The 56,902-nt window shown below is 57.2% G+C and carries 59 protein-coding genes (2 of these 59 running past the window's edge); 14 read left to right on the top strand and 45 right to left on the bottom strand.

All coding sequences use genetic code 11. The annotated features are described in order from the left end of the window. Nucleotides 1-380: the 5' portion of a 30S ribosomal protein S6 gene (gene rpsF, locus G5168_RS08290; protein ID WP_005308887.1), read on the bottom strand. It extends 7 nt beyond the left edge of the window; the window shows 380 of its 387 coding nt (coding positions 1-380); it begins with the start codon at nucleotides 378-380; its stop codon lies beyond the left edge, outside the window. 237 nt (nucleotides 381-617) lie between these two features. Between rpsF and G5168_RS08295 the strand changes: the two genes are divergently transcribed. The 3 genes from G5168_RS08295 to G5168_RS08305 all read left to right on the top strand — a co-directional run bounded on the left by G5168_RS08295 (nucleotide 618) and on the right by G5168_RS08305 (nucleotide 3,417). After that, nucleotides 618-1,841, top strand: a complete 1,224-nt coding sequence (locus G5168_RS08295; RefSeq protein ID WP_421222213.1) for an Nramp family divalent metal transporter — start codon at nucleotides 618-620, stop codon at nucleotides 1,839-1,841. Nucleotides 1,842-1,952: 111 nt separating this feature from the next. Further along, nucleotides 1,953-2,810: a hypothetical protein gene (locus G5168_RS08300; protein WP_421222215.1), complete on the top strand. Its 858-nt coding sequence runs from the start codon at nucleotides 1,953-1,955 to the stop codon at nucleotides 2,808-2,810. A gap of 163 nt (nucleotides 2,811-2,973) precedes the next feature. Beyond that, nucleotides 2,974-3,417, top strand: a complete 444-nt coding sequence (locus tag G5168_RS08305) for a PACE efflux transporter (RefSeq protein ID WP_064337327.1) — start codon at nucleotides 2,974-2,976, stop codon at nucleotides 3,415-3,417. Between the two features lie 144 nt (nucleotides 3,418-3,561). On the opposite strand, the gene hupA is transcribed toward G5168_RS08305, so the two are convergent. Then, complete coding sequence (gene hupA / locus G5168_RS08310) at nucleotides 3,562-3,834, bottom strand: nucleoid-associated protein HU-alpha (RefSeq protein WP_005340484.1); 273 nt, start codon at nucleotides 3,832-3,834, stop codon at nucleotides 3,562-3,564. Between the two features lie 337 nt (nucleotides 3,835-4,171). Between hupA and rsd the strand changes: the two genes are divergently transcribed. After that, nucleotides 4,172-4,654, top strand: a complete 483-nt coding sequence (rsd, locus tag G5168_RS08315) for a sigma D regulator (RefSeq protein WP_216952872.1) — start codon at nucleotides 4,172-4,174, stop codon at nucleotides 4,652-4,654. 101 nt (nucleotides 4,655-4,755) lie between these two features. Next, nucleotides 4,756-5,136, top strand: a complete 381-nt coding sequence (locus tag G5168_RS08320; RefSeq protein WP_216952871.1) for a PilZ domain-containing protein — start codon at nucleotides 4,756-4,758, stop codon at nucleotides 5,134-5,136. Between the two features lie 56 nt (nucleotides 5,137-5,192). On the opposite strand, the gene radA is transcribed toward G5168_RS08320, so the two are convergent. Next, nucleotides 5,193-6,560: a DNA repair protein RadA gene (gene radA, locus G5168_RS08325; RefSeq protein ID WP_005341318.1), complete on the bottom strand. Its 1,368-nt coding sequence runs from the start codon at nucleotides 6,558-6,560 to the stop codon at nucleotides 5,193-5,195. A 100-nt stretch (nucleotides 6,561-6,660) separates the two neighbouring features. Here radA and G5168_RS08330 point away from each other — a divergent pair, with 100 nt between their 5' ends. After that, nucleotides 6,661-9,042 (top strand): PilZ domain-containing protein, encoded by a 2,382-nt coding sequence (locus tag G5168_RS08330; protein WP_421252071.1) that lies wholly within the window; start codon nucleotides 6,661-6,663, stop codon nucleotides 9,040-9,042. A 38-nt stretch (nucleotides 9,043-9,080) separates the two neighbouring features. Here G5168_RS08330 and G5168_RS08335 read toward each other — a convergent pair whose 3' ends face one another. Together G5168_RS08335 and serB are read right to left on the bottom strand one after the other, a co-directional pair. Next, nucleotides 9,081-9,986 carry an alpha/beta fold hydrolase gene (locus tag G5168_RS08335; protein ID WP_421252072.1) on the bottom strand — a complete coding sequence of 302 codons (906 nt, stop codon included), beginning with the start codon at nucleotides 9,984-9,986 and terminating at the stop codon, nucleotides 9,081-9,083. A gap of 28 nt (nucleotides 9,987-10,014) precedes the next feature. Then, the gene (gene serB / locus G5168_RS08340) at nucleotides 10,015-11,025 is read right to left on the bottom strand and encodes a phosphoserine phosphatase SerB (protein WP_421222218.1); all 1,011 of its coding nucleotides are present in this window, start codon (nucleotides 11,023-11,025) and stop codon (nucleotides 10,015-10,017) included. Between the two features lie 120 nt (nucleotides 11,026-11,145). Between serB and G5168_RS08345 the strand changes: the two genes are divergently transcribed. Beyond that, nucleotides 11,146-11,766 (top strand): YtjB family periplasmic protein, encoded by a 621-nt coding sequence (locus G5168_RS08345; RefSeq protein WP_005348965.1) that lies wholly within the window; start codon nucleotides 11,146-11,148, stop codon nucleotides 11,764-11,766. Between the two features lie 67 nt (nucleotides 11,767-11,833). Here G5168_RS08345 and deoD read toward each other — a convergent pair whose 3' ends face one another. From deoD to G5168_RS08380, 7 genes are all read right to left on the bottom strand, one after another. Beyond that, the gene (deoD, locus tag G5168_RS08350; protein WP_005340471.1) at nucleotides 11,834-12,550 is read right to left on the bottom strand and encodes a purine-nucleoside phosphorylase; all 717 of its coding nucleotides are present in this window, start codon (nucleotides 12,548-12,550) and stop codon (nucleotides 11,834-11,836) included. A 76-nt stretch (nucleotides 12,551-12,626) separates the two neighbouring features. Further along, nucleotides 12,627-13,835 (bottom strand): phosphopentomutase, encoded by a 1,209-nt coding sequence (locus G5168_RS08355; protein WP_421252073.1) that lies wholly within the window; start codon nucleotides 13,833-13,835, stop codon nucleotides 12,627-12,629. Nucleotides 13,836-13,849: 14 nt separating this feature from the next. Continuing rightward, complete coding sequence (deoA, locus tag G5168_RS08360) at nucleotides 13,850-15,181, bottom strand: thymidine phosphorylase (protein ID WP_421252074.1); 1,332 nt, start codon at nucleotides 15,179-15,181, stop codon at nucleotides 13,850-13,852. 109 nt (nucleotides 15,182-15,290) lie between these two features. Beyond that, complete coding sequence (gene deoC / locus G5168_RS08365; protein ID WP_005340468.1) at nucleotides 15,291-16,064, bottom strand: deoxyribose-phosphate aldolase; 774 nt, start codon at nucleotides 16,062-16,064, stop codon at nucleotides 15,291-15,293. 424 nt (nucleotides 16,065-16,488) lie between these two features. Next, complete coding sequence (locus G5168_RS08370) at nucleotides 16,489-16,659, bottom strand: XapX domain-containing protein (RefSeq protein WP_005340467.1); 171 nt, start codon at nucleotides 16,657-16,659, stop codon at nucleotides 16,489-16,491. Between the two features lie 125 nt (nucleotides 16,660-16,784). After that, nucleotides 16,785-18,059, bottom strand: a complete 1,275-nt coding sequence (locus G5168_RS08375) for a NupC/NupG family nucleoside CNT transporter (RefSeq protein ID WP_019445565.1) — start codon at nucleotides 18,057-18,059, stop codon at nucleotides 16,785-16,787. A 216-nt stretch (nucleotides 18,060-18,275) separates the two neighbouring features. Continuing rightward, on the bottom strand, nucleotides 18,276-19,055 hold the full coding sequence (locus G5168_RS08380; RefSeq protein ID WP_216952865.1) for a TatD family hydrolase: 780 nt from the start codon (nucleotides 19,053-19,055) through the stop codon (nucleotides 18,276-18,278). Between the two features lie 41 nt (nucleotides 19,056-19,096). Here G5168_RS08380 and G5168_RS08385 point away from each other — a divergent pair, with 41 nt between their 5' ends. Beyond that, complete coding sequence (locus G5168_RS08385; protein WP_421252075.1) at nucleotides 19,097-19,717, top strand: type II secretion system protein; 621 nt, start codon at nucleotides 19,097-19,099, stop codon at nucleotides 19,715-19,717. A gap of 323 nt (nucleotides 19,718-20,040) precedes the next feature. Here G5168_RS08385 and luxS read toward each other — a convergent pair whose 3' ends face one another. From luxS to G5168_RS08425, 8 genes are all read right to left on the bottom strand, one after another. Continuing rightward, nucleotides 20,041-20,550, bottom strand: coding sequence for an S-ribosylhomocysteine lyase (gene luxS, locus G5168_RS08390; protein ID WP_005340462.1), 510 nt, complete (start codon nucleotides 20,548-20,550; stop codon nucleotides 20,041-20,043). Nucleotides 20,551-20,568: 18 nt separating this feature from the next. After that, a complete protein-coding gene (locus G5168_RS08395) occupies nucleotides 20,569-21,171 on the bottom strand; it encodes a transglycosylase SLT domain-containing protein (RefSeq protein WP_042030721.1) in 603 nt (200 codons plus the stop codon). A 50-nt stretch (nucleotides 21,172-21,221) separates the two neighbouring features. Further along, a complete protein-coding gene (glnB, locus tag G5168_RS08400) occupies nucleotides 21,222-21,560 on the bottom strand; it encodes a nitrogen regulatory protein P-II (RefSeq protein WP_005308848.1) in 339 nt (112 codons plus the stop codon). Between the two features lie 9 nt (nucleotides 21,561-21,569). Further along, nucleotides 21,570-23,192, bottom strand: coding sequence for an NAD+ synthase (locus tag G5168_RS08405; protein WP_421252076.1), 1,623 nt, complete (start codon nucleotides 23,190-23,192; stop codon nucleotides 21,570-21,572). Between the two features lie 73 nt (nucleotides 23,193-23,265). Beyond that, entirely contained in the window at nucleotides 23,266-25,374 is a 2,109-nt protein-coding gene (locus tag G5168_RS08410) for a type IV pilus modification PilV family protein (RefSeq protein ID WP_227341913.1), read from the bottom strand. 8 nt (nucleotides 25,375-25,382) lie between these two features. Continuing rightward, a complete protein-coding gene (locus G5168_RS08415; RefSeq protein WP_216952861.1) occupies nucleotides 25,383-26,489 on the bottom strand; it encodes a PilX N-terminal domain-containing pilus assembly protein in 1,107 nt (368 codons plus the stop codon). A 4-nt stretch (nucleotides 26,490-26,493) separates the two neighbouring features. Continuing rightward, entirely contained in the window at nucleotides 26,494-27,081 is a 588-nt protein-coding gene (locus G5168_RS08420) for a PilW family protein (RefSeq protein WP_216954532.1), read from the bottom strand. A gap of 20 nt (nucleotides 27,082-27,101) precedes the next feature. Beyond that, nucleotides 27,102-27,653, bottom strand: a complete 552-nt coding sequence (locus tag G5168_RS08425) for a GspH/FimT family pseudopilin (protein WP_216952860.1) — start codon at nucleotides 27,651-27,653, stop codon at nucleotides 27,102-27,104. Between the two features lie 95 nt (nucleotides 27,654-27,748). On the opposite strand from G5168_RS08425, the gene G5168_RS08430 reads away from it, so the two are divergent. After that, on the top strand, nucleotides 27,749-28,138 hold the full coding sequence (locus G5168_RS08430; RefSeq protein WP_100654566.1) for a type IV pilin protein: 390 nt from the start codon (nucleotides 27,749-27,751) through the stop codon (nucleotides 28,136-28,138). A gap of 3 nt (nucleotides 28,139-28,141) precedes the next feature. On the opposite strand, the gene tppA is transcribed toward G5168_RS08430, so the two are convergent. The 12 genes from tppA to murJ form a co-directional block, all read right to left on the bottom strand. Further along, nucleotides 28,142-28,543: a type IVa pilus pseudopilin TppA gene (gene tppA, locus G5168_RS08435; RefSeq protein ID WP_100654567.1), complete on the bottom strand. Its 402-nt coding sequence runs from the start codon at nucleotides 28,541-28,543 to the stop codon at nucleotides 28,142-28,144. Between the two features lie 8 nt (nucleotides 28,544-28,551). Then, nucleotides 28,552-31,905: a pilus assembly protein gene (locus G5168_RS08440; protein WP_421252077.1), complete on the bottom strand. Its 3,354-nt coding sequence runs from the start codon at nucleotides 31,903-31,905 to the stop codon at nucleotides 28,552-28,554. 10 nt (nucleotides 31,906-31,915) lie between these two features. Beyond that, nucleotides 31,916-32,392 carry a pilus assembly PilX family protein gene (locus G5168_RS08445; RefSeq protein WP_123173790.1) on the bottom strand — a complete coding sequence of 159 codons (477 nt, stop codon included), beginning with the start codon at nucleotides 32,390-32,392 and terminating at the stop codon, nucleotides 31,916-31,918. Nucleotides 32,393-32,403: 11 nt separating this feature from the next. After that, the gene (locus G5168_RS08450; RefSeq protein ID WP_227341910.1) at nucleotides 32,404-33,504 is read right to left on the bottom strand and encodes a PilW family protein; all 1,101 of its coding nucleotides are present in this window, start codon (nucleotides 33,502-33,504) and stop codon (nucleotides 32,404-32,406) included. Further along, nucleotides 33,501-33,914 (bottom strand): type IV pilus modification protein PilV, encoded by a 414-nt coding sequence (gene pilV / locus G5168_RS08455; protein ID WP_100654571.1) that lies wholly within the window; start codon nucleotides 33,912-33,914, stop codon nucleotides 33,501-33,503. Before pilV ends, G5168_RS08450 begins: the two co-directional genes overlap by 4 nt. Then, on the bottom strand, nucleotides 33,911-34,414 hold the full coding sequence (tppE, locus tag G5168_RS08460) for a type IVa pilus pseudopilin TppE (RefSeq protein ID WP_100646794.1): 504 nt from the start codon (nucleotides 34,412-34,414) through the stop codon (nucleotides 33,911-33,913). Before tppE ends, pilV begins: the two co-directional genes overlap by 4 nt. Before the next feature lie 255 nt (nucleotides 34,415-34,669). Then, nucleotides 34,670-35,605: a 4-hydroxy-3-methylbut-2-enyl diphosphate reductase gene (gene ispH, locus G5168_RS08465; RefSeq protein WP_227341909.1), complete on the bottom strand. Its 936-nt coding sequence runs from the start codon at nucleotides 35,603-35,605 to the stop codon at nucleotides 34,670-34,672. Continuing rightward, a complete protein-coding gene (gene fkpB / locus G5168_RS08470) occupies nucleotides 35,605-36,057 on the bottom strand; it encodes an FKBP-type peptidyl-prolyl cis-trans isomerase (protein ID WP_005341354.1) in 453 nt (150 codons plus the stop codon). Before fkpB ends, ispH begins: the two co-directional genes overlap by 1 nt. After that, entirely contained in the window at nucleotides 36,054-36,551 is a 498-nt protein-coding gene (gene lspA / locus G5168_RS08475; RefSeq protein WP_005340447.1) for a signal peptidase II, read from the bottom strand. Before lspA ends, fkpB begins: the two co-directional genes overlap by 4 nt. Next, on the bottom strand, nucleotides 36,551-39,412 hold the full coding sequence (gene ileS / locus G5168_RS08480; RefSeq protein ID WP_421252078.1) for an isoleucine--tRNA ligase: 2,862 nt from the start codon (nucleotides 39,410-39,412) through the stop codon (nucleotides 36,551-36,553). The genes lspA and ileS overlap by 1 nt, the downstream gene beginning before the upstream one ends. Continuing rightward, nucleotides 39,412-40,386, bottom strand: a complete 975-nt coding sequence (gene ribF, locus G5168_RS08485) for a bifunctional riboflavin kinase/FAD synthetase (RefSeq protein WP_033114075.1) — start codon at nucleotides 40,384-40,386, stop codon at nucleotides 39,412-39,414. Before ribF ends, ileS begins: the two co-directional genes overlap by 1 nt. Nucleotides 40,387-40,527: 141 nt before the next feature. Next, entirely contained in the window at nucleotides 40,528-42,093 is a 1,566-nt protein-coding gene (murJ, locus tag G5168_RS08490) for a murein biosynthesis integral membrane protein MurJ (RefSeq protein WP_201908813.1), read from the bottom strand. A gap of 191 nt (nucleotides 42,094-42,284) precedes the next feature. On the opposite strand from murJ, the gene rpsT reads away from it, so the two are divergent. Further along, entirely contained in the window at nucleotides 42,285-42,548 is a 264-nt protein-coding gene (gene rpsT, locus G5168_RS08495) for a 30S ribosomal protein S20 (RefSeq protein ID WP_005308808.1), read from the top strand. A gap of 48 nt (nucleotides 42,549-42,596) precedes the next feature. Here rpsT and G5168_RS08500 read toward each other — a convergent pair whose 3' ends face one another. The 8 genes from G5168_RS08500 to rppH form a co-directional block, all read right to left on the bottom strand. Continuing rightward, the gene (locus G5168_RS08500) at nucleotides 42,597-42,899 is read right to left on the bottom strand and encodes an ArsR/SmtB family transcription factor (protein ID WP_208737689.1); all 303 of its coding nucleotides are present in this window, start codon (nucleotides 42,897-42,899) and stop codon (nucleotides 42,597-42,599) included. A gap of 51 nt (nucleotides 42,900-42,950) precedes the next feature. Next, a complete protein-coding gene (nhaR, locus tag G5168_RS08505; RefSeq protein ID WP_042030739.1) occupies nucleotides 42,951-43,883 on the bottom strand; it encodes a transcriptional activator NhaR in 933 nt (310 codons plus the stop codon). Then, entirely contained in the window at nucleotides 43,870-44,235 is a 366-nt protein-coding gene (locus G5168_RS08510) for a hypothetical protein (protein WP_216954529.1), read from the bottom strand. The genes nhaR and G5168_RS08510 overlap by 14 nt, the downstream gene beginning before the upstream one ends. 38 nt (nucleotides 44,236-44,273) lie before the next feature. Continuing rightward, nucleotides 44,274-45,464, bottom strand: coding sequence for a Na+/H+ antiporter NhaA (gene nhaA, locus G5168_RS08515; RefSeq protein ID WP_005341370.1), 1,191 nt, complete (start codon nucleotides 45,462-45,464; stop codon nucleotides 44,274-44,276). A gap of 222 nt (nucleotides 45,465-45,686) precedes the next feature. Then, nucleotides 45,687-46,481, bottom strand: coding sequence for a thymidylate synthase (thyA, locus tag G5168_RS08520; RefSeq protein ID WP_421252079.1), 795 nt, complete (start codon nucleotides 46,479-46,481; stop codon nucleotides 45,687-45,689). Further along, nucleotides 46,481-47,305 (bottom strand): prolipoprotein diacylglyceryl transferase, encoded by an 825-nt coding sequence (gene lgt / locus G5168_RS08525; RefSeq protein ID WP_031227775.1) that lies wholly within the window; start codon nucleotides 47,303-47,305, stop codon nucleotides 46,481-46,483. The genes thyA and lgt overlap by 1 nt, the downstream gene beginning before the upstream one ends. Before the next feature lie 67 nt (nucleotides 47,306-47,372). After that, entirely contained in the window at nucleotides 47,373-49,652 is a 2,280-nt protein-coding gene (ptsP, locus tag G5168_RS08530; RefSeq protein WP_005340422.1) for a phosphoenolpyruvate--protein phosphotransferase, read from the bottom strand. Between the two features lie 14 nt (nucleotides 49,653-49,666). After that, nucleotides 49,667-50,194, bottom strand: coding sequence for an RNA pyrophosphohydrolase (gene rppH / locus G5168_RS08535; RefSeq protein ID WP_005340421.1), 528 nt, complete (start codon nucleotides 50,192-50,194; stop codon nucleotides 49,667-49,669). Nucleotides 50,195-50,927: 733 nt separating this feature from the next. Between rppH and mutH the strand changes: the two genes are divergently transcribed. Both mutH and G5168_RS08545 read left to right on the top strand, forming a co-directional pair. Beyond that, complete coding sequence (gene mutH, locus G5168_RS08540; protein WP_042084339.1) at nucleotides 50,928-51,602, top strand: DNA mismatch repair endonuclease MutH; 675 nt, start codon at nucleotides 50,928-50,930, stop codon at nucleotides 51,600-51,602. An 80-nt stretch (nucleotides 51,603-51,682) separates the two neighbouring features. Next, nucleotides 51,683-52,006 carry an isoamylase early set domain-containing protein gene (locus G5168_RS08545; protein WP_227341903.1) on the top strand — a complete coding sequence of 108 codons (324 nt, stop codon included), beginning with the start codon at nucleotides 51,683-51,685 and terminating at the stop codon, nucleotides 52,004-52,006. A 101-nt stretch (nucleotides 52,007-52,107) separates the two neighbouring features. Here G5168_RS08545 and rplS read toward each other — a convergent pair whose 3' ends face one another. From rplS to ffh, 5 genes are all read right to left on the bottom strand, one after another. Beyond that, on the bottom strand, nucleotides 52,108-52,455 hold the full coding sequence (gene rplS, locus G5168_RS08550; RefSeq protein WP_005308701.1) for a 50S ribosomal protein L19: 348 nt from the start codon (nucleotides 52,453-52,455) through the stop codon (nucleotides 52,108-52,110). 32 nt (nucleotides 52,456-52,487) lie between these two features. Continuing rightward, the gene (trmD, locus tag G5168_RS08555; protein ID WP_005308699.1) at nucleotides 52,488-53,237 is read right to left on the bottom strand and encodes a tRNA (guanosine(37)-N1)-methyltransferase TrmD; all 750 of its coding nucleotides are present in this window, start codon (nucleotides 53,235-53,237) and stop codon (nucleotides 52,488-52,490) included. Nucleotides 53,238-53,271: 34 nt separating this feature from the next. Then, the gene (gene rimM, locus G5168_RS08560; RefSeq protein ID WP_005340394.1) at nucleotides 53,272-53,793 is read right to left on the bottom strand and encodes a ribosome maturation factor RimM; all 522 of its coding nucleotides are present in this window, start codon (nucleotides 53,791-53,793) and stop codon (nucleotides 53,272-53,274) included. A gap of 24 nt (nucleotides 53,794-53,817) precedes the next feature. Further along, nucleotides 53,818-54,066: a 30S ribosomal protein S16 gene (gene rpsP / locus G5168_RS08565; RefSeq protein WP_216952849.1), complete on the bottom strand. Its 249-nt coding sequence runs from the start codon at nucleotides 54,064-54,066 to the stop codon at nucleotides 53,818-53,820. A 182-nt stretch (nucleotides 54,067-54,248) separates the two neighbouring features. Further along, a complete protein-coding gene (gene ffh / locus G5168_RS08570; protein ID WP_005341384.1) occupies nucleotides 54,249-55,625 on the bottom strand; it encodes a signal recognition particle protein in 1,377 nt (458 codons plus the stop codon). A 205-nt stretch (nucleotides 55,626-55,830) separates the two neighbouring features. Here ffh and G5168_RS08575 point away from each other — a divergent pair, with 205 nt between their 5' ends. Further along, nucleotides 55,831-56,622, top strand: a complete 792-nt coding sequence (locus G5168_RS08575) for a cytochrome C assembly family protein (protein ID WP_227341902.1) — start codon at nucleotides 55,831-55,833, stop codon at nucleotides 56,620-56,622. A 42-nt stretch (nucleotides 56,623-56,664) separates the two neighbouring features. Further along, nucleotides 56,665-56,902: the beginning of an HlyC/CorC family transporter gene (locus G5168_RS08580; protein WP_005348906.1), read on the top strand. The gene runs 1,043 nt beyond the window's last position; only the first 238 of its 1,281 coding nucleotides appear in the window; the start codon lies at nucleotides 56,665-56,667; its stop codon lies beyond the right edge, outside the window.

Here is a 56,902-nt window from a genome sequence, read left to right on the forward strand (position 1 = left end):
TCGGAAGCAGCTTCAGTAGCTTCTTCGCGGCGCTCGTCGTCACGACGGGTGAAGCGCTCTTCTTTGGCCTTGGCCATCGGAGAAACTTCAGTCACTGCGTGCTTGGTGCGCATGATCATGTTGCGGATAACGGCATCGTTGAAGCGGAAGTTGGTTTCCAGCTCATCGATAACGGCTTGCTCTGCTTCTACGTTCATCAGAACGTAGTGGGCTTTGTGCAGTTTGTCGATCGGGTAAGCCAGCTGACGACGGCCCCAATCTTCCAGGCGATGAATGGTACCACCGGAGGTGGTGATGGCGCCGGTGTAACGCTCGATCATGCCGGGAACTTGCTCGCTCTGGTCCGGATGAACCATGAAGACGATTTCGTAATGACGCATTTTAGCTCCTTACGGATTAATTCAGCCTCCGCCCAGGTGCAGCCAGACCTCGGAGGCAAGGAACATAAAGGTGTTTAGTCGCTGCTTTTCTAGGGCGGCGTATTGTACGAAATCACATCCCTCACTGCAACTGACCGCTTTAAATGTTTTTCCCGATGGAAATCATCAGAAACAATAATTGATAATGATTATCACTTAGATCTATTCTCTCTCCATATCCTTATGGAGGGTGATGCCATGCAACCCGCACTGACGACTACGATTCCAGCCCGCAAATTCAAGCTAACCCTGCTCGGGCCTGCCTTTATCGCCGCCATCGGCTATATCGACCCGGGCAACTTCGCCACCAATATTCAGGCGGGCTCTACCTTTGGCTACCAACTGCTCTGGGTAGTGGTATGGGCAAACTTGATGGCCATGCTGGTGCAAACCCTCTCGGCCAAACTCGGTATCGTCACCGGCAAGAATCTGGCGGAGCACATCCGCGACCGACTGCCAAAACCGGCGGTCTGGGCCTACTGGGTGCAGGCAGAGATCATCGCCATGGCCACCGACCTCGCCGAATTTATCGGCGCCGCAGTCGGCTTCAAGCTGCTGCTTGGCGTGACCTTGCTTGAAGGGGCCTGCATCACCGCCGTGGTGACCTGGGGGATCCTGATGTTGCAATCCCGCGGCCAGAAACCGCTGGAGTTCGTGGTCGGTGGCCTGTTGCTGTTTGTCGCGGCGGCCTACATCGTCGAGCTGATCTTCTCCCGCCCCCATCTGCCCAGCCTGCTGGAGGGCGCCCTCTTCCCCGGTCTGCCCAACAGCGATGCCGTCTATCTGGCCGCCGGTGTGCTCGGTGCTACCGTGATGCCCCACGTTATCTACCTGCACTCGGCACTGACCCAGCACACGCAGGATCAGGGTTCAGTCAGCCAGCGGCTGCACACCACCCGGGTCGATGTGGCGATTGCCATGACTATCGCCGGCTTCGTCAATCTGGCGATGATGGCGATGGCGGCCGCCGCGTTCCACAGCACGGGCCACCAGCAGGTAGCGGAGCTGGAATCCGCCTATCAGACCCTCACTCCCCTGCTGGGTCAGGCAGCAGCCACCCTGTTTGGCCTCTCGCTGGTCGCATCCGGCATCAGCTCTACCGTGGTAGGGACCCTGGCCGGGCAAGTGGTAATGCAGGGTTTTGTCCGCTTTACCATCCCGCTCTGGCTGCGTCGCGCCATCACCATGGCTCCCGCCTTCGTGGTAATCGCCATGGGTCTCAACACCACCGAAATTCTGGTGTTGAGTCAGGTGATCCTGAGCTTTGGCATCGCGCTGGCCCTGATCCCGCTGTTGATGCTGACCGGCGATCGCGCCCTGATGGGGGAGTATCGCAACCACCCCGTCACCCAGGCGGTAGGACGCCTTATCGTTGCGCTGGTGATCGGGCTCAACGCCTATCTGCTGGTTGCCATGATCTAGCGAACCGTAAAACCGAGAAGAGGGGCTCATTAACACTGGTTAATGAGCCCTTTCGCACTCTGGCGTATGCTGCCGCTTTCTCTTCTCATTTATCGTTGCGGGAGTCTTGCCATGGAACATACCCGAGCCAGCTTCGTACTGGGCCATCATCAGGAGCAGGCCAGCGTGGTCTGCTGCCAGCGCGGTGACACCACGCTGCTGGTCACCGACCTCACCCCCTTTCATCCCCAGAGCCACCTCTGGCCCGATCAGCCGGGGGACGTGGGCCATGCTCGCTGGGAAGGGGGCGAAGCCGCCATTGGCCCCTGCCGGATGGGGGCTATCAGCCCTGATGGCGAGCTGTTCGTCGATACTGCCATTCCGGTCAAGCGGAGCGCAGAGGGGTGGCGTTTCGTGGTGGTCCACCCGCTGACCGGAGACCACGCGCTAGCCGTTGGCAGCCAGGTCGAATTGCAAGTAGATAGCGCCGCCCGCCATGCCCTGAGTCTGGGCCATAGCGGCTGCCATCTGGCCGCGCTGGCGCTCAATCGAGTACTAACTCCCTACTGGCGCAAGGAGGTAAGCGAGCGTGATGCACTGGGCCAGCCCGACTTCGACCGCCTGGCTATTCAAAGCTCGCGGGTCGAGCCTTGCGGATCACGGGAGCAGTACCGAATCGGCAAGAGCCTGCGCAAGAAGGGGGTCAACAGCGAGACGCTGCTGGCAGATTTGGCGGTGATTGAAGAGAAGGTCAACCAGCAACTGGCCGACTGGATCGCAGCCGGAGGCGAGATCCGCCGTAGCCGCGCTGGCGAGGCGATCATCGATTCCCGTTACTGGCACTGCATGCTGGAAGGCCAGGAAGTCACCATCCCCTGTGGTGGCACTCATGTTGCCTCGCTCGCCGAGTTGGGGGAGGTCAAGGTACAGCTCACTCAAGTGGAAGAGGGCTGTGCCATGCTGACACGGGTCACGCCAACCGGCGCCTGAGTCGCTGACTTGCCCCCTCAGGGCTCACGCCCAAATTGGCAATAGAAAAGTATCGCAAAGAGGGGGCATCATCATGCCCCTCAACGCCCGTCATGACGGGCCGATGCTTCTCTTTTAACCACTCCCTGATTAGAATGCGCCTCCCACAGGAGGCACATCACCCATGAGTAGTACCCAACTACGCACCACCCCTGATCGACTTCGTTATCTGGTTCTCTACGAAGGCATCGGGCTGGCACTGGTCGCGCCGCTGATCAGCCAGCTGTTCGGTCAGGGCGTCGCCGAGGTCGGTTCACTGGCCATCTTCTTCTCCATCGTCGCCACCGCTTGGACCTACGGCTGGAACCTGTTGTTCGACAAGGGGTTGCTCAAACTGTGCGGGCGCACCAACAAGCGACCACTGGACCGCTTCCTGCACGCGTTTGGCTATGAGGCGAGCTTTATGATGCTCTCCCTCCCCTGCGTCATGTTCTGGCTCGATTTGGGAGTGTGGGACGCCCTGATGCTGGATCTCGGCTTCGTCGCCTTCTACCTCGTCTACATCATGGTCTTTACCTGGGCCTATGAGCGGATCTGGCCGCTGCCATCCACTCCGCAAACGGCATAAGGCCTCAGCCGCAATGAGGCCGACAGAAGAAACCAAAAAGGCAGGAAAAGCCAGGGAGCACTAAAACCGGAAGGATGGGAAAGCCCCATAAAAACAATGCCAGTCAGCGAGCTGACTGGCATTGGACAAAACAGACTTTCGGACTTACTTGACGGCGTCTTTCAGAGCCTTGCCAGCCACGAATGAAGGCACGTTGGCAGCAGCAATCTGGATCTCTTTACCAGTTTGCGGGTTACGACCGGTGCGGCCTGCGCGGTGGGTGACCTTGAAGGTGCCAAAACCGACCAGTTGCACAGCATCGCCTTCTTTCAAGCTCTGGGTAATACCATTGATGATCTCTTCCAGAGCCACTTTGGCCTGAGCTTTGCTCAGATCTGCTTTGGCGGCAATCGCATCGACAAGTTGAGCTTTGTTCATAACATTTCCTTTATGATCGGGCATTTAGCGCTGGGTCACTCTATGCAAAAAAAAACGCACAGGCAAAGCCTTTATCGAGCCGAACGCGTCAAACGCTGGGGTTTTCATCAAGATCTGCGGAAATAGTCACATTCCACACGCGAAAAACCGTGAGCAGGCCTGAAACCTGCTAGCACGCAGACACAATCCGCTGGCTATTTCTTCGCCACTTAACATTATCCCCCCATGGCTATTGACGCTTGCCCAGATTTTCCCTAGTTATAGGTTGTGTCACTGCTCAAACGGCTCGGAATACCGAACAATCGGCCAGCCTTTGCCCCACGGAGGGATAGGGATTATGTTGACGAAACTGGAACAGACCAAGCAGGCGCTGGCAGGCAAGCATAAGGCTATCGACGACTGGCTGGATGCAAGGCAAGCGTTGCTGGTTGGATACATGCAGCTGGCAGGCCTCACTCCGGCGCGGACCAAGCAACGCAGCCTGCCCAAAACAGAAGAGCTGCATCAGTTTTGCGACCGCCTGGTCGACTATGTCAGTGCAGGCCATTTCGAGATCTACCACCACGTCGTCACCGCCTTCGAGCAAGCCAGCGGCGAAACACTGGAGCTGGCCAAGCGCATTTATCCCCATATTCGTGCCACTACCGAGTTTGCCCTCGAATTCAACGACAAATACAGTGATGCCGACGAGGCCCAACTGCTACTGCTCGATGATGACCTCAACGAATTGGGCCCGGTACTGGAGGATCGCTTCAAACAGGAAGATCGCCTGGTCAAGGCACTCCATGTGGTGGAGTTCCTCAGTGCCCAGCAAGCCTGATTGCTATTTTCGGAGCAAGTTCAAGATACTGGCAGCCAAGGTGCATTACACTCAGAGCAATGATTCCCTGTGTCCAGCTGATTCCAAACTAGGAGATGAGCATGTCTGAGCGCCGCCGTTTTGCACGGATCCTCTATTTGACCACGGCCGAACTCACCCAGGGGGAGCACAAGTGGCAGACTCAGCTTGTCGACATATCCCTGCAGGGCGCCCTGTTAATCCGACCGGATGATTGGGAGAGCCGTGACAACAAGGAGTACCAGCTCAGTTTTGTCCTGAGTGGCAGCGACATCGAGATCAAGATGCAGGTCGAGCTAACCCATGAAGCCAGCAAGAAGCTGGGGTTCTACTGCCACCACATCGATATCGACAGCGCCACCCACCTCAAGCGGATGATAGAGCTCAACGTAGGTGACGAAGAGCTGCTGCATCGGGAGCTGGAACAGCTGTTGAACGAGCATCAGGAGCACAACCAGTCGTAACGACGCCCGGCCAGACATGGTGCTCTTTTCTGTTCATTCAGCCTCTATTGCTACGGTTATAACGCCTCGAGCGCCTCTGATAACTTCTTGACCGGCACCACTTCCATCCCCTCGATAGGATGCTTGGGGGCATTGGCGTGCGGCACGATGGCACGACGAAAACCGTGTTTGGCCGCTTCCTGCAGCCGCTCCTGACCAGAGGGGACAGGACGGATCTCCCCTGAGAGCCCCACTTCGCCAAACACCACCAGATCCTTGGGCAGCGCCTGATCCCGGAAACTGGAGACCATCGCCAGTAGCAGCGCCAGATCCGCACTGGTCTCCTCGACCTTGACCCCGCCAACCACGTTGATGAAGACATCCTGATCCGCCATCTGCAGCCCACCGTGACGGTGCAGCACCGCCAGCAACATGGCGAGCCGGTTGTGATCCATCCCCACCGCTACCCGACGCGGGTTGGAGAGCTGGGAGTAATCCACCAGCGCCTGCAACTCCACCAGCAGCGGCCGGGTGCCCTCCCAGATCACCATGACGATGGAACCGGGCGCCTGCTCCTGCCCCCGACTGAGGAAGATGGCGGAGGGATTGCTCACCTCGCGCATCCCCTGTTCAGTCATGGCAAAGACCCCCAGCTCGTTGACCGCACCGAAGCGGTTCTTGTGAGAGCGCAGAGTCCGAAAACGGGAGTCATGGCCACCGTCAAGCAGCACAGAGCAGTCGATGCAGTGTTCCAGTACCTTGGGGCCAGCCAGACTGCCATCCTTGGTCACATGACCCACCATGAAGATGGCCACATGGTTCTGCTTGGCGTAACGGGTCAGTAACGCTGCTGCCTCACGCACCTGTGAGACCGAACCGGGAGAAGATTGGACATCCGCCACATGCATCACCTGAATGGAGTCGATCACCATGATCTGCGGCTGCTCCTGCTGGGCAATCAGGCAGATCTGCTCAACGCTGGTCTCGGAGAGCATCCGTAGCTTGTCGGTAGGCAAACCAAGGCGGTTGGCCCGCATTGCCACCTGCTGGAGCGACTCCTCACCGGTGACATAGAGAGTTTTCATCCGCTCTGCCAGACCACACATGGTCTGCAGCAGCAGGGTCGATTTACCCGCCCCCGGGTTACCACCGATCAGAATCGCCGAGCCGGGCACCACACCGCCACCAAGCACCCGATCCAACTCCTTGAAACCGGAAGTAAAACGGGGGATTTCGGTGGTGGCGATCTCTGCCAGTGTCTGTACCTGACTGCCGACCGCGCCGGCATAACCGGTGTAACGGGCACTCTTGCCTGCGGGAGTGACGGAGCCAAGGCGTACCTCGGTGATGGTATTCCACTCCTTGCACTCGCTGCATTGACCTTGCCAGCGTGTGAAGTCGGCACCACATTCGGAACAAACATAAGCAGTTTTATTTTTAGCCATTGATAACTCGGGGACAGGATGAATTCCTGCTTGATATACTTGTTTGCGACCGACAGATCAAACCCAGAATCGGAAAAGTGACTTTCCGTGGCAGGAACACATGGATTCAGTACACCAACAACATCTGATTGAACAACTTGTACCCCTGCTGCGGGAGAAAGATTTCGAAGAGATCTTCAACCGTCTGACCCAGGACGAAAACAGTAACGGCCGTTTTCTGATCAAGATGGAGCTCAATCGCAAATGCTCCCCTTGCCGCAGGGTTATCGACATGCGCGATGAACTGGAGGACGAGTGCCTGGTGCACGAGTTCGACGGTATCACCCACTTTATGCCGGCCGAGGCCATCGGACTGTTTCAGTCCCAGTGCTATCTCTACCGTGACGCCTATACCCTTGGCGTTTACGAAGCGCTGCAACAATGGCAAAAGAACCATCACCACGCCCGGGTGGATGGCCTGCTGCAACCCCCTGTCAGCCCCTTCCGGCAATACGACGTCAACACCATCGTCTTTGCCAGTTACTACGGGCGACGACAAGAGCGGATGCACTTTAGCTCGCCCTTGCTCATCAAACTTCATGACGGGGAGAAGTTGTTCGCCAAAAGTTCCGATCTTTCCCTCGGCGGCATGAGAGTCTCGGTCCCCTATTTGCCCAATTACCAGACCGGCGCTCAGGTCGAGGTCTTCTTTACCGGGCTAGAGCGGGATCACCCCAATCCGGTGCTGCATCAGCCGGTCGGTTACCAGATCCTCGGTGAAGAGAGCAAGGAAGGGAAGTATTGGCTGAGGCTGGTACGCTCCGGTGAGCAGCCCGCCTTCGATGCCTTCCTCAGCGACTTTATCGAAGCCAACAAGATCCGCTATCGGGTCAGCGTCGACTATCTGCTCTCCGCCGCCATCATCAAGGGATATGAGCAGTTCTACCTGCCACGGATGACCGGCATGCCGCTCTTCTTCAGCACAGGAGATTGTCCCTCACTCGAGATAGCACTGCGCACCGAGAACAACCAGCACCTGCTGGAGTATTGGCGCGACGAGAAAAACCGCGATGCCCTGGCGGGACTCTTCTCAGCAAAACGGATGAAACGCCTCTGCCCTGCTCCCGGCACCACGACCGAAACCCTCATCTACTGCTTCACCCACACGGTACGCAGCCATATCTATTTCTTCTCTGCCACTTCTGAAGAGCTGCGCCAGAGTGGTCTCACCGCCCTCTTCTTCCAGGTGGGCTCCCGACGTCCCAGCTGGCGTGTCTACAAGTTTTCACTGGAGGCGTGTGAATCGCTGGAGGCAGATGTAGGGCAGTTGCAGGGGGTCGAAAATTCGCAACTGCAGGATATTCTGTTACTCGAACGTCTCAAACTGATTGGGTATTGCGGCCTGCTGCAGGAGATCAGTCTGGAGTCCCAACGGGAGGAGTTCCGCCCGGAGGGCGAGCTGGGCAATAATGCCAATGAATTGCAACGTTTTGGTCACGAGCTGGGCGTTGCCCCCTTCGAGATTGAATCCCTGCACTATGTCCAGTTGCGCAAGGAGCTGCGCTATATCCACAAAACAGCCGTTGCCATCCATCACAATGGCAAGTCATGGCTTGGCTGGACCCGAGATATTTCTGCCCATGGCCTGCAGGTCGAGCTGGAAGATGCCTTTATCGGCGAGAAAAACGATGTGGTGACCATCGCCCTGCCCCGTCTGCAGGAGTTATCCAAGAGCATGGATCTGCAGCATCTCTCCTACCGGCTGGTTAGTCTCAACATGACTCGCACCGTGCTGCACCTCTGTATCGACGGGGATTCCGATCGTCATACCGGTCGTCAGTTCTTCAGCCTGCTGATCGAGAGCAACCAGAACAAGCTCAAGGCGGCGCAGGAGCAGCGCCGTTATCGCGGACTGGCGCGAGCCCTGCGCAATATTTACACCCACCACCTGTTCAACTCACCGGTCTATATCAACAAACTGAAGGGTGCCCCCAAGCCAGCCGCCATCGGCAAGTCACTCACTCCGCGCAGCCTGCAACAACTGTTAACCGCCTGTGCCGAGCAACCTGAGCAGGAGAACCTCTATCCGCTGTTTCAGGGGGAGTTGTTCAAGGAGCTGCTGATGAATCCGTTGCGAGCCATCGAGCGGGAGGACAAACCGCGTGAAGATGAGGTCTATATTGCCAGCATCCAGACCAAGGCGGGCCTCCCCATCTTCACCAGCCGCCTCGCCAGCAGCTTTAGCAACCTAAAAGAGAAGCGCCAGTTCATCGAGCTGGCACTGCAGCAGGGAGAATTCTACTCGGTGCTGGTCGGCATCTCCCGCACCGGACGCCCCGACACCAACTTCATTGCCAATGAGCTGGACTACATCGCCAAGTTCGCCATTCACAAGGCAAAGCGGCTGGAAGAGGAGTTGTGGAGTGTCGTGGGGGTTGGCGAGCTGACCGACACCACCCAGGCAACTCTGTTCCGGTTCGGCATCACGCAGCCGCCCCGCTGATCCCATCGACACGGGCGCACTATGTGCCCTGTTTTTTGTCATGCTGCCTGCGGATTGAGCAGCCATTCCAGGATCCGGGGAAAGTGATCCTCCTGCGCCTGCGGGGCGGTCAGCATATTGATGTGGTCATAGTCAAGCCGGTTGCCATTATCACGCCCCAGGCGGGTGTGACGAGCAGCCGAGCCTATCTCGTCGCTGAAACGGCGCACATCGGTCGGATGGCCCAATACCTTGTCGGCTCTGGCAGAGATCATCCAGAGTGGCGGCCAGTTGACCCGTGCCGCCCCCTCGTCATAGGCAAAACCGTCGTGAGGATCCCGCCAGGGGCCACACTTGACCCAGGGGATGGTCTCCTGCAGATAGCGCAGCGGCTCGTCGTCAGCACCGATCTTCAGAGTACGAGCCGCCAGAAAACCACGGCGGCGAGCCAGCCAGGGGGCCAGCCGATTCCAGATCAGATCCACCTTCAGCCAGCGCTCGGGATTGTGCACCGACACACCGCGCTTGGTGCCAAAAAACAGCAGACTGGCCACCTGCTCCGCCAGCTCGGGGAAGCGCACCAGGGTCGAGGCCATGATGACACCGCCCCAGGAGTGGGCCACCCAGTGCACCTTGAAGCCATGATGGCACTCGGCAATCCAGCGATGCAGGGCGGGCAAGTCCTCGGTGATTAGCTCGTGCTGGCCGTGCTCCGCCAGCTCGGCGATGGCCGGAGTGCTGAGCCCCCGTCCCCGCAAATCAGCCACATAGACCTGATAGCCGTGGCGGGCCAAAAAACAGGCCAGCCCCTTGCCCGATTCGGTGTAAAAGATGCGGCCGTTCTCGATGGCGCCGTGCACCATCAGGATCGGCTCGCCATGCACGGCGACCCGGGGTTTGATGTGGCGAACATGCAGTTGATGGGCGCCACAGGGGATAAACAGAGACTGCTGCAACAATTCCATTTTTATTGGTTTCCTCCTTGAAACACAGTCAGCGCTTGTCCCAGCGTTGTTCGCTGCAGGCCCGCGCCGCCAGCAGGCAGATCACCCCCTCCAGATCGTGATGATTGAGGGTGGCCGCAGCCTGCGCCCGCACCAGCGGCTTGGCATGAATAGCAATCCCAAGACCTGCCACGCCCATCATCTTGAGATCGTTAGCACCATCGCCGATGGCCACGGTCTGGGCGGCAGCAATGCCGTACTCCTGAGCAAGCTGCTGTAACACCTCGGCCTTGACGCTGGCATCAACGATGCGCCCGCTCACCTTGCCAGTCAGCTGACCCCCTTCCACCGCCAGCTCGTTGGCGAAGATAGCATCGAGCCCCAGCGCCTGCTGCAACTCGCCGGCAAAACGGGTAAAACCGCCGGAGGCGATGGCCACCTTCCAGCCAGCCTCTTTGAGGGTATCGACCATCAGTTGCAAGCCGGGCATCCACGGCATGTTGGCGGCCACCTCGTCGAGAATGGTGACCGGCGCTCCAGCCAGCAGGGCCACCCGGTTGCGCAGACTGTCGGAGAACTCCAGTTTGCCCTGCATGGCAGCAGCTGTTACCGCCGCCACCTGATCGCCGACCCCCGCCAGCCGCGCGATCTCGTCGATGCACTCGATACGGATCGCGGTGGAATCCATATCCATCACCAGCAGGCCGGGCTCGTTCAGGGTCGGTAGCGCGGGCAGATGGCAGAGATCGATCTCCCACTCACCGCTCTTGAGCTCGGCCACCAGCTCGGCAGAAAATCTATCGCAGCCAAGCAGTAGCAACGGCACGCCCGCCACCTCGGTGGGAGGATAGAGGGTGGCCGCCAACTTCTGTGCAGCCAACAGTGGCGACAGACGCGCCAGATGGGAGGCGCCCAGCCCCTTGCCAAACAGCACCAACCAGCCGCTCGTCTGCGGGGTCTCTGTCGGTTGCAACGCATCTGCGTGGAGCTGCCAACAGGGTGAGCCGGACAACAACGCGGGCCAATCGGATAACAGAGGGGGGAGCCGGGACAACAACATAAGGGATACGCCTTCCTTGGTGATCAGGGGGTTAACAATGCTGGCCCAGAGTAGCGTATTGCTTTTTGTACAGGCAAGCGCCAAGATCCCGCCACTCCTTGTTACCATGAGGTCTCGCGCTTGCAGCGTCATCTTCCCATCAAACGTGTTCTCAGCCTGGGTGCCGGTATCCTGCTCGGATGCTGGGTGCTCGGTGTGCTCATCCATATGCAGGGTGAAAGCCAGGCCTCGCTGCACAGCGAAGCGCGCAACCGGGCACAGGCGCTGGTCGCCTATGCAGCCCGCGACATGAAACGCTGGATCAAGGAGGAGAAGAGCAGCGAGCTGGAGCGGCTGGCGCGGGATCTGGCGGCGGAGCCGGAGATCCTCGATGCCACCCTCTACGACGGACGCGGCATTCCCCTCGCCCAATCGGAGCAGGCGGTGCCGCTGGAGAGCCTGCTGCCCATCGGCAGCGATAACAAGTCACTACCGGAGCAGGGCAAGGGGCGGATCCAGTTCGTGCAGGAGATCCGGGATGGCGAGCAGACCATCGGCTTCCTGCGCATCACCCTGGAAGAGCAGCAGATGCTGGCAGACAAGGACACCCGGCTCAAGGTGGTGCAGGAGAAACAGCGGCTGATGCTGCTGGTCGCCCTGCTGGCCGGAGTGCTCATCTCCTACGGCGTGCGCCGCAACTACATGCGGGTGCGCAAGCACAAGAAAAAGAGTACGCCCCCCGCGCCGCCTCCGGAAAACTGATGGCGCAACCAGAGAGCAGATACAAAAACGGCGGCCAGAAGGCCGCCGTTTCTTATTCGCAAGGGAATTACTTGTCGCCCAGCAGGACGGAATCCAGCGCGATTTCGATCATGTCGTTGAAGGTCAGCTGACGCTCTTCAGAGGTGGTCTGCTCACCGGTACGGATATGGTCGGAGACGGTGCAGATGGTCAGCGCCTTGGCACCGTACTCTGCAGCCACGCCGTAGATACCGGCGGCTTCCATCTCGACACCCAGGATGCCGTATTTTTCCATGACGTCGAACATGGAGGGGTCCGGAGTGTAGAACAGGTCGGCGGAGAAGATATTACCCACACGCACGGCAACGCCCTTGTTCTTGGCGGCCTGTACAGCGTTGGCAACCAGGTCGAAGTCGGCGATGGCAGCGAAGTCGTGATCCTTGAAGCGCAGACGGTTTACTTTGGAGTCGGTGCAGGCACCCATACCGATCACCACGTCACGCAGTTTCACGTCTTCACGCACGGCGCCACAGGAGCCCACACGGATCAGGGTCTTCACACCGTAATCGGTGATCAGCTCTTTGGCGTAGATGGAGCAGGAGGGGATACCCATGCCGTGCCCCATTACAGAGATACGACGGCCCTTGTAGGTACCGGTGAAACCGAACATGTTGCGCACGTCGCAGATCTGCTCGACGTTCTCCAGGAAAGTTTCAGCGATGTACTTGGCGCGCAGGGGGTCGCCCGGCATCAGCACGGTATCAGCAAAGGCGCCATCTTTCGCATTGATATGAGGAGTTGCCATTCTCTTGATTCCTTCACACTAGGTTGAGTTTTATTGTTTTATAAATTGCCCGCCGCCGAAGTGGCGGGCGGGTAAATTACAGGAAGCTGGTACCGTACGCCAGTTTCGGCAGGCCGTGGTAAGCCGCGATGCTCTGGCCGATATCGGCAAAGGTCTCGCGACGACCGACAGAGCCAGCCTTGACCGGCTTGCCGAAGAACAGCACCGGAATGTATTCGCGGGTGTGGTCGGTACCACCCCAGGTCGGGTCACAGCCGTGGTCGGCAGTCAGCACCACCACGTCGCCATCTTGCAGCAGCTCAAACAGCTCCGGCAGGCGGGAATCGAAATACTCCAGCGCACCGGCATAACCGGCAACATCACGGCGGTGGCCGTAGGAGGAGTCGAAGTCGACGAAGTTGGTGAAGACGATGGTGTTGTCACCGGCCGCTTTCACCTCTTCCAGCGTGCGATCCCACAGCTCGGTCAGACCGGTCCCTTTCACCTGCTTGGTGATGCCCTGCTGGGCATAGATGTCGGCAATCTTGCCGATGGAGACAACCTGGCCACCCGCATCTTTCATGTAATCCAGCACGGTCGGCGCCGGCGGCAGCACTGAGTAGTCGTGGCGGTTGCCGGTACGCTTGAAGTTGCCCTTGCCAGTGCCCACGAACGGACGCGCAATCACGCGGCCGATGTTGTAGGGCTCCAGCAGCTCGCGAACGATGTGGCACAGCTCATAGAGCTTCTCGAGGCCGTAGGTCTCTTCGTGGCAGGCAATCTGGAACACCGAGTCGGCGGAGGTGTAGAGGATCGGCTTGCCGGTCTTCATGTGCTCTTCGCCCAGATCATCAAGCACCTGGGTACCGGAGGCGTGGCAGTTGCCGAGATAACCTGGCAGACCAGCCTTCTCGACGATGGCGTCCAGCAGCTCCTGCGGGAAGCTGTTGTGGTGATCCTTGAAGTAGCCCCACTCGAACAGCACGGGCACGCCGGCGATCTCCCAGTGACCGGACGGGGTGTCCTTGCCGGAGGAGAGCTCCTGCGCAAAGCCGTAGGCACCGACCACATCGATATCTTTCTTCAGCCCTTCCGGGAAGTAGCCGGAGGCCTGCTCGCAGGCGTGGCCCAGACCCAGCTTGTTGAGGTTCGGCAGATTGAGGGCGCCACGGCCTTCAATTTCACCTGCCGCACACGCCTTGGCGATATGGCCAAGGGTGTTGGCGCCCACATCTCCGAACTTGTCGGCGTCGGCAGCAGCGCCAATACCGAAAGAGTCCATCATCAGAATAAAGGTACGTTTCATGGGTCTTCCCCTTGTTACAAATCGGCCAGGGTGATACGGCGGTACACTTCAGGCAGTGCCTCCGGCCGCTCGCCACCAATCCGGACAGCCGCCTGCACCATGCTGGCAGCCTGAGCATATTGCTCTTCAGTCTGAGCGTGGATCATCGCGATCGGCTTGTCAGCATCGACGCTTTGACCCAGGCGGATAAAGTCGGTCAGACCGACCGCATAATCAAGTTTGTCACCGGCAGCGCGGCGACCACCGCCCATGGCGACCACGGCCAGACCCAGCTCGCGGGTATCCATGGCGGTCACGAAACCGCTGTTGGCCGCGAAGACCGGGCGCACGATGGCGGCTTTGGGCAGGTAAGCGTCGTAACGCTCCATAAAATCGGCCGGGCCACCGAGACCAGTCACCATGCGACCGAAGACCTCGGCCGCCTTGCCATTATCCAGCACCGCCTGCAGCTTGGTGCGGGCATCGCGCTCGTCGCTGGCAAGACCGGCGGAGATCAGCATCTCGGCGCACAGCGCCATGGTCACTTCGTGGATCCGCGGGTTGCGGTATTCACCGGTCAGGTAGCGCACAGCTTCACGCACTTCCACCGCGTTACCGGCGCTGGAGGCCAGCACCTGGTTCATATCGGTCAAGAGCGCAGAGGTGCGGCAACCGGCACCGTTGGCCACGGCGACTATGCTCTTGGCCAGCTCTTCGGAGGCTTCGAAGGTCGGCATAAAGGCGCCGGAGCCCACTTTCACATCCATCACCAGCGCTTCGAGCCCGGAGGCGAGCTTCTTGGAGAGGATGGAGCCGGTGATCATGGCGATGGATTCGACGGTTGCGGTGATGTCCCGTACTGCATAGATACGCTTGTCAGCGGGGGCAAGATCGCCGGTCTGGCCGATGATGGCGACACCCGCCTCTTTCACCACTTTGAGGAAACGGTCGTTGTCGACCGAGGTCTGGTAGCCGGGAATGGCATCCAGCTTGTCGAGGGTGCCGCCGGTGTGGCCCAGACCACGGCCGGAGATCATCGGCACGAAACCGCCGCAGGCAGCGACCATCGGGCCAAGCATCAGAGAGACCACATCACCCACCCCGCCGGTGGAGTGCTTGTCGACAATCGGGCCACCCAGATTGAGGTGATCCCAGGTCAATACCATGCCGGAGTCGCGCATGGCGCAGGTCAGGGCAACCCGCTCATCCATGGTCATGTCTTTGAAGTAGACCGCCATCGCCAGCGCGGCGATCTGCCCTTCGCCGATGGTGTTGTTGGTAATGCCCTGAACGAAGAATTGAATTTCTTGGGTACTGAGCGCTTCACCGTTGCGCTTCTTGCGAATAATTTCTTGAGGCAAAAACATCTTTCATTCCCTCCGCCATTGCTGGCGTTACACAAGCCTGAATCCTTGCCCGCACACCGCATGGTGGGGGCTAACAGGGCGGACAGCCGTCCGCCCTCTCATCAACCTATTAGTAACCGCTGGTGTTGGCCGGCTTGTCGCCATGCCCCAGAGTGGCCAGCAGACTGGCCAGCAGGCTGGATGCACCAAAGCGGAAGGTACGGGCGGATACCCAGTCGTTGCCGAGGATCTCTTCGGCCATGGCCAGGTACTGACCGGCAACGGCGGCATCTTTCACGCCACCAGCTGGCTTGAAGCCGACTTTCGGATTCTTGGCCTTGATCACTTCCATCATGATGCGGGCCGCTTCTGGGGTCGCATTGACCGGCACCTTGCCGGTGGAGGTCTTGATGAAGTCGGCACCAGCATCGATACAGATCTCGGAAGCGCGACGGATCAGCGCCTCTTCTTTCAGCTCGCCGGTTTCGATGATCACTTTCAGCAGCACGTTGGCACCGCAGGCCTCTTTACAGGCTTTGACCAGATCAAAACCGATCTGTTCATTACCGGCCATGAAGGCGCGATACGGGAACACTACGTCCACTTCATCAGCACCGTAGGCGACAGCGGCACGGGTCTCGGCCACGGCGATCTCGATATCGTCGTTGCCGTGCGGGAAGTTGGTCACGGTCGCAATGCGTACGTCGGCAGCGCCGATCTCACGCAGGGTCTTGCGAGCGATAGGGATAAAACGGGGGTAGATGCAGACGGCGGCGGTCAGGCCAGCCGGTGACTTGGCCTTATGGCACAGGTCGATCACCTTCTGATCGGTGTCGTCATCGTTCAGGGTGGTCAGGTCCATCAGGTTCAGGGCGCGCTGAGCGGCCACTTTCAGATCAGTCATTCTGTTCTCCAAAGTCTCGATTTAATCCAGATAACCGGGCACCACCATACCATCCAGCGATGGATGCACAGGCAGTAATCCCCAGCTATACGGGAATGGAATTACAGTGCGAAGGCACCGGCACTATCGGGATGCTATTCAAAACACCCTGCAGGCACTGCGACTGTAAATAAGGCAAGAGCCCTGTCACTTTCTTACAAAAGTGCGGACTTGGTTCCATGAAGACTTGAGAATGGCCGACAACATCTGACCCGACTTCCCAATCAATTCCATTTGACCGCCAACACCCGATTTCATCGAGTATTAGTCATTGCCAGCACCCTGCTGGCAACGCCTATTTCAGCCGAGATACCCCCTGTTTGCAAGCCAGATTTGCCAATTTCAGAGGTACCTCACATCTGGCAAATCCAGGTCTATAAAAGCCTTACGAAAAGAAACGAGTCAGGATCCAGGAGTAGGCCAATCCCCCCAGATAGACCCCGACGATCCCCATTACCCCGGATAAAACGGGAGGCGCCGGGATTGGCAATTTGAGGAAAGAAAACAACAAACCAACTATAAAGCCGGCCACCATCGCCAGTAGCACTTCATTCATATAACCTCCGATTTGACTCATTTTATTATTAGTTTAGATAGGAAAACGGTTGTCACCGCTCCATACGCGAACGCCACGGCAGATGCCGTGGCGTTCGTGTTTATACCCTGTCAGTCAGGCGGCGATTACATGCCGGACAGTGCCAGGAAGAAGCCTGCGATAGTGGCAGACATCAGGTTGGACAGAGAGCCAGCCAGTACGGCTTTCAGACCAAAGCGTGCAATGGTGCCGCGGCGGTTCGGCGCCATGGACCCCAGACCACCCAGCAGGATGGCAACAGAGGAGAGGTTGGCAAAACCACACAGCGCGAAGGAGATGATCGCCTTGGTATGATCGGACATGGCCACACCGTTGATCAGCACTTCGTCTTTCAGGTACGGAGCGAAGTTCAGGTAAGCCACGAACTCGTTCACTACCAGCTTCTGACCGATGAAGGAACCAGCAACCACAGCTTCATTCCAGGGCACACCGATCAGGAAGGCCAGCGGGGAGAAGATCCAGCCCAGCAGCAGTTCCAGAGAGAGTTGCGGATAACCGAACCAGCCACCCACACCGGAGAAGATGCCGTTGATCATGGCGATCAGACCGATGAAGGCCAGCAGCATGGCGCCGACGTTCAGGGCCAGTTGCATACCGGCAGAAGCGCCAGCAGCAGCAGCGTCAATGACGTTGGCAGGCTTGTCATCCAGCTCGGCATCGGCAGAGCTTTCGTCGTAGTTCGGGGTCTCGGTCTCGGGAACCAGCAGCTTGGCGAACAGCAGACCACCCGGTGCAGCCATGAAGGAGGCAGCAATCAGGTATTCCATCTTCACGCCCATGGAGGCGTAACCTGCCAGTACGGAACCGGCAACGGAAGCCAGACCACCACACATGACGGCGAACAGCTCGGAGTCAGTCATCTTGGAGATGTAAGGACGAACCACCAGCGGCGCTTCGGTCTGACCGACGAAGATGTTGGCAGTTGCAGACAGGGATTCGGTGCGGGAAGTACCCAGTACTTTCTGCAGACCGCCGCCCAGCAACTTGATGACCATCTGCATGATGCCCAGGTAGTAGAGCACTGCAATCAGGGAGGAGAAGAAGATGATGACCGGCAGAACACGGAAGGCAAAAACAAAGCCGCCGCCACCGAACACTTCAAACATCTTGTTGCTGACCAGACCGCCAAACAGGAAGTCGATCCCGTTCTGGCCGTAGCTGATCACGCTGGATACCGCGTCGGACACGCCGACCAGGATATCGCGACCAACCGGAACATAGAGTACAAACGCCCCCAGACCGGCTTGAATTGCGAACGCACCGACAACGGTACGCACGTTGATTGCCTTGCGATTGCTGGAGAACAGCACCGCGATAAGGACGAGCGTCGCCATCCCTACCAGACCCATGAACAAATTCATTATTATCTTCCTCTAGTAGCACCTGGCTTGTTAGCGAGTTGTTATCAAACCCAACTAATCAAGGGGAGCGCATTATACTAATTAAAGTCCGATAAAATAGAATGCTGGTCACATTTTATCGTTATCAAAATGTCCAAGTGTCACAAAATTAGACAGCAAACGATTTTTACGCTCATTTTTTTTCCTGACAACTAAATCAGGTGTTGCGAATTTGTTTCATGGCAATGGGTCGTGATGGAAAATATGCCGGGCAGTTTCAAATAACACCTTAGCAACATCTACCGATGATTCCTCCCGCAAAGTCATCAATATTTCAGCTATTTTCGGCAGCGCTTCCGGGGTATTCCGAGTGCCTTGCTCATCTTGTAACGGCATATCGGGCGAATCGGTTTCCAGCACCAGGGCCTCGAGCGGCATAGCACGAAATACCTCTCGCGTCTTGTTCGCCCGCTCAAAACTGATTACCCCGCCCACCCCGAGCCGAAAGCCCAGTTGCCAGAAAGCCTCCGCCTGCTGCAACGAACCGCTGAAAGCATGGATCACCCCGCCACGAGGCGGCTTGAAGCGGCGCAACAGCTTGACCACAGTGTCATTGGCGCGCACCGAGTGGATCATCAGGGGGAGCCCAGCATCAGCAGCCAGCCGGATCTGAGCCTCAAACAGCGCAAGCTGCCCCTCCTGCGGCACGTGAGAACGGAGGTCCAGCCCGCACTCACCAATGGCCACCAGCCTGGCAGGTTGACTCATCACCAACGCTCGCAGCCGTTCCATCACCCCCTCCCGCTGCTCACCGGTATACCAGGGATGAATTCCCAAACCATAAAAAAGGCCGTCATGCTGATCTGCCAGTGCCATCACACGAGTCCAGTTATCCTCTGCGATGGCAGGAATGATATACTGCGTCACCCCTAATGCCCGGCAACGGGCCAGCAGCGCCTCCCTGTCCTGGTCGAACACCGGAAAGTCGAGATGGCAATGGGTATCTATCAGCTGCATATCACTCACACCTGTTTGCGGTATTTAATGGGTCATTGAACATGATGAACAACAGAAACAACGGCTTTACCCTGATTGAACTGGTGTTGGTGATCATAGTGCTGGGGATCCTGACCGTCACCGCCCTGCCACGCTTTATCAATATCAAGGATGATGCCCTGAAAAGCACGGTCTCGGCGACTGCTGGCAGCTTTGCCAGTGCAGTTCAACTGGCAAATGCCGGCTGGGCGGTGAAAGTACAGGGGCAAGACCTCGCGCTGTATAACTTCAGTGGGATGGGCAATAAAGATCTGGATATCAACCACTACGGCTGGCCTGTGGGTACGAAAGAAGGGGGTCAAGGAATCGATGAACCCTCAACAGGTGGGGGTAGTAACGAAATCTCTGTGAACAGTAGAGACGACTGCGCTCTTCTGTTCGCCGCGCTCCTTGATACTGATCAATCTGTGGAAGATGAGGACAAAAAAGATGAAAACACAATTTATATCTCAAAGCTAATTTCTGCAGATGACCAAACCGAGCCAAGTGGTTTGGAACACTTTAACTGCCGTTATATTCTGCAAAAATCAATAGGCCGCTTCCCGGCTGACTCAGAGTATGAAAACGGCCTCGGCTTCGAGTACAACAGCGTTACCGGTGCCGTGACCCGCAATTTTGATTGAGCTCAGCCTCTTCTGCGCAAGCTCGCTCTTTGCTTGAGTCCTCATTATAACGAACCGGTGTGCAGCAGCGCCGGTTCTCCTGAGTGAGCCCCCACTCCTCGCACCACGCATCGTAACGGGCCAGCCAACGCAGCAATACCCCTTTCATCGTCACACCTCCGCCAACAGGTTCAGGTCAAAAACCATCCTAATCAGAGTCGGCAAGGGGAGCAAGGCATCCCCATGACCACGGTCGAGCAAAATAAAAAGAGCTGGTCAGCATGGCTGACCAGCTCTTTAACATTCCCTGAAGAGGTTATCCGACGAGCGATAGCTCATCCGCCTCAAAGGCTCTTCAGTTTCTCTTCCGGCAGAGCCAACTCGTCGTTGTGGTTAACACCGATGCCACGCTCCAGCACATGACGGGCGATGGCGTGCGCTTCTTCCAGCGAGTGCATGCTGTAGGTGCCGCACTGATACTCGTTCAGCTCGGGGATCTTGGCCTGATCCTGCACGGTCAGCACGTCGCTCATGGCCGCCTGCCAGGCTGCGCCAACACGGGCTTCGTCCGGCGCGCCGATCAGGCTCATGTAGAAGCCGGTACGGCAACCCATGGGGGAGATATCGATGATCTCCACGCCGTTGCCATTCAGGTGATCACGCATAAAACCGGCGAACAGGTGCTCCAGCGTATGGATACCGCGCTCGGAGAGGATCTCCTGGTTCGGCACACAGAAACGCAGGTCGAACACGGTAATGGTGTCCTTGTTCGGGGTCTGCATAGTCTTGGCCACACGCACCGCTGGCGCTTCCATACGGGTGTGGTCAACGGTAAAACTGTCCAATAACGGCATTTCTGACTCCTGATTGGGTTACCAGAACCAGCCCCCGCGGGAGAGCTGATCCTTGCATTGTCGATACTGGGCGCCGTAGCGCTGGGCGCGAGCCTCTACCTTGCGCGAGGTTTTCATCAACCACCCCTTGCTGCGATAGCTGCCACGCCGGTAGCCACCCCACCCTTCGTGATAGTTGAGGTACTGGCCATAGGCATCCCACTTGGAGGTGCCATTGAGCCGCTGGGCCTTGTTAGTGTACCAGCCCATAAAATCGATGGCGTCGGCAAAGTCATCGCGATCGCTCCAGCTATTGCCGGTCTCTCGCTGGTAATCAGCCCAGGTCTCGTCTTTCACCTGAGCGTAGCCATAAGCCGAGCTCGCCCGCCCGGTCGGAATAAAGAGGAAATACTCCATCGGCGGCTGGGCGTCGTGTACGAAGGAGGACTCCTGATACATCATGGCCATCACCACATGGATCGGCGTCCCCCACTTCTCGTTCATCTTGAGCGCGGCCTTGTGCCACTCCGGCTTCTCGCGAAAGATCTGGCACAGGTTTTCCGGCTGAGCCGGCGGGCGGGTACTGCACGCAGTGAGTACTGCCAGCAGGCCTGCCACCGCCACGATGCGCTTTCGGGACATCAGAGCAGAACTTGATTTGCTCTCCTGAACATAACGAGGCAAAAACGACATCAGATAGCGTCTTCGTTCTCTTCGCCGGTACGGATACGAATGACGCGCTCCACCTCGCAAACGAAGATCTTGCCGTCACCAATCTTGCCGGTGCGGGCGGTGTTCTGGATCGCTTCCAGACAAGCATCGAGATCCTCATCCTGCACCACCAGCTCCACCTTCACTTTCGGCAGGAAGTCGACCATATATTCGGCGCCGCGATAGAGCTCGGTATGGCCCTTCTGGCGGCCGAAGCCTTTGACTTCGGATACGGTCATGCCGTTGATGCCGATCTCTGCCAGGGCCTCGCGCACATCGTCCAGCTTGAACGGTTTGATGATGGCTTCAATCTTCTTCATGGTGACTCCTTACCAGTTCTGTTTGCCGAACCCGGATGTAATGGGGTAACGGCGATCCTTACCAAAGTTGCGAGCCGTAATGCGGGGCCCGACCGCCGCCTGACGGCGCTTGTATTCGTTGAGATCCACCAGTCGGATCACCTTGCGTACCACAGCTTCCTCGAAGCCCTCCGCCACCATGTCGGCGACCGAGGCATCCTCTTCCACGTAGCACTTGAGAATGGCATCGAGGATGTCGTATGGGGGCAGACTATCCTGATCCACCTGATCCGGCGCCAGCTCCGCTGAAGGAGGACGGTCGATAACCCGCTGCGGGATCACATAGTCGACCGAGTTGCGATATTCGCACAATTTGAATACCAGCGTCTTGGGCACATCTTTCAGCACGTCGAAACCGCCCGCCATGTCACCGTACAGGGTGGCATAACCGACCGCCATTTCGCTCTTGTTACCGGTGGTCAGCACGATACGGCGACGCTTGTTGGAGAGCGCCATCAACAGCACGCCGCGGCAGCGGGCCTGCAGGTTCTCTTCGGTCGTATCGCGAGCGGTACCTTCAAACAACGGCGCCAGCTGGGTCATAAATCCTTCGAACATCGGCTCGATGGAGATGATGTTGAACTCAACCCCCATCCGCTCGGCCTGCTCCTTGGCATCCTCCACGCTCATCTGGGCGGTATAGCGGAACGGCATCATCACCGCCTGCACCTTGTCGGCCCCGATGGCATCGGCCGCGATGGCCAGCGTCAGCGCCGAGTCGATACCGCCGGATAGGCCCAGTACGGCACCATGGAAACCGTTCTTGATGACATAGTCGCGCACCGCCAGCACCAGCGCCTGATAGGTCTCGGCCAAGGGTTCCAGCGGCGCAGCGGGCTCCCGTTCTTTCACCGGCTGGCCATCGGCAAAACGTACCAGCGCCAGCTCTTCGGCAAACGGGGCCAGTTTGTGGGTCAACTCGCCCTGGCTGTTGAACACCTTGGAGCAGCCGTCGAAAATCAGCTCATCCTGACCGCATACCTGATTGAGGTAAACCAGCGGCAGACCGGTCTGATCGCAGCGCTCGGCCATCAGCTCGCGGCGGATCCAGGGTTTTTCCTGATCGTATGGCGACGCATTGATGGTGAGCAGCAGCTCGGCACCCGCCGCCTTGGCAGCCAGCGCCGGACCCGGCTGCCACAGATCTTCACAGATGAGCAGCCCCAGCTGGTGACCACGGAACGGCACCACGCAGGTCTCGGTTGCCGCGGTGAAGTAGCGCTTCTCATCAAACACGCCGTAGTTGGGCAAGTCCTGCTTGAAGTAACGGGCAATCAGCTTGCCCTGCTCATAGAGTGACGCCGCGTTGTAGAGCGCCTCCCCTTCACGCCAGGGATGCCCCACCAAAATGGCACAGTTGCCCTGCCATTCGGCAACACGAGCCAACGCGGCTTCGACCCGGATCATCAGATCGGCGCGCAGCAGCAGATCTTCCGGTGGATAGCCGGTCAGGGCCAGCTCGGAGCAGACCAGCAGATCGGCACCTTGCTGCTCGGCCTGAGCCGCCGCAGCGAGCACTTTGTCAGTGTTATCTTCGATGGCGCCTACCGTCAGATTCAACTGGGCAAGCATCAGAGAGAGGGCTTTTGCCATGGCGATGCATCTTGTATTCGAAAATGATGGGGAATGATAAAGAAAAGGCGCTGGCTGTGCCAGCGCCCCGGATTCAAGGGGTACAACTTAGATTAGCTGCATTGGTTACACCATTATCCACCAGCAGGGCACAAGGACCACTAATCACCTGACCGTTGGCGGGTGGCGTCATGGCGATGCTGAGGGAAGCAGGTTTCAACAAGTAAGTTTTATTGCCCTGTGCACTGTAGGAGAAGTTCACCACCAAGCTACTATTTTGCGCTGCCGTACAGACATAGGTAGCCGGCTGGTTGTTAGCCTGGGGTTTATCAATACGGCAAGTAGCCCCCGAAGTTGTGGTACTGACATTCAAGCCACTGAAGGTATTTTTGCCGCAAGATACTGGCGCAGTATTGTTGCCATTCCCTTGCTCAAGACACTCTATGCGTCCCGATACAGTGAGAGTTGGCACAGTCTGGGAGCTGGTATCGATCGAGATAGGCATGGTGGCGACCTTGGCCTCACTTCGATCTACCGGTGAGATAAGTGAAGCTGTGATCCCCGAGTTACCTTGGTAGGCCGTCACCTTGATCGATGCACTTTGCAACACGTTGGATGCATCCTTGGTGCTCTTCTTGGCGGACAGATAACCACGGCTGTAGCTACCAAAATAATAGCTGCCAAGATCAACGACTGTCTTGACAGGCTCGTTGGTCACACCGACATAGTCAGAGGCACTGCCAGTCAACTGGCCACTCAATGGCACCAAGCTCCACTCCGCCAGCATGGTCAGATTGATATCCTGAAACGGAACCTTGGCCAACAGATCCTGAGAAGTCAGATCGAGCTTCGAGAGACTGTCCGGCGAGAGCAGATCCACGTAGATACCTCTAGCAATCAACTGGGCGGTCCCCGTATTCATGGTGATCTTGGTGCTGGTATCTCCCCCTGTCGCAGCATTGGCAGGCAACCACTCTGCAAATTCGGTGATCGTCGGCGGCGTGGCCGTGGGGTTTGCGGTCCAGTTGAGGGTGTTTTTCTGCCAGGTGATGTAGGTAGTAACTACGTACTTGATGTAGTTCTGATAGCTGGTCTGGTTTGCGGGCTTGGCAAGAAAATCAGCGCTGGTCACGACAACTTTGATCAGGTTCCAGTCAGGCAGCGGGCGATAGTAACCATCAAGTCTGACAAAGCGGCAGGCATCCACATAATCGCCACTATTGACCGATGAGAGGCCACTGTTGTAACGCAGTCGACTGGTATTGAGTGGAGCGTAAAACTGTTCGAAACTGCTGCCGCTGCCATCGAAATGATCCTTGCAGCAACTGGTGCAGAGACTCGGCTGATCTCTGACACTGCTGTTGAGTACCCCGGTCTGCTTGGTAACCTGGGAGCCCACATTCCAGTACAACAGGTTGCTGCTGGTCAAAATGGCCTTACCGGGCAGGTAGGCATTGACACTCGAGCCATAACTGCAGGAACAGGAGACCGATGCCAGATCCTGCAGCACCTGTTGAGTATTGCCACCATTGTCTGGCTTATAGGTAACAGTCTCGAATTGCACCAGTTTGCCAACAGAACCATCCTTGGAGGTCACGGTGGGCAATGGCTTGCTGGTCTCTTGCTTGCGCCCTTCCTGGTCAATCTGGATGGAAATGACATCGGGCGCGACCCCGGGGGTATAAACCACATGGGGCGGTTCACGACTGGTATCCAACCCCCCGTTAAACTGATTCTGGGTTAATGACTCAACAGGCGATACCGCACCGGAAAGCAACAAGGAATGGGACTGCCCGACGCTGTCGCTCCAACTGACAGTGACATTGACCACCTTTCGGCCAGAATAGGCATGCAAATAACCCGCCGGGATAGCCGTTTGCCAGCCAGAACCATTCCAGTACTGATTGCTGACGGTCCAACTAAGGGCATAAGTCCCACCGCCATCAGGAGGTGTCGCCGAACTGGAACCTGCCGCGATACTGTTATAAGCAGTAAGCGGTGAAACCGCGCTTACCACTCCATTGAAGGTACGAAACGCATCCAGTTTTGACTCCGCCAGACGCATGGCTACCTCATAACGGCGGCTATCCTGGGAGGTATTGAGCAACGAACGAGACATAGCCACCAATCCTGCGACCCCCACTCCCAGCAGAACCAGAGTGATCAAAATCTCTAACAGCCCAAATCCCTTGTGCGGTTTCATACATGCTCCTACCAGTCGCGCCAGCTACCAGGCACCAGATTGATGCTCTGAAACGCAGCCCCATTTTCGATATTGCTCAACACCGCCTGATCATACTTGGCATCAAAGGTACCGTTAGCCGTTTTGCCCAGTTGATAGTTGGCCACCACGGCACCGTTGACGATAGCCCCCCCCTTCAAGCTGATATCAGTAGTCGCCGTAGCAGGCGTGGATGAATAGGCAAACACCAGCCCATAGAGGGTAGCGCTCCCATTGACCATCAGATTGCCATTGCGAACGATGAGTACCACGGGCGCAGCAACCGAGCCGATAGACCCACCCGGTTTGCAGTCTCCATCGACGATAATAAGGCCGCTTGAGGCGGTCGAGAGCGAGTCGCAATTATTCAACCGTTGTACTGCTCGTGACTCCAGATTGGCCCACCCCGTAGCGTCATCATTCTCATTAAACAGATACCAGACCAGGTCTGTGGGGAATGCCGTATCATTATCTTTGATGTCCGACTGCTTATCACCCTTCTGGCTAATGTAGGTACTGCACCCGCCGCTGTAGTCTCCCTGATGGCAAGTCTGACCAGAACCATTGGTCAAATCCACATTGCCATTCGTCCAGACAGATAACGGAACCCCTGGCCCCCCACCGTTAGGGTTGGCCACCACAGTGAAGTTGCCGGATACTGCCATACCACCGGCAACTGTCAGGGGGGCTGCGGGAGTGCCGGCCAACACGCTTATCTTGATGGCCTTCACCTCAACCTCTGCATTGGCGGTACTGTCCACCAGGGTTGCCATAGTGCGCACTTTAACCGGAACTACGTTCGCCCCACCGACAATCACGGTCGGTTCATCCAGAGCCCACAGGGTATAATTGCCAGCCGAAACAGTGATAGATATACCGCTACTGGGGGTGCGCCAAGCTGCATCCTGCGCAAGCCGTCCGACCCCATCCGAGAGACCCAGCTCGGCCAGTGCCAACGCCTGCCGGTACTGTACTTCATTAAGACTGACACGACGGTCAGCAACCATCAGCTTGCCCACCAGCAAAGAGATGCCAAGCAGGATCACAATAAGCAGCAGCGTAATAGTGAATGTGGTAAAGCCAAGATAACGTTTCATGGCATCAATACCCGTCGTTACGCAGCTTGATATCACGCTGCAAGGTGAGTTTAAGTGCACTATTTGCCTTTAACTGACCCGATATGGCCAAGCGCACCGTTCTCGCGCCAGCCGACGCACTGCTTCCAAGCAGCGAAAAAGTGAGGTCAGTCACCTCAATGGTGTCATCGGTACTGAGTAAATTCCCCGTGCTGCAACTGGTACCGAGCTGCACCCCTTTGTCGGTACTGTCGTAGCTGTAAATAAAGATCTCATTGGCACCGAGGGTTCCATTGTTATCATCATCGTATTTCAGCCGGATACAGCGATAAATCTTGGAACCAGTGATCGTCTCATTCATCAGGTCGCTGCCAGTATCAAAATAGAAGGGGGATCTGGAGCCTGATGCAGCATTGAGAAACACAGTAGCTCCCTGATCGTAACCAGTTCGCTGTACATCACGGGCAATCATGTCCGTGATACTTTGCAACTCCTGATTTAGACGACTTACCTGCATCGATGTTTGATTGGCCTTGAGAATAGTGGCGAACAAGGATGTTACGGCTGCAACCAAAAACAGACCTGCGACCATGGCCACCATTAACTCGACGATGTTAAAGCCTCGTGCTAGACCTAATCGCATGGAGAGCTCCCCGTGACTGGCTCGGTTCTCACTCGCCCATTTGTGGCAATAATAACCCTGTGCTCAGAGGTCCCGTTCTTCAGACAAATAGAACCATTGCCCAAACCGCCACTGCCGTGAAGATCTTTGAATGAGCCTCTACGGTTATTGATTTCAAGAGCATTTTCAGAACCGGATAATTCATAGTTTGTCGTCAGAGTAATGCCGTTAAACTCGCTGGCATCAACGCCCTTGCGACCTTCAATAGCAGAACATGAATCCGAGCAGCTATTACATGCCGAATCAAGAGCGATGCGATAGCACCAATTGGCCTGCCCCGCATTGAATATCTTGAAGATTATCGGTTTATTACGTTTGATAGCCTCAGACTTGAGCAGCATGATATCCGTGTAAACGGCTTGGGTAGCCGCCTTGACTATCTGCTCCTGGCGCAATGACTGATAACTGGGGATGGCTACGGTTAGCAGCAGGGCGACCAGAGCCATGGCGATCATCAATTCAATCATGGTAAAACCGGCTGAGCGCCCCTCTGCGAATTCCATTGGCTAAAGACTCCTTTCTTTTCGCACATGCCAGTAGAGTATGATGTCAGTACTATCCTATAGTATCTATCTGTTTAACGAACCCTGCCGCGCCCATGAGAATCAAACAATCCGGAATCACCCTGCTGGAATTGATGGTGGTCGTTGCCATCGTTGCCATCATTGCCGCTGTCGCCTACCCGAGCTTTACTGACGGTCTGCGTAAATCTCGTCGAGCCGATGCCATCAAGGGCTTGCTGACCATGCAGCTCAAACAAGAAGAATTTCGCATCTCCAATGCCAGTTACAGCAGTGCGATAGCCAGTGTGGGCAACCCAACCAGCGATTACTACACCTTTAGCATTTCTGGCGCCAGCGCCACCGCCTACACACTGGTGGCCACCAGCAAGGGGGCCCAGGTCGGCGACAAGGCCGGCAATACGGCCTGTGATACCCTGACTATCAACAAGGCCGACATCAAGACGCCTGCCGAGTGCTGGAACTGAACGCTACCAGCATTCGGTGGCTGTCATGGTGGCTCGTGATACCCCCTGCAGTCCGCTCTGATCGAGAGTCAACAATCCACAGGGATCGCCATTCATCACACCGGTCGGAATGGCGGTCAGGGTATAACGGGCCCCACTGGCATTGAGCGCTACATTGTAATACGCAGCCCCCCCATCCCTCGGCAGGGTCGCCAAGCCGGCAGAGGCTAGGTTACCGGCGTCGTAATTGCCATTGGCAGTAAACTCCCGCTCCAGATATTGCGCCGCTTCCAGCAACACTGCCTTGGCTTCGGCCCGCTTGGCAGCCGCCATGTAGTTGTTGTAACTGGGATACGCGATCGCGGCCAGAATGGCGACCACTGCGACCACTATCATCAACTCAATCAGGGTAAAACCACGTTCCATGCCAACCTCTACTCCAGTTGCAACCAGGACTGGCGGCCACCCAGATCGCCTGCCCCCTCTTCCAGCGTGACCGAGATATTTCCGCTGGAGCCGCTGATATATTTGCGCTCCATCTCGGCATCTTCCACTACGCTTGGCGTCGTGGTGAGCTCATCAAATTGCTTGCCGCTGACCGGCACCTTGATGTCATTGCCGGCTTCATCCTCGATCGCGACGTAATCATCATCGTTGACGGCCCCGTCGCCGTTAACATCAAACACCGAGTAGGTGAGTCTGGCCCCCGAGATGGGATCCAGCTCCATCAGCCAGGAGCGGCCACCAAAGTCACAGGCATCCGCCGACGGGATCAAGGTATTGAAGATCAATCGCTTATGCCGATAGAGCATCTCGGAGACGGCCCGCTCACCGACCCCCTTGCTCAAGCTTGGCGATTTCAATAGCAGATACCAACCCTTTTGGCTGGTGTAATTGACATTCCGGTTGGAGACAACCCTCACGTTGAACTTGATAGTGGTGCCGTTGGCCACAAACTCATGGGTGATGCTCTGCTGCAACAGCTGGCTACTGAGCACGGTAGCCCCCGTATCCCAGATACCGTACACCGCTTCCAGCCTCGGCGTGGCGGGAACCAGTTTGTCATCATTGGTAAAATAACTGCCAGTCCCCATCATCACCATAACCCCCCCTTTAGGGTGCCGAATAGCCAAAGGACGCATGGTGATCGGCTGACGCGTACCGGCACTGCAGCTGCCATTACAGGCCTGGAACAGCGGCTTGGGCTTGTTGCCCGTTTTCAAAGCACTTCCCCACTGGGCACTGTTTTTGTCAGTCAGATCGAATTTCCACAAATTGCCGTGCAGGTCACCGGCATAGACATAGTCGACAACCCTGTCCCCGTCTTGATCTACCGGCAAGGGGGAAGATAGACCGTTGGGCTCGCTGGAAGACCCTACCTCGGTATCGATCTCTTTGATGATGGCGCCAGTCGCCAGATCCAGCACAAACAGCCTCGCAGTCTGACTGGTGCTGTTGTAACCATTCGCAACAAGAGCAACCCATTTGTTGTCGGCTTTGACCCGCACCAGAGTGGGTGCCGCCAGTGCAACCCCCATTTCGCTATCGGTGAACTCCCACAGCATCTTGTCGGCGGTGAAGTTATCCGGGGCCGTCACATCTATGGCAAATACCGCCTTGCCACCGGCACCGGTGGATCCCAGCAAGATGCTCTTCCAGCGACTGCCCAGATAGGCATCGCCCACCTTGGGCGTCCCATCCACATAGTAGCGATGGCTGTAATTCGGTCTGGTCAACTGATTCAGCTCGCCCAGCAGGCTGGACGGGATATAGGCCAGTCGCTCGACACCGTCGGCGACTCGAAATCCGTGCAGCATACCGTCATTGGCACCGACATAGAGCATGGGTGGGCGCCGGGTAATCGCCGTCGAGCCTAGAAAAGCCTGGTAACCCTCCCGCTCGGTCTGGGTCAGACCGGTTGCACTGCTGTAACCGTAATCACGCTTGCCCACGTAGACGGGATCAGAATTGATGATGTCGCCGAGCAGATCACTGCGATTGCGAAACGCACCGCCATTGCGCTGCTCGCCACTGCGCTCACCGCGCAGATAGGCGACCCGGCTTTCTCCCTGGTTGTCACCAGCGACATTGAATAGAGCCCGGTTGGTCACATTCAGCGTATCCCAATGGAAGGGGATGCCGACACCATCTTGCCGGGTGAAGATATTGCGTGCCGAAGGCTCGGGGATCAAGGTAGCGGCATCCCAGGCGATCTCCCCAAGGGTGCCATCGCTGTTAAGCGGGATCGAGACCAGTTGCCCCGACCAGTCGCCGCTGTTGTAGCGGGCCTGGTAGATGTGGGTATTGCTGTCCAGCCGGGTTGCGTTGGCGGTTACCGAGCTGGCGGAGCTGTTGCGCGCTGCGATCTGGGCAAGGGTACTGCTCAGAGCTGCGGCAAAGGTATCGGGATCTGCCGCGCTGAAGAAATTCCCTTTGCTGTTGACGGCCGCATGCCACAGATCATCAATTTTCTTTGCATCGGAGCCGTAGGGGCTGGGCCAACTCACAGGCTTCCCGCTGGCAGGGTTCAAGGTGCCGTTGACCCCCAATCCGACCGTGAAGTTGACCAGATGCTGCCAATTAGCGGGATCCTCCGTGCTGGTCGGAACCTTGTTTGCGAGATCGGGACGCAGATCCGTTTTCCAGTAATGGTAAGCCACATCAGCCAAGGTATCAGCGGTTCCATCATTGTCTTGGTCACCGACCGCAGGGTCAGGATCATAAGCTCGTCCCTCACTCCAGTAACCATCGGTCATCAGGATGTTATAACTCTGGCGACAGGTAAGATGAGGAAGCGTGCTACCGGCACTGACGGCCCAGGGGCCATCGCCACCCGTCTTGGAAAAGTAGTTTCCCACATGCTGGAGGCTGGTCCGCAGTGGAGTACCGGCAGCTGGAATATCTCGGCTATAGAGATCTTTGAAAAAGTCACTGCGATTAGTACCCGAAAAAGCGGCTACATCACGGATCACACTACCGCTGGCGTTGATGGTGGCAAAACCGACTCGCAGCGATTGCCCCTGACTGGCAAAGGCACGCCCAATGCCAGCTCGTGCTGCCAGGATCCGCGAACGGTAATAGGTATACCAGTTGGCAAAGTTCTGGATCTCCTCGTCATAGCTACAGGCAGGCGCGCTCTTGCAGTCGCTGCGATTGGGCCGCCCAAGGTAACTTGACGTGCTTTTACTTATCTCCACCCTGTTATAGCTACTCACCTTCTTGACATCACCGCTACCTTTGTAGTCGAAATAGACGGCAGGCCAGAACTCTTCCGTTTTATTTACTTCATCATCATTAAATTTTTTATAGAAAGTAGCGTTATCGGCATTTGCGTACTCCGTACCTTCATTGGTCAAATCACGGCACGACCTATCGGGATTCTTCAATGGATTGTGCGGGGCGCAGGTAATTTTGGCATTACTCATCAAGGTGCCATCCGCCTTGACCCAAGGGCGATAGGTCAACTGCGGATTGTAATAAAGCTTGTTGTTATGGCTGGAACGGGTGTAGGCATTACGATTACTGCCCGCAGCAAAGGTCACGGTACGATTATCGTAATCATCGCTACCATAGACCTTGTTAGCACGTGGGTAGACATAACGCGCATCGTTCTCGATCAAGGACTCGGGCATGATCTCGAAATGCATCGAACCCGAATCATCCAGGGTAAACATGATATTGGGATCGGCCCGGGTGCCGAGATAGAGGGGAACCTGGGCAATATCGAGCGCCGCCTGTGCCGAAGCACAGCAGAGCATCACCGAAAGGCCAAAACCAAGTTTGCCCATACACCGCCTCCTAGCGACTATAGGTCGATTGCAACAGCACCCGGCTCTCGTCAGAGAGACCAAATCCCCTTGCAGTAATACGATATAGACGACGCTCACTGATGGGCTCATCGACTGCCAGATCCTCGCTCCCCCCCTGGGTATAGGGCAACCGTTCGATAAAGTATTCGGGAGCGCGCCCCGCCAGACCACTGTTGGTATAGGTACGCCAAGCGGTCGAAGGGGAGGCAGGATCCACCGCGGTGTCGATAAATTCATACAGGCCCGCGCTGTTGTCATAGGGACCCGAGTTGCCAGCCTCGATATAGCGCTCGGCAGCGCGCAGGCCCGCTTCTGCCGCCTGCAATGCCTGCAGCGCCTCTTTCTGGTTACCCGCCATCTTCTCTTGCAACTGCGCCCCACGCATACTGGCCATACCCAGCAGGCTCACCATGACCAGAAAAATCAGGCTGATCACCAGCGCCATCCCCTGCTGTCGATCCATCATGACTGGGCTCCTCAAGGTAGCCGATTGCGCAGCGCAACTGTGGTTTCGGCGACCCAGTACCAGTTGCGATCGGTCGCCCGGAAGGTGGCTCCGGCAAAGCTAAGGGCCTGCGGAGACGACACCACATTGCCTTGGTTACTGCGCATAAGAAGCTGTACTCCAATCCCCAGTACATTGTTCCAGTTTGGATTGCTGGCGGCGCTCACATAGCGATCTGCCGCCCGATCCCGGTTCTGATCCTCGCCGAATGTAAGTTGCATATTGGCCACCCCTTCGATAAGGGGCATACCTGCAGCCACCCCGTTCTTGCGATAAAGCGCGTAGGGGCTGCTGGCAGAGGGGCGGGCGATATAGTAGAGACGGGTTTCCACCCTGTTCACGACCGAGCCAAGACCAAACCGCTCCTCGGGTGGGCTGCTGGCCCCCCCCCAGGAACTGCTGGCATTGCCTGGCGTATATTTGTTGTCATTGGAGTGGACGATATTGACCTCACGCCCCCCTGCCACGCCCTGTACTTTGGAGACCTGAAATATTCTGGCCTTCTGACAGTCGGAGACCATGACGATATCTCCCTCGCACAGATCGCTATAACCCTGTGCGCCGGAACCACAATAGTCGGCCTTGCTGGATAGCTGCTGCACAAACAGCTGGGCGGCACTGTTATGATTATCACGACTGAGCGGAACCCCAACCCCAACCGGCCCCTGAACCAACAGGATATCGCTACCCGGCATGGGTCTGGGCTCGGAACCGCTGAACAGAGCAGACAGCTCGGCTGGCAAAGTGGACGTCACATTGTCGTAACCACGCAAAAAGGTGGTGAAGTTGTAGGGCAGTGCCGTACTGTTATTGAGGGTATTGGTGATATTGACCCCCTGTTTGCTGAGACACCCCTGATAGCCCACCATACGCAGCTCTTTTTGCAGCAGATTGGTGGCAAATCCGCTATCTTCCCGCACCCGGGCAATGGCCTCGCCAGTGAGATAGGTTTTGTGATTGCCGAGAAACACCTGAATCATGACACCCACCGTTATCAGCGAGAGCACCAAGGCGATCATCACCTCGACCAAGCCGATCCCGTGCTGGTGTAGCGGCAAACCGCTCCTGCTCATAGGTCCGTCCTCAGGATCATGCTGCGCGACGCAGGATCAGTCGACAGCCGACTGCTATCCCACTGAATAGTGATGGTGGCCCTTCCGGCACTGACCGATACGGCGCCATCGCCACCTGGTAGCTCGGCTACGACCCGCTTCCAGTGTTGCAGATCCTGAACCGCCATAGAGCTACCCGAGACAGTTTCGCCCAAGTCGATATTGTATTGCCCGTTCAGAGCCGCGCTGCGATTAGCCCGCATCATGTCGTTGATCATGTATGCATACTGGGTCGCCTCGGTACGCGTCAGCGCCGACTGGTTACTCTTGAGAGCCTGCAGTTGCAGAGTCGCCATGCCCAGAATACCGATGGAGAGCACCAGTACCGAGATCATGATTTCAAGCAGTGACAAACCCCGTTCTCGCATCATGGGCAGCTAGCCTCGGTAATGGAAGGGCGACCAGCCACTGTGATGTTGATATCACGGGAGGGCTCATTTCGACACTCATCAGGACGCAGGGAAAATACCCGTGCCAACGGAGTGCGGCCATCAAGAAAACCCTCGCTATTAAAACGCAGCAGGGAGGTATTGCTGCTCAATACCCCGCCCCCCATGTCGGGAAAGCCTCGCAACAACTCACCATTATCCAGTATGCCGTTACCGTTGCCATCGACCCAGATCTGCCAGCCAGCCTCCCAGTGATGCTGGGTCAGGTTATCGGCAGAGGCGGAGAGGGTCACTACCGTGTTGCGGCGAATGGCTTCTGAGCGGGCAAGGTTGATGGCCGCAACAAAGTTGTTAGCCTGAGTATTGAGAGAAATAGTGCGCAGCAAAGCGTTGAAGGAAGGAACCCCCAACGTGAGTAACAAAGAGACGAGCGCTATGGTGACCATAAGCTCGATAAGGCTAAAACCTGAACGCAAAAACATCCTGTTTCGCTCTGATTTGTTCCAGGAGGACAGACACACTCCATGTGTGCTAAGCCAGAGTAAGGGCTTGCTGGCAGTCTATGCCGGGCACTTGGTGTTTCAATCCCGGCAATGCAAAAGTTCGAGCTGCATCATCAATTTTCGCTGCAATCTGGTTGCGAACATGAAAATAGGACTCGTTAGAGCCAAAAAAAACAAAGCCACCTCAACGAGGTGGCTCTGGCAATAAACCGACATCCAGCGAGATGAGAGGGATCAGAGGATCCGCAGCTCTGGCGGCACTTCAAACACCACGTTCTCTTCACGGCCAGGATGCTCGGCGACCACCTTGCCTCCCAGCTCCCGCAAGCGGGCAATCACGGACTGCACCAGCACCTCGGGGGCGGATGCGCCGGCAGTGACGCCTATCGCCTTCACCCCTTCCAGCCAGCTCGCCTCAATCATCGACGCATCGTCGATAAGATAGGCTCTGGCGCCCACCTTCTCGGCCAGCTCGCGCAGACGGTTGGAATTGGAGGAGTTGCGAGACCCCACCACCAGCATGGCGTCCACCAGCCCTGCCATCTCCCGCACCGCATCCTGACGGTTCTGGGTGGCGTAGCAGATATCGTCCTTGCGCGGCCCCTGGATCTTGGGGAAGTGCTTGCGCAACGCATCGATGACGTCAGAGGTCTCATCCACGCTCAGGGTGGTCTGGGTGACAAAGCAGAGGTCATCCGGGTTCTTCACCTTGAGCTTGGCCACATCTTCAGGCGTCTCCACCAGATACATGCCGCCTTCGCGATTCTCGTACTGCCCCATGGTCCCGATCACCTCGGGGTGACCGGCGTGGCCGATGAGCACAGCCTCGGAGCCCTTGCGGCTGGCGCGATGAACCTCCATGTGCACCTTGGTCACCAGCGGACAGGTGGCATCGAATACCTTGAGGGCGCGGGATTTGGCCATCTCGCGCACTGTCTTGGCCACGCCGTGAGCAGAAAAGATGACGATGCTGTCGTCAGGCACCTCGTCCAGCTCCTCGACGAAGACAGCGCCCGCCTCTTTCAACTTGTTCACCACATACCGGTTATGCACCACTTCGTGGCGGACATAGATGGGGGCACCGAACTTCTCCAACGCGCTCTCGACAATGCTGATGGCACGATCGACACCGGCGCAAAAACCGCGAGGGTTAGCGAGCAGAATATCCATTAATGCACCTTCTCCTCATCATCAACGCCCAGGATCTCCACCTCGAAGGTGACGGTATGACCGGCCAGCGGGTGGTTGAAATCGACCGTCACCGACATCCCGGCTACCGCCCGGATAATGCCCGGCAGCTCGCTGCCATTGGGCTGATCGAACAGGATGATGGTGCCGACTTTTGGCTCCACATCGGCGCCAAATTTGGCACGGTCGAGATGGTAGATATTGTCGGGATTGGAGAGACCAAAGGCCTCTTCCGGCGCCAGCGTGAAGCTCTTGCTCTCCCCTTCGCTCAGCCCCAGCAGGCACTGCTCAAAGGTGGGGGTCAGGCTGCCATCGCCCATCCGCAGGCGGGCAGGTTTGCCGTGCAGCGCCGTGCTGTCGGCAACCGAGCCATCTTCCAGCTTGATGGAGAAGTGGAACAGCACGCTGCTGTTAGCGGTGATCTGCTGGCTCATGCCTGCTCCTTTTTCTCACCACGGAAACCGTCCAGCACAATCATGGCGGCCCCGATAAAGATAAAGCTGTCGGCCAGATTGAATGCCGGCCAGTGCGCACGCTGCCAGTAGAAGTCGAGGAAATCGACCACATGGCCCAACACCAGTCGATCAAAGACGTTGCCAAGGGCGCCGCCGATGATGAGTGAATAGGCGATACCGCTCCAACGCTGGGTCACCGACTGCTTGCGCAGCCAGTGGATCAGCAATCCACAGATGGCAAAAGCCAGCACCGCGAAGAACCAGCGCTGCCAGCCCCCCTGATCAGCCAGAAAGCTGAATGCGGCCCCCTTGTTGTAGACGTGAACCAGATTGAAGAAGGGGGTGATCTCCACCCCCGGGTAACCAAATGGCAGCAACTTGACCACGGCGAGCTTGCTCGCCTGGTCCAGTACAAAGGCCAGCACTGCCAGCCACAGCCAACGCAGGCCGCTTTTATGTTGAGTCATGTTCATCAGGCAAATTGACGAGTTTCGCCGTCACCCTCAACGTTGGTCACACAGCGACCACAGATCTCTTCGTGACCCGCGATGGTGCCCACATCTTCTACATGGTGCCAACAGCGGTCGCACTTGGCGGCAGCAGACTGGGCCACGCTCAGCCACAGGTCATCACGCTCGGTCGCCACAGAGCCTTCCGGCGCAGTGTCAGCCTCAACCACATTGGCTTTGGAGGTGAGCAGCACGAAGCGCAGCTCATCAGCCAGGGCATTCAGGCGTGCAGCCAGCTCCGGCTTGGCGAACAGGGTCAGCTCGGCCTGCAGGGAGCCGCCGATACGCTTCTCGCCACGGGCCACTTCCAGCGCCTTGTTCACTTCACCACGCACGGTGAGGATCTCGGCCCAGAAATCGTCGTTGAGGGTTTCACCCGCTTCCAGCCCGAACAGGCCGTCGTACCACTCTTCGGTGAAGACGAACTCGCCGCGCTCACCCGGCAGCAGTGCCCAGATTTCATCGGCGGTGAAGCTCATGATCGGCGCCATCCAGCGCACCATGGCCTCGGCGATGTGATAGAGGGCTGTCTGGCAGGAGCGACGGGCCAGGCTGTCAGCCTTGGCGGTGTACTGACGATCCTTGATGACATCCAGATAGAAGGAGCCCATCTCGATGGAGCAGAACTGCATCAGCTTCTGGGTTACACCGTGGAAGTTGTACTCGTCGAATGCCGCCATGATCTCGGCCTGTACCGCTTTGGCACGACCCACAGCCCAGCGATCCACCACCACCATGTCGGCAGGTGCCACCATGTCGGTCGCCGGATTGAAGCCGTTCAGGTTGGCCAGCAGGAAGCGGGCTGTATTGCGAATACGGCGATAAGCATCGGCAGAGCGCTTGAGGATCTCATCGGAGACAGTCATCTCGCCGGTGTAATCAGTGCTCGCTACCCACAGACGCAGGATGTCGGCACCCAGCTTGTTCATTACGTCTTGCGGGCTCACCACGTTGCCGATGGACTTGGACATCTTGCGACCCTGACCATCCACAGTGAAGCCGTGAGTCAGCACCTGGTTATAGGGAGCCTTGTCTTTCATGGCCACACCGATCATCAGGGAGGACATGAACCAGCCACGGTGCTGGTCAGAACCTTCCAGATACATGTCGGCCGGCTTGCCGTTGAACTCGGGACGGGCATCGACCACGGAGGCGTGGGTAGAACCGGAGTCAAACCAGACGTCCAGAGTGTCAGGCACCTTGTCGTACATGTCTGCATCGGCACCCAGCAGCTCGGCCTTGTCCAGATCCCACCAGGCCTGGATGCCGGACTGCTCGACCCGCTTGGCCACCTCTTCCATCAGGCGTACAGATTCCGGATGCAGTGCCTGAGTCTCCTTGTGAACGAACAGGGAGATGGGCACACCCCAGGTACGCTGACGGGAGATACACCAGTCCGGACGGTTCTCGACCATCGCCTGGATGCGGTTTTTACCCCAGGCCGGCACCCAGCCGCTCTGACCGTGCTGGGCAATGCCCTCTTTCTCGATACGCTCGATCTCTTCCAGCGCGCGCTTACGCAGACCCTTCTGCTCCATGCTGATGAACCACTGCGGGGTGGCACGGAAGATGATCGGGGTCTTGTGACGCCAGCAGTGTGGATAGGAGTGGTTGAACACCTTGTGGTGCAGCAGGGCGCCACGCTCGGTCAACACCTCGACAACCGCTGCGTTGGCCTTAAATACGTGCTGGCCGGCAAACAGTTCGGTATCCGGCAGATAGACGCCGTTGCTGCCAACCGGGTTGGCCACTTCCAGACCGTACTTCTGACCGACCACGAAGTCTTCCTGACCGTGGCCAGGGGCGGTGTGAACAGCACCGGTACCGGCATCCAGAGTGACGTGATCACCCAGCACCACCGGCACATCGAAGCTGTAGAAGGGGTGGTTGAAGCGCAGCAGCTCAAGAGCCGCACCCTTGGCGTAGCCCAGGTTGTGGTAGTGCTCGATACCGGCGCGGTCCATCACGTCCTTGACCAGCTCGGCGGCCAGGATCAGACGCTCGGGGTTCTCCCCTTCAACCTGCACCAGTGCGTAGTCCAGATCGGCGTGCATGGCGATGGCGCGGTTGGCCGGCAGGGTCCACGGGGTAGTGGTCCAGATCACGGCAGAGAGAGTGCCTTTGCCGGTGTGGCCTTCGGCGCAGTCAAACTTGGCGGCAACGGCAGCTTCGTCGACGGCCTTGAAGCGCACGTCGATGGAGGGGGAGTTCTTGTCGTAGTACTCAACCTCGGCTTCAGCCAGCGCGGAGCCGCAATCGGTACACCAGTGCACCGGCTTGGAGCCTTTGTGCAGGTGGCCGTTTTCAACAATCTTGGCCATGGAGCGGATGATGTTGGCTTCAGTGCCAAAATCCATGGTCAGGTAGGGGTGTTCCCAGTCACCCAGCACGCCCAGACGGATGAAGTCGGTCTTCTGCGCTTCGATCTGGGTTTTGGCGTATTTGCGGCACTCGGCGCGGAATTCGGCAGCGGAAACCTTCTCGCCCGGCTTGCCGACCATGCCTTCTACTTTCAGTTCGATAGGCAGACCGTGGCAATCCCAACCCGGCACATAGGGGGAATCGAAGCCAGAGAGGCCCTTGGACTTGATGATGATGTCTTTGAGGATCTTGTTGACCGAGTGACCGATGTGAATGTTGCCGTTCGCATAGGGGGGGCCATCGTGCAGAATGAAAGAAGGCTTGCCCGCTTTGGCGCGGCGAATAGCGCCGTAGAGATCCTGATCGTACCAACGTTTCAGCATGTTGGGTTCGCGCTTGGCCAGATCGCCACGCATCGGAAACTCGGTTTCCGGAAGATTCAGGGTGTGTTTATAGTCGCTCATCAGTCCTGGGTTCCCTTCTTTTCTAAAAGAGTGCTGGGTAAATGAAATTGCGGCAGCCCGAACCAGGCTCGGGCCGCCAGGGCATCTCGTTCGATCTGCTCTTTCAAGGCAGAGAAAGAGTCAAATTTCTGCTCTTCGCGCAGCTTGTGGCGAAGCAGCACCTTGACCTGTTGACCGTAAAGGTCACCAGAAAAATCAAACAGATGTACTTCCAATCTGGCTTGTGTACCGCTCAAGGTCGGCCGTACACCCACATTGGCTACACCGGGGAAGGTCTTGCCGGAACATATCACTTCCACCGCAAACACGCCACCGACCGGGATTACCTGGCGCTTGAGGGCCAGATTGGCGGTGGGAAAACCTATGGTGCGCCCCAGCTTGTCGCCGTGGGCCACCCGGCCGCTGATGGCATAAGGACGGCCGAGCATCAGCTCAACCTCCGCCATGCGGCCCGCCTTGAGTGCCTCGCGCACCAGCGTGCTGCTGACCCGCTGACGGGATAGCTGGAAGCTCTGGGTGCTGATCACCTCGAAACCGAAGCGCTGGCCCGCCGCCTCCAGCAGGTGGAAGTCCCCTTCCCGCCCCTTGCCGAAGCGAAAATCATCGCCGACCACCAGATAGCGCACGCCAAGCTTCTCGACCAGCAACTGCTCGATGAAGGTGGCAGCCGCCTGACTGGCAAAGCGGTGGCTGAAGCGTACGCAGAGCATGCGGTCGATCTGCAGCCCCTTGAGCGCTTCATATTTCTCGCGCAAGCGGCTCAGGCGCGCCGGCGCCTCGCTACCGGCAAACAGCTCCAGCGGCTGCGGCTCGAACAGCATGACGCAGGCGGGCAATCCCAACTGGGCCGCTTTCTCCCTGAGACGTGCCAGTACCGCATGGTGACCCTGATGAACCCCATCAAAGTTGCCAATGGTCAATACACATCCCCGGTGACGGGGCTTGAGATTGTGAATACCGCGAATAAGCTCCATCGCTGCCTTGTGCGTTGCTGCTGTCGAAATCGCCGGATTATATATCAGGCGGCCATCAGGGTCAGCCCTGTTGCGGCCCCGATTTCAGCTCTCGGGGCCGAAATACCAACTCACTTGGCACCTTCAAGCCTCGGATATGGATCAATCTTCACGACCAGCTCTCAGATCTCTTGGCCGGATCCCCAGTGCCAGCAGGACTCCGGCATAAATGGCACCACCCAGCACCAGCAACATGGTCAGCTGCAGGCTCGCCTTGCCCATACTCCATGCTCCCCATTGGGCCAGATCTGGCGACAGGTAGAGGAGTACGCCCCCCATCAGCAGGCTCGCCGTCAGCAACTTGAGGCAAAAGATCCCGGTGTGGCGGGAAGGCCGGTAGACGCTCTGCTGATGGAGTCCCTTGAACAGCAGGGCTGCGTTCAGCGTGCCCGAACAGGCGGTCGAGAGCGCCAGCCCCACGTAACCGAGCGGATAGATGAAGAGGAGGTTGCAGACCATGTTGGCGGCCATAGAGATCATCCCGATCCGTACCGGCGTTTTGGTGTCCTGACGGGCGTAGTAACCGGGCGCCAGCACCTTGATTAACATCAGCGACAGCAAACCGGAGGTGGATGCCAGCAAGCTGGCGCTCGACATAGTCACCTCATGCAAGCCGAACTCGCCGCGCATGAACAGCACCCGCAGGATGGGCTCACGCAGCACGGCAATCCCCACCATGGCGGGCAAACCGAGCAACATCACCATCCGCACCCCCCAGTCCATGGTGCGGGAGAAGTCAGCGGGATCGGCATCCACATGCTTCTTGGCCAATGCCGGCAGAATGACGGTACTGATGGCAACGCCGAACATGCCGAGCGGGAACTCCAGCAAGCGATCCGAGTAGTAGAGGTAGCTGATGGCACCGGTCGCCAGAAACGAGGCAAGCATGGTGTTGACCAACAGGTTGATCTGGCTGACCGATACCCCGAACAGCGCCGGGATCATCAGGGTGCGGATCTTCACGACCCCCGGATGGTGCCAACCCCACTTGGGCCACACCAGCATGTTGATCTGGCGCAGGAACGGGAACTGGAACAGGAACTGCACCAGACCACCGAGGAAGACACCGATGGCCAGCGCCAGTTCGGGATCGTCCAGCCAGGGCGAGATCCACCAGGCGGCGGCGATCATGGTGATGTTGAGAAAGATCGGGGTGAAGGAGGAGACCCCGAAGCGACCGAAAGTATTGAGAATGGCACCCGCCATGGCGGTAAAGGTGATGAACCAGAGGTAGGGGAAAGTGATTTTGAGCATCAGGCTCGCCATCTCGAACTTCTCGGCAGCCGGCCCGCCATGGAGCCAGTCCCAAAACCAGCCCCAGCCAAACAGGGCGGTCAGCACGCCGGAGCCCAGCACCCCGAGCAGGGTGACCACGGTCACTATCCCGCCGAGAGTCCCCGCCACCGCAGCCAGCAGTTCACGCACTTCACTCTCATCGCCCTTTTTCCGGTACTCGGTCATCACGGGGACAAAGGCCTGGTTGAAGGCACCTTCTGCGAACAGACGACGCAGGAAGTTGGGAATGCGATTGGCAAAGAAGAAGACGTCTGCGGCAACCCCGGCACCGAGCAGATTGGCGATGACCACATCGCGCACCAAGCCCATCACACGGGATGCCAACGTCATTCCGGACACAATAATTCCGGATTTGATCAATTTCTTACTCAAGACGAGGCCTCTGGAACTGTCAGAATGAAAAGAATGCTGCTAGAATCGGCCGACAGTTTAACCGTCTCCCATCTGACACACCACCGGGGGGCGGTGTTTATTTGCACAAATCATTTGACAATATGTGGTTGGGAAGGCATATTTCCGGGCCTTTTCAATACACTCGCTAAGACAGTTTTAGGAGTTTTACCTTGGCTAACATCAAATCTGCTAAGAAGCGCGCTCTTCAGTCAGAGAAACGCCGTCAGCACAACGCCAGCCGTCGTTCCATGACCCGTACCTACCTGAAGAAAGTCATCGCTGCTATCGCCTCTGGCGACAAAGCTGCCGCGACTGCCGCTTTCGCTGTTGCTCAGCCGATCATGGATCGTATGGCGACCAAAGGCCTGATCCACAAGAACAAAGCTGCTCGTCACAAGAGCCGCCTGTCTGCCCAGATCAAAGCTATGGCTTAATCGGCTTCTGCTGATAAAAGCTGAAAAAACCGGCCTAGTGCCGGTTTTTTATTTATCTGTGCTGCAGTAAAGTCGATGCAGCAAGGTGATCATCTCGCGCACCTCGTGGCTGCGCAGCGAATAGTAGACCGTCTGGGCCTCTTTTCGCGTGTTGACCAGCTCATCGCGCCGCAGCAATGCCAAATGCTGTGACAACGCAGACTGGCTCAATCCCAACCGCTCGTTGAGCTCCCCCACCGACAGCTCCCGCTCCAGCAGATGGCACAGGATAAAGAGCCGCCGCTCGTTGGCCAGCGCCTTGAGCAGGGCAACCGCCTGACCCGCACTGGCTTCCATCTCTTCAAGTTGCATCACATCTCTCCTCTGCCAATCATCGCCGATGATACGTGGTGACGCGCCGTTTTAAAACGACAGGGACGCAGGCTGGATGGCGGAGAAGTTCTCCTCCCCGGCAAAGAGGAAGGTGAAATCACTCTCACATACCCGTTTTACCGCCGGATGCTGGATCATCCGCTCGGCGAAGATGACGTAGTACTCCTCCATCAGATCCTGGGTCTCACCCAGCAACATCACCCCCTCCCCTTCGAGGATCTCCTCCCGATAGATGGTGGGGGCCATAAAGATACCCTGATTGAAGAAGCCAAACGCCTTCATCAGCGCCGCATCGTCAAACTCGCCAAGGATGCTGGGGGAGACCCCCTGCTGTTCAAACCACTGGGTCAGCTGGCGCCCCATGGCAGTACGGCGCCCAGGAATGAGCAGCTTGCGCTCTTCAAGACAGGCCGGAAAAGGGAGCGATGGCAGCGGCGCCTTGCAGAAGAAGCTGACACCGCAGCCGCCCAGCCGCTTGGAGAGCAAGCCTGCATGCTGGCTGGAATCCACCGGACAGTCGGAGAGGATCATGTCGAGCTTGTGCTCGCTCAGCTGCTCCAGCAGCAACTCGTGGGTCGATTCGAAGCAACGCAGGTGGATGGAGCCATCGTTGGGGATGACTGAGAGCAGCACGCGACTGGCAAGACGCTTGGAGAGGGCATCGGCGATGCCGACGTCGAACAGGATCTGGCTCTCCTTGCGATAGTTGACGATATCAAGCATCTCGTAGGAGAGGCTGAACATCTTGTCGGCGTAGCGAAACACCAGCTGACCCAGCTCGGTGGCCTCAAGGGTGCGACCCTTGCGCTTGAGTAGCTTGCCGCCCAAACGCTGCTCCAGCAGCTTGATCTGACCGGTCACCGTCTGCGGGGTCAAAAAAAGGGCTTCTGCCGCCTGAGTGACAGAGCCCTTCTTCTGCGTCATCCAGAAATAGTAGAGATGGTTGTAGTTAAGGTGTGACATCCGATGGGGTTCCCGCTTGACGCGGACTCCGGTAGCAGCTGAGTTCAACCGCCAGAATGTCATACATGTCGCTGACCGAGTCAACCTTGTTCGCGCCAAACTGCTCCATCAGACTGGCCTTGAGGCGTGCCTTGTCCGGCATCCGGTCAGCGCAATAACGCTTGTTGGAACGCTTGACCATCTCGCCAGCCCGGCTGCTCAGCGCCCGCTCGGAGAAGGTCTCGCCGAAACGAGCCTTAGCCTGCTTGTCCCCCAACATCAGAGCACTCTCCACCACCCCGTTGAGATAGGCCGAACAGCTGGCCGAACCAGCCTCCTGTCGACACTCTTCAAACCCGCCAGCTAATCCCATAGGACTGACCAAGAAGAGCAGTAACCATGCCTGTTTTCTCATAAACCCTCCGCATTCTGGTCCCCATCACTCTTGGGGAGTGACAATCGCAAGGCCAGATAGCCAACCAGCGCTGCAATGCTGGATCCAACGAGGATCCCGAGGCGCGAGTAGCTGCCGTAATCCAGCCCACCATGCTCAAAGGCCAGTGACGCGATAAACATCGACATGGTGAATCCGATACCACAGAGGATGCTGACCGCAAAAATCTGCTTGAAGTTAACCCCGGGCGGCAACTGGGCGATACCCAGTTTGACCGACAGCCAGCTGATGGTAAACACCCCGAGCGGCTTGCCGATAAACAGTCCCAGCATGATGCCCATGGGCACCGGATTCAACAGGGAGGAGAGACCTATCCCCTCAAGGGATACCCCTGCGTTGGCAAAGGCAAACAGCGGCAGGATCAGATAGGCGCTCCAGGGATGTAACGAGTGCTCAAGATGCTTGAGTGGCGACTCATAACGCTTCCCCTTGAGCGGGATCATAAATCCGACCACCACACCGGCCAACGTCGCGTGAACGCCCGACTTGAGTACAGCAACCCAGAGCACCAGACCAACCAGCATGTAGAGGCTGATCCTGTCCTCGCCACGACGGTTCATCCAGAACAGGGTAAAGGTAGCCAGAAGGCCGATCGCCAGCGCCTCAAGCGACAACTGCTGGGTATAGAAGAGTGCGATGATGATGATGACGCCGAGGTCATCCATGATGGCCAGCGCCAGCAGGAATACCTTGAGGCTCACCGGCACCCGCTTGCCGAGCAGCGCCATCACCCCGAGGGCAAAGGCGATGTCGGTCGCAGCCGGGATCGCCCAGCCAGCACGCGCCACTTCGTCCGAATAGTTGAAAAAGGCGTAGATCAAGGCTGGAGCCAGCATGCCGCCCACCGCCGCAATAGCCGGAAAAGTCGCTTGCACCCGAGAGGAGAGCGCCCCCTCCAACATTTCACGCTTCACTTCCAGACCAACCAGCAGGAAGAAAATCGCCATAAAGCCATCGTTGATCCAGAGCAGCAGTGGCTTGTTGATGTCGAGAGCCGCGATGCGCACCTGCACCGGCGTGTCGAGAAACGCCTGATACCCGCCAGCCAGCGCGGTATTGGCTAAAATCATTGCCAGCATGGCAGCCATGATCAGAATAATTCCGGAGGCGGCCTCCAGCTTCAGGAACTTTTTGATTACGTCACTCATGGTTAAATTTTCCACCGTATTGCTTTGGTTTGAGTCTATCCCTTGCAACAACCAATGGAAAATCGTTTCTTGCTGCTCAATACAACGAAAAAACCGAAAGCAAAATAGAACATACCTGCTATAAGCAGGTTTTTCCTCGTCTCTGGCTACCGTCTTATTAATCAATAAAATGAATTTTCAATTATTTAACTGCATAAAAAAGCGCCCTGAGGCGCCTTGCTATCAGATGGCGACGGGCGCCTTGATGCCGGGATGGGGGTCATAACCCTCGATCTCGAAATCCTCGAACTTGTAATCGAAGATGGAGTCAGGTTTGCGCTTGATCAGCAGGGTCGGCAGCGGGCGCGGCTCGCGGGAGAGCTGCAGCGCTGTCTGCTCCATGTGGTTGGAGTAGAGATGCACATCACCGCCAGTCCAGACGAAGTCACCCACTTCCAGATTGCACTGCTGGGCCATCATGTGGGTCAGCAGGGCGTAGCTGGCAATGTTGAACGGCAGGCCGAGGAACACATCACAGCTGCGCTGGTAGAGCTGGCAGGAGAGCTTGCCGCCCGCCACATAAAACTGGAAGAAGGCGTGGCAGGGGGCCAGCGCCATCTTGTCCAGCTCGCCCACGTTCCAGGCGGATACGATGATGCGGCGCGAATCCGGGTTGTGCTTGATGTCATCCACCGCTTTCTGGATCTGGTCGATGACAGACCCGTCAGCGGCAGGCCAGGAGCGCCACTGAGCGCCGTAAACCGGCCCCAGATCGCCATTCTCGTCGGCCCACTCATCCCAGATGCTGACGCCGTTTTCCTTCAGATAGGCGGTATTGGTATCGCCATTGAGGAACCAGAGCAGCTCGTGAATGATGGAGCGCAGGTGGCACTTCTTGGTGGTCACCAGCGGGAAACCTTCCGCCAGATTGAAGCGCATCTGATGGCCGAACAGGGAGACAGTACCGGTGCCGGTACGGTCTGACTTGACGGTGCCCTCATCGAGGATTTTCTGCATCAGGTCGAGATAAGCTCGCATTATTTCGCCTCCTTCACGGCATTACCGAACAACTGCGGACGCTTGTAGGCGGCCCAGATCATCAGGGCACCGGCGATAATCATCGGGGTGGAGAGGATCTGGCCCATGCTGATCTCCTGGAAATAGAGACCAAGCTGGCTGTCCGGCTGGCGCACAAACTCCACCAGGAAGCGGAACAGGCCGTAGAACAGCAGGAACATGCCGGAGATGGCACCGCGCGGCGGATTCTTGCGCCAGAAGAGATTGAGGATGATGAACAGCACCACCCCTTCCAGTGCGAACTGGTAAAGCTGGGAGGGATGACGCGGCTCGGGGCCGGCCTCCGGGAAGATGATGGCCCAGGGTACATCGGTGACCCGGCCCCACAGCTCGCCGTTGAGGAAGTTGCCGATCCGGCCGACGCCGAGACCGAACGGAATGAGCGGTGCCACAAAGTCGGCCACGGTGAAGAAGTGGCGCTTGGTCTTGTGGGCAAACCAGATCATCGCGGTGATCACCCCGATCAGACCACCGTGGAACGACATACCGCCGGTCCAGATCTTGAACAGGTAGGTGGGATCCGCGAGGAAGAGATCGAAGTTGTAGAACAGCACGTAACCGACACGGCCACCGAGGATCACCCCGAGGAAGCCGTAAAACAGCAGATCCGACACCTCGTTGCGGGTCCAGCCGCTGTTCGGCGCATCGGCGCGACGGCCGGCAAGCCACATGGCAAACGCGAAACCGAACAGGTACATGAGACCATACCAGCGTACCGATAGTGGTCCCAAACTGAATGCTACGGGATCAATCTGCGAGAAAACCCAATATCCATCGTGCTGCATATGCGGCCCCAGTCAAAATAAAAGCCGCATTTTCCGATCATTCGTCAGCAGGGACAAGGCATGATTATCAATCACTCTGTTTCGATTTATGACCGGCTCGCAGCAAACCGCCCAAACCATGCTCCTCCAGATAGCGGGCAAACAGGCCGCGCAGTACGTGGGGGTTGTCATGTTTGAGGCCATCGGCCATCAGTTCGGTCAACTCGCTCAGGGTGGATTGACGCAGCACGTACTTGATCCGGGCGATGTTGTGGGTGTTCATACTGAAGCGGCGATAGCCCATGGCAAGCAGCAACAGTACACCGACCGGATCACCGGCCAGCTCGCCACAGACCGACACCGGCTTCTGGTAGCGGTGGGAAGCATCAACCAGCTGTTGCAGGGCGCGGATCACCGCAGGATGGAAAGCATCATAGATGTTGGCAACCCGGGAATTGTTGCGATCCACCGCCAGCAGGTACTGGGTAAGGTCATTGCTGCCCACAGACCAGAAGTCGATGAGCGGCGCCATCTCCGGCAAAATAAAGAGGGCTGAGGGCACCTCGATCATCACCCCGAGGCTGGGGTAGCGGATCACTGCATCGCGGCTCGCCGCCTCTTCCGACACTTCCCGCCATGCCTGATCCAGCAGACGACGGGAGGCTTTGATTTCGCTGACGCTGCTGATCATCGGCAGCATGATGGCCAGATTGTCCAGCCCTTCACTGGCCCGCAGCATCGCCTTGAGCTGCACCAGAAACAGTTCGGGGTGATCCAGGGTGATCCGGATCCCCCGCCAGCCAAGGAAGGGGTTTTCCTCGACGATGGGGAAATAGGGCAACGGCTTGTCGCCGCCCACATCCAGCGTCCGCATGCAGACCGGCCGGTTGCGGTAGGTCTCCAGAATGCCGCGATAACGGGCTGTCTGCTCCCACTCTGAGGGGAAACTCTCCTGCAGCATAAAGGGGATCTCGGTGCGATAGAGACCGACCCCGTCCGCCAGCTGATTGAGGGAGATCTCGGTATCGGCACTGAGACCGGCGTTGAGCAGCAGGGAGACCTTGGTGCCGTCGGCCGTCTCGGATGGCAAGTTGTCGACACTGCGCACCAAGGTATCGAGCGCCCGCTCTTCGCTCAGCAGCTGACGATACTCGGTCAGAATCACCTGATTGGGTTCGATGAAGAGATCGCCGCTGTAACCATCGACAACCAGCATGCGACCGCCGATGTCGCCGAGGGGCAGATCGACCCCCATGATGGCGGCGACCCCCATGGCGCGGGCCAGAATGGCGGCGTGGGAGTTGGTCCCCCCCTTGAGTGAGACCACCCCGGTCAGATACTCGCGGGGCACTTCCGCCAGAATGGTGGCGGTCACTTCATCGGCAACCAGCACCACCGGCTCGCCGATGGAGATATGTTCCGGTTCATTCTGCACCAGTCGGCTGATCAGCCGCTGGGCAATATCCTTCACGTCGGTGGAGCGCTCCTGCAGGTAGGGATCCTTCATCCCTTTGAACTGCTCGATCAAGCGATCACTGATCAGCTTGACCGCAGATACCGCAGTCCAGTGCTCCTTGCTCACCTTGTTGCGAATGGGCTTGATATAGCCGGGATCGTTCAGCAGATGGAGGTAGATATCGAAAATCGCCACCGAATCCTGGCTGTAGCTTTCGCGAAAACGCAGCGCCAGACTCTCCAGATCGTGGCGCACCTCCTCAACCGCCAGCTCCAGCCGCGCCAGCTGGCTGGCATGGTCTTCATCCTTGCGCGGGGTAATGGACGAGAGCGCCTTGCGGGGCCGCCACACCCAGGCCTTGGCCATGGCGATGCCGCTGGCACCGGCAATACCGCGCAGCGGCTTGCTCCAGTCGGTCTTCTGCAACCACCCCTTGGCCTGCGCCTGGGCGATCCGCGCCGCCAGCTGGGCCGCCAGGGTGACCATGAAGGACTCTTCCCCCTCATCGAAGCGGCGGCTCTCCTTCTGCTGCACCACCAGAATGCCGACCACCTGACGCTGATGCATGATGGGAGCGCCGAGGAAAGAGCGGAACGCCTCTTCGGCCACATCGGGCAGGAATTTGAAACTGGGATGCGCGGGGGCATCAGCCAGGTTGATCAGCTCTTCCCGCTGACCCACCAGACCGACGATGCCCTGCTCGTAAGGCAGGGTCACCTTGCCGACTGCGGACGGGGCCAAGCCGTCAGTAGCCGCCAGGCGATAGCGGCGCACCTCGGGTTCCGAGACATAGACGGAGCAGCAGTCCACTGCCATGGCGTGCCGGGTCTGGCTCACCAATGCTTGCAAGGCCTGCTCGAGGGTATTGGCCTCGGCCATGCTCTCGACGATACGTCTCAGTTCCGTTAACAACTAATCTGTGCTCCTTAACGGGCGCGATTGCGCCGCCCATCCTTCTTGTTGACCTGCACTGCCGGCACCGGCATCGCCAGCGGGGCAAACTCTTTCATGACCCGGCGGTAAACCTCCCGCTTGAACGAAACGACCTGACGCACCGGGTACCAGAAGCTGACCCAACGCCAGTCGTCAAATTCGGGATGGCCATGACAGCCGAACTGGATCCGCGACTCCTTGCCCGAATTCAGCTGTAACAAGAACCATTTTTGTTTTTGGCCAATACAGACCGGTGAACTGTCCCAGCGGACAAGACGTTTGGGTAAACGGTACTTTAGCCAGTTACGACTGGTGGCCATGATGGTCACATCTTCGGGCTTGAGGCCAATCTCCTCATACAGCTCTCGATACATGGCCTGCTCTGGCGTTTCACCATCATCAACCCCCCCCTGCGGAAACTGCCAGGAGTGCTGCCCATAGCGTTTAGCCCACAACACTTGTCCTTCACGGTTACAGATCACGATACCGACATTGGGACGAAATCCGTCGCCATCAATCACGTGATCACCTTATAAAGGCTGAATCTATAAGGAGATTGTTCCACATTCACTCCGTGGCAGCAAACAAGGAGTGAATCCCCTGTTTCATGAATAACTTTCGATTTCAAACATACTTATAAACAAATCCAAGGATCCGCGCCTCCAAGTTGCCCACCCAGGCTGTGCATAAAGCTGTTAGCAAACGGGTATATACAGTACTTTTTCAATAGTAGTGAAAAGAAGACATTCATGTCACCACACGACACACAATATAAAAATCACTTTATATACAATAACTTAAATGCATAATACTGGATCTGGATCCATGCTCTTCCGGTAGCGTGCTCCCTGAGACTGATTGTGAACAAGTTCAACTGGTCAAAGATCCACCCAGGACAGATTATCCACAAGCACGGCACATTATCTACCCTGCTTGCTCGGCAAAAATGGGGGAGGATTCACAATTTTTTGTAACATATCGGCCATACCTTCCACTTTCATCCACTTATCCAAGATTTCTGTGGATAACTGTGTGTAACATCGCGAGCAAACCCTTGGACAACTATTTCAAGCTCAAGCACCGCTAGGAACCGTGCTCGATAAAACATACAAAAACCTTTAAAATCATGATGATGCACACATAACACTCAACTTATCCATGTTTGATCTTATCCACTCAGGATCGGTTATAAAAACAACGATCCTTCTCGGGATCCTCCCCTGTTAGAATATGGCGAGCAAGATGGAGCCAACTATGCCAAGCAATCCCCAATCCGAGCAGGAGTTATTGAGCCGCGCCTATGCCATGGCCGGCTTCACGCTGGCGCAGCTGGCCGCCGAGGCTGGCGTCGCAGTGCCCAAAGATCTGCGCCGTGACAAGGGGTGGGTCGGTCAGTTGATCGAGCTGCAACTGGGAGCCAGCGCAGGGAGCAAGCCGGAACAAGACTTCCCAGAGCTGGGGATCGAACTCAAGACGATCCCCGTGGATCCTCAAGGCAAACCGCTGGAAACCACCTTCGTCTGCGTCGCCCCGCTAATCGGCGTCAGCGGCCAGCGCTGGGAGGAGTCAAACGTGCGCAACAAGCTCTCCCGGGTGCTCTGGATCCCGGTGGAAGGCAGTCGGGAGATCCCGGTTGGCGAGCGACGGGTCGGCATGCCGCTGATGTGGAGCCCGAATGAAGAGGAAGATCGGCTGCTGCGTCAGGACTGGGAGGAGCTGATGGATATGATAGTGCTGGGAGAGGTGGAGCAGATCAGCGCGCGCCACGGCCAGGTGATGCAACTGCGCCCCAAGGCAGCCAACAACAAAGCGCTGACTCGCGCCATCGGCCGCGATGGTCAACCCATCATGACCCTGCCCCGCGGCTTTTATCTCAAGATCGACTTCACCCACAGTCTGCTGCAACGCTATTTTGCCTTGCCGACTTGATCTGCCTTATCAACATCTTTGTCATATGGTGGTATAAAAATAGACAGGATCCATTTTTAACTCACAGACAAGGAGGCGTCATGCCACTTACCAAGCAGTTTCTCAAGTCCAAACCCGAGGTCAAGGTGACCTTCGCCGTAGAGAAGGAGGCCGCAGCAGGGGCAGAACAGGTGATGCTGATCGGCGAGTTCACCCAGTGGCAACCGGTCGAGCTGAAACGCATGAAGAGCGGTGAGTTCAAGGCCACCCTCAATCTGCCGACCGACGGGCCGGAGAGTTTCGAGTATTGCTACCAGTTCATCACTCCTGAGGGAGAGACCCTCTACGAGAATGACTGGCAAGCCGATGCCTACGTACCCAGCCCCTACGGCCGCGACAACTCGGTGGTACGAGTCAGCCAGTAAGCAGTGACCGAATTCCGGATACAAAAAAGGCTCGCCATTGGCGAGCCTTTTCACTACCTGTCGAGCTTTTAGCCGACATACCGACACCAATTCGAATCGAATTAGTTGAGCTTCTCTTTGATACGAGCAGCTTTACCGGACAGGTTGCGCAGGTAGTACAGTTTGGCACGGCGAACATCACCACGACGCTTCAGTTCTACACTGTGGATCAGCGGAGAGTGAGTCTGGAATACACGCTCAACACCTTCGCCGTTGGAGATCTTGCGAACGGTGAAAGCAGAGTGCAGACCGCGGTTACGCTTGGCAATAACGATGCCTTCGAAAGCCTGCAGACGCTCTTTACCACCTTCTTTAACACGAACTTGAACACGTACGGTGTCGCCCTGGGCAAAAGCCGGGATGTCGGTACGCATTTGCTCTTGTTCAAGCTGCTGAATAATCTTGCTCATTGTCTTTCCTTACCTAGGATAAACTGAAAACTCTACTTAACGCTGTCACGCACTTCGCGGACATACTCGGCAAGAAGTGATTCTTGCTCGTCAGTCAGAGCTAGGTTGTTAATAAGTTCCGGCCTTCTTTGCCAGGTTCGTCCGAGAGATTGCTTGAGACGCCAGCGCCGAATCACTTCGTGATTGCCGCTTGTCAGCGCCTCGGGCACCGCCAATCCATCCAACACCTCCGGCCGAGTGTAGTGGGGATGATCCAGCAAGCCATCCGTAAAGGAGTCCTGCTCAGCACTGGCCTGATCACCCAAGACTCCTGGAACCAGACGCGAAACCGCATCGATCAGGGTCATGGCAGGCAACTCGCCACCACTTAACACGTAATCCCCGATAGACCACTCTTCGTCGACTTCGGTTTGTATCACGCGTTCATCGATACCTTCGTATCGACCGGCTACCAGAATCAGTTTCTGATTCGTCGCCAACTCGGTTACGCCAGCTTGAGTCAGCTTGCGTCCCTGAGGGGAGAGATAGATGACTTTCGCCCCGTCTCCCGCCGCTTGCTTGGCTGCATGAATCGCGTCACGCAGCGGCTGAACCATCATTAACATGCCGGGCCCACCACCATAAGGACGATCATCGACCGTACGGTGTTTGTCGTGGGTAAAGTCCCGGGGGTTCCAGCACTCAATCTGCAGCAGGCCACTCTTGACGGCCCGACCCGTTACCCCGTGCTCGGTAATGGCTCGGAACATTTCAGGGAAGAGGCTAATCACCCCAATCCACATAAGAAACCTCCGGCACCCGTGTTAGCGCGGGAAACTAGAAACCAGGATCCCAATCAACTTCGATTGTTCGAGCAGTCAGATCAATGTTCTTGATCACCTGCTCTTCCAGGAACGGAATCAACCGCTCCTTTGCACCAAAGGCATCTTTTACATTGGCCTCAACCACCAACACATCGTTGGAGCCGGTTTCCATCAATTCGGTCACCTTGCCCAGGTCGTATCCCTTGGTGGTCACCACGGAGCAACCAATCAGGTCACGCCAGTAGAACTCACCTTCAGGCAACGCAGGCAACAGATCGGCGGGTACGCCAATCTCGACATTGGTCAATGCCAGGGCATCTTCGCGCACATCGATACCATCGAGTTTGCAGATCAGACCCTTGTTGTGACGTTTCCAGGATGAAACCCGAATTTCACGCCACGCCCCGTTCTGATTAATCAGCCAGGGGTTGTAATCGAAAATCGCTTCGGCAACATCGGTGAAGGAGTTCACTTTAAGCCAGCCCTTGATGCCGTAAACGGTCCCCAGGGTGCCCAGAACTACAGGTTTTTCCACCTTAACTCCTTACCGTTTGGCTGATTAAGCAGCTTTGGCAGCGTCTTTGATCAGCTTGGCAACGCGCTCAGAAACAGCGGCACCAGTAGCAACCCAATGCTCGATACGAGCCAGGTCCAGGTTCAGCTTTTCAGCCTGACCAGAAGCAACCGGGTTGAAGAAACCAACGCGCTCGATGAAACGACCGTCGCGGGCGTTACGGCTGTCAGCAACTACTACCTGGTAGAACGGACGCTTTTTCGCGCCACCACGTTGTAAACGAATGGTTACCATATCGTCCTCATTAACATCTAATGAACAAGGCCCGCAAACACGCGGACCCTAGCTTAAAATAAGCCGCATAATTCTACTTGGATTCGTAATAATTGCAACCAAGCCAGCCATTTTTTGCGCAGGGCTGCAATGAAAAGGGCCTGCAACTCGCAGACCCTCGCTCAATACCTAACTCCGGATAATCAGAACGGACCGCGACCGCCACCAAATCCCGGTGGCAGCATGTTCTTCATCTGGCTCATCATTTTGCGCATGCCGCCCTTGCCGGACATCTTCTTCATCATACGCTGCATCTCGGTGAACTGCTTGAGCAGCTTGTTCACGTCCTGCACCTGCATGCCGGAACCTGCAGCGATGCGACGCTTGCGAGAGCCCTTGATGAGGTCGGGATGGGCACGCTCTTTCGGCGTCATGGAGCTGATGATGGCCTCCATCCGCACGGTGAGTTTGTCATCCATCTGATCCTTGATGTTGTCCGGCAGGCCGGACATGCCCGGCAGCTTGTCGAGCATGCCCATCATGCCGCCCATGTTGCGCATCTGGGCCAACTGCTCGCGGAAGTCCTCGAGATCGAAGCCTTTACCGCTCTTGACCTTGCTGGCCAGCTTGGCCGCTTTCTCTTTATCGACGTTACGCTCCACCTCTTCGATCAGAGAGAGCACATCGCCCATGCCGAGAATGCGAGAGGCGAGGCGATCAGGGTGGAACGGCTCCAGCGCATCGGTCTTCTCGCCCATACCGATGAACTTGACCGGTTTACCGGTGATGTGGCGCACCGACAGGGCGGCACCACCGCGGGCATCGCCGTCCGCCTTGGTAAGGATGACACCGGTGAGCGGCAGCGCTTCGTTGAACGCCTTGGCGGTGTTGGCGGCATCCTGACCGGTCATGGCATCCACCACGAACAGGGTCTCGACCGGCTTGATGGTGGCATGCAGATCCTGGATCTCGGCCATCATTTCGCTATCAACATGCAGACGGCCGGCGGTATCGACGATCACCACGTCATAGAATTTCTTGCGCGCCTGATCGATAGCGGCAGTCGCGATGGCAACCGGCTTCTGGCTTGCATCGCTCGGGAAGAAGTCGACGCCGATGTCACCCGCCAGGGTCTCCAGCTGTTTGATCGCCGCAGGGCGATAAACGTCGGCACTGACCACCAACACCTTCTTCTTGTTGCGCTCTTTGAGCAGTTTGGCCAGTTTGCCGACCGTGGTGGTCTTACCGGCCCCCTGCAAACCGGCCATCAGGATAATGGCGGGCGGCTGGGCAGCCAGATTGAGCTGTTCATTGGCCTCCCCCATCACGGTGACCAGCTCGCCGTGCACTATCTTGATGAATGCCTGACCCGGGCTCAGGGATTTGGCCACTTCCTGCCCGACGGCACGCTCCTTGACGCGCGCCACGAAATCACGCACGACCGGCAGGGCGACGTCCGCCTCAAGCAGCGCCATGCGGACTTCGCGCAGGGTCTCTTTGATGTTCTCTTCGGTCAGCCGACCACGGCCACTGACATTGCGCAAGGTGCGCGAGAGTCTTTCAGTCAAATTCTCAAACATGACGCATTCCGGTTCTTGGCGTAATAAATAGGGGGCATTATAACCCAGAGCAGCCGCGAGGACGATTATTCACCGCACCGTCGCTCATCTATGCTTCGTCCCTATATATGGGCGGATCGGCCATTGCACAACTGGCGAGCACATCTTGTGCAAGGTATACTGCTCCTCTTATATCCCTAAATGCTTGTGTAACAACGACCTGGTTATGATCGTGATCTCTGTTCTGGCCCTGGCGTTTTATCTGCTGGCCATCATCGCCTCACTGCACCTGCTGCTCAATGCCAAACAAGTCGGGTACACCCCCCTGTTCGCTTGCGTGGGACTGGCACTGGTAGCCCATGGTGCATCTGTTGCCAGCGAAGTAATGGTGACCCATTCCGGTCAAAACCTGAGCATGCTCAACGTCGCCTCGCTGGTGAGCCTGATCATCAGTTGCTTCATGACCTGCGTCACCCGTCGCTTCAACGGCTGGATCCTGCTGCCGGTAGTCTATAGCTTCTCGGCCCTGTTGCTGGCTGCCAGCGCCTTGATCCCGGGTCGCTACATCACCCATCTGGAGGCCCATCCCCAGCTGTTGCTGCACATCGGCCTAGCCCTGATGGCCTATGCGGTATTGATGATCGCCTGCCTGTTTGCGTTGCAGCTTGCCTGTCTGGACAAGCAGCTTAAATCTCGAAAAATCAGCAACCTGCCAGCCATGCCGCCACTGATGACGGTGGAGAAGCGGCTGTTCCAGCTCATCTCGGCGGGTCTGTTCCTGCTGACACTCTCCATTGCCTCCGGCCTGTTCTTCCTCGAAGACATGTTCGCCCAGGGCAAATCACACAAGGCGGTACTCTCCATTCTGGCCTGGTGTGTCTATGTGCTGCTGTTGTGGGGCCATCACACCTATGGTTGGCGCGGCCGTAAAGTCATCACTCTCAGTCTGATCGGCAGCTTCATCCTGACTCTTGCCTATTTTGGCAGTCGCTTCGTCAAAGAAGTGCTGTTGAGCTGACACCTATACTCTTTTAGCCATACCATCCAACAGGAGCCCTTTTTGGACAGCATCTCAACGAGTACATTACTGATTGTTCTCGTTATCTTGATCCTTCTTTCCGCCTTTTTCTCCAGTGCCGAAACCGGCCTGATGTCCATCAACCGCTACAAACTTCGGCATCTGGCACAGACCAAACACAAAGCCGCACGTCGCGTCGAGCAACTGCTCGCCCGCCCCGATCGCCTGCTGGGACTGATCCTGATCGGCAATAATCTGGTCAATATCCTCGCCTCCGCCA

The sequence above is a fragment of the Aeromonas sp. 600724 genome (genome assembly GCF_049175135.1).
Lineage (GTDB): Bacteria > Pseudomonadota > Gammaproteobacteria > Enterobacterales > Aeromonadaceae > Aeromonas > Aeromonas veronii_A.

Coding starts and splice junctions, on each gene's coding strand:
- G5168_RS08295 (WP_421222213.1), top strand. CDS start 618: ATGCAACCCGCACTGACGACTACGATTCCAGCCCGCAAATTCAAGCTA.
- G5168_RS08300 (WP_421222215.1), top strand. CDS start 1,953: ATGGAACATACCCGAGCCAGCTTCGTACTGGGCCATCATCAGGAGCAG.
- G5168_RS08305 (WP_064337327.1), top strand. CDS start 2,974: ATGAGTAGTACCCAACTACGCACCACCCCTGATCGACTTCGTTATCTG.
- hupA (WP_005340484.1), bottom strand. CDS start 3,834: ATGAACAAAGCTCAACTTGTCGATGCGATTGCCGCCAAAGCAGATCTG.
- rsd (WP_216952872.1), top strand. CDS start 4,172: ATGTTGACGAAACTGGAACAGACCAAGCAGGCGCTGGCAGGCAAGCAT.
- G5168_RS08320 (WP_216952871.1), top strand. CDS start 4,756: ATGTCTGAGCGCCGCCGTTTTGCACGGATCCTCTATTTGACCACGGCC.
- radA (WP_005341318.1), bottom strand. CDS start 6,560: ATGGCTAAAAATAAAACTGCTTATGTTTGTTCCGAATGTGGTGCCGAC.
- G5168_RS08330 (WP_421252071.1), top strand. CDS start 6,661: ATGGATTCAGTACACCAACAACATCTGATTGAACAACTTGTACCCCTG.
- G5168_RS08335 (WP_421252072.1), bottom strand. CDS start 9,986: ATGGAATTGTTGCAGCAGTCTCTGTTTATCCCCTGTGGCGCCCATCAA.
- serB (WP_421222218.1), bottom strand. CDS start 11,025: ATGTTGTTGTCCCGGCTCCCCCCTCTGTTATCCGATTGGCCCGCGTTG.
- deoD (WP_005340471.1), bottom strand. CDS start 12,550: ATGGCAACTCCTCATATCAATGCGAAAGATGGCGCCTTTGCTGATACC.
- G5168_RS08355 (WP_421252073.1), bottom strand. CDS start 13,835: ATGAAACGTACCTTTATTCTGATGATGGACTCTTTCGGTATTGGCGCT.
- deoA (WP_421252074.1), bottom strand. CDS start 15,181: ATGTTTTTGCCTCAAGAAATTATTCGCAAGAAGCGCAACGGTGAAGCG.
- deoC (WP_005340468.1), bottom strand. CDS start 16,064: ATGACTGATCTGAAAGTGGCCGCTCAGCGCGCCCTGAACCTGATGGAC.
- G5168_RS08370 (WP_005340467.1), bottom strand. CDS start 16,659: ATGAATGAAGTGCTACTGGCGATGGTGGCCGGCTTTATAGTTGGTTTG.
- G5168_RS08375 (WP_019445565.1), bottom strand. CDS start 18,059: ATGAATTTGTTCATGGGTCTGGTAGGGATGGCGACGCTCGTCCTTATC.
- G5168_RS08380 (WP_216952865.1), bottom strand. CDS start 19,055: ATGCAGCTGATAGATACCCATTGCCATCTCGACTTTCCGGTGTTCGAC.
- G5168_RS08385 (WP_421252075.1), top strand. CDS start 19,097: ATGATGAACAACAGAAACAACGGCTTTACCCTGATTGAACTGGTGTTG.
- luxS (WP_005340462.1), bottom strand. CDS start 20,550: ATGCCGTTATTGGACAGTTTTACCGTTGACCACACCCGTATGGAAGCG.
- G5168_RS08395 (WP_042030721.1), bottom strand. CDS start 21,171: ATGTCCCGAAAGCGCATCGTGGCGGTGGCAGGCCTGCTGGCAGTACTC.
- glnB (WP_005308848.1), bottom strand. CDS start 21,560: ATGAAGAAGATTGAAGCCATCATCAAACCGTTCAAGCTGGACGATGTG.
- G5168_RS08405 (WP_421252076.1), bottom strand. CDS start 23,192: ATGGCAAAAGCCCTCTCTCTGATGCTTGCCCAGTTGAATCTGACGGTA.
- G5168_RS08410 (WP_227341913.1), bottom strand. CDS start 25,374: ATGAAACCGCACAAGGGATTTGGGCTGTTAGAGATTTTGATCACTCTG.
- G5168_RS08415 (WP_216952861.1), bottom strand. CDS start 26,489: ATGAAACGTTATCTTGGCTTTACCACATTCACTATTACGCTGCTGCTT.
- G5168_RS08425 (WP_216952860.1), bottom strand. CDS start 27,653: ATGGAATTCGCAGAGGGGCGCTCAGCCGGTTTTACCATGATTGAATTG.
- G5168_RS08430 (WP_100654566.1), top strand. CDS start 27,749: ATGAGAATCAAACAATCCGGAATCACCCTGCTGGAATTGATGGTGGTC.
- tppA (WP_100654567.1), bottom strand. CDS start 28,543: ATGGAACGTGGTTTTACCCTGATTGAGTTGATGATAGTGGTCGCAGTG.
- G5168_RS08440 (WP_421252077.1), bottom strand. CDS start 31,905: ATGGGCAAACTTGGTTTTGGCCTTTCGGTGATGCTCTGCTGTGCTTCG.
- G5168_RS08445 (WP_123173790.1), bottom strand. CDS start 32,392: ATGATGGATCGACAGCAGGGGATGGCGCTGGTGATCAGCCTGATTTTT.
- G5168_RS08450 (WP_227341910.1), bottom strand. CDS start 33,504: ATGAGCAGGAGCGGTTTGCCGCTACACCAGCACGGGATCGGCTTGGTC.
- pilV (WP_100654571.1), bottom strand. CDS start 33,914: ATGATGCGAGAACGGGGTTTGTCACTGCTTGAAATCATGATCTCGGTA.
- tppE (WP_100646794.1), bottom strand. CDS start 34,414: ATGTTTTTGCGTTCAGGTTTTAGCCTTATCGAGCTTATGGTCACCATA.
- ispH (WP_227341909.1), bottom strand. CDS start 35,605: ATGGATATTCTGCTCGCTAACCCTCGCGGTTTTTGCGCCGGTGTCGAT.
- fkpB (WP_005341354.1), bottom strand. CDS start 36,057: ATGAGCCAGCAGATCACCGCTAACAGCAGCGTGCTGTTCCACTTCTCC.
- lspA (WP_005340447.1), bottom strand. CDS start 36,551: ATGAACATGACTCAACATAAAAGCGGCCTGCGTTGGCTGTGGCTGGCA.
- ileS (WP_421252078.1), bottom strand. CDS start 39,412: ATGAGCGACTATAAACACACCCTGAATCTTCCGGAAACCGAGTTTCCG.
- ribF (WP_033114075.1), bottom strand. CDS start 40,386: ATGGAGCTTATTCGCGGTATTCACAATCTCAAGCCCCGTCACCGGGGA.
- G5168_RS08500 (WP_208737689.1), bottom strand. CDS start 42,899: ATGCAACTTGAAGAGATGGAAGCCAGTGCGGGTCAGGCGGTTGCCCTG.
- nhaR (WP_042030739.1), bottom strand. CDS start 43,883: ATGTCACACCTTAACTACAACCATCTCTACTATTTCTGGATGACGCAG.
- G5168_RS08510 (WP_216954529.1), bottom strand. CDS start 44,235: ATGGGATTAGCTGGCGGGTTTGAAGAGTGTCGACAGGAGGCTGGTTCG.
- nhaA (WP_005341370.1), bottom strand. CDS start 45,464: ATGAGTGACGTAATCAAAAAGTTCCTGAAGCTGGAGGCCGCCTCCGGA.
- thyA (WP_421252079.1), bottom strand. CDS start 46,481: ATGCGAGCTTATCTCGACCTGATGCAGAAAATCCTCGATGAGGGCACC.
- lgt (WP_031227775.1), bottom strand. CDS start 47,305: ATGCAGCACGATGGATATTGGGTTTTCTCGCAGATTGATCCCGTAGCA.
- mutH (WP_042084339.1), top strand. CDS start 50,928: ATGCCAAGCAATCCCCAATCCGAGCAGGAGTTATTGAGCCGCGCCTAT.
- G5168_RS08545 (WP_227341903.1), top strand. CDS start 51,683: ATGCCACTTACCAAGCAGTTTCTCAAGTCCAAACCCGAGGTCAAGGTG.
- rplS (WP_005308701.1), bottom strand. CDS start 52,455: ATGAGCAAGATTATTCAGCAGCTTGAACAAGAGCAAATGCGTACCGAC.
- trmD (WP_005308699.1), bottom strand. CDS start 53,237: ATGTGGATTGGGGTGATTAGCCTCTTCCCTGAAATGTTCCGAGCCATT.
- rpsP (WP_216952849.1), bottom strand. CDS start 54,066: ATGGTAACCATTCGTTTACAACGTGGTGGCGCGAAAAAGCGTCCGTTC.
- ffh (WP_005341384.1), bottom strand. CDS start 55,625: ATGTTTGAGAATTTGACTGAAAGACTCTCGCGCACCTTGCGCAATGTC.
- G5168_RS08575 (WP_227341902.1), top strand. CDS start 55,831: ATGATCGTGATCTCTGTTCTGGCCCTGGCGTTTTATCTGCTGGCCATC.